This window comes from Streptomyces sporangiiformans (genome assembly GCF_005768555.2).
GTDB lineage: Bacteria > Actinomycetota > Actinomycetes > Streptomycetales > Streptomycetaceae > Streptomyces > Streptomyces sporangiiformans.
Map to the genome: position 1 here is coordinate 1 of NZ_VCHX02000155.1, position 47,768 is coordinate 47,768.

Annotated in this window: 43 protein-coding genes, 1 pseudogene and 1 riboswitch; of the genes and pseudogenes, 33 read left to right on the plus strand and 11 right to left on the minus strand. The window is 70.4% G+C overall.

Going from position 1 to position 47,768, the window contains the following annotated elements; all coding sequences use genetic code 11:
• Positions 1-193: 193 nt before the first annotated feature.
• Both FGD71_RS24625 and FGD71_RS24630 read right to left on the minus strand, forming a co-directional pair.
• Positions 194-607: an SCO4983 family protein gene (locus FGD71_RS24625; protein WP_119102688.1), complete on the minus strand. Its 414-nt coding sequence runs from the start codon at positions 605-607 to the stop codon at positions 194-196.
• Between the two features lie 146 nt (positions 608-753).
• Positions 754-1,965, minus strand: a complete 1,212-nt coding sequence (locus FGD71_RS24630; RefSeq protein WP_119102689.1) for a pyridoxal phosphate-dependent aminotransferase — start codon at positions 1,963-1,965, stop codon at positions 754-756.
• A gap of 191 nt (positions 1,966-2,156) precedes the next feature.
• Between FGD71_RS24630 and FGD71_RS24635 the strand changes: the two genes are divergently transcribed.
• Positions 2,157-2,828 (plus strand): hypothetical protein, encoded by a 672-nt coding sequence (locus FGD71_RS24635; protein ID WP_140935940.1) that lies wholly within the window; start codon positions 2,157-2,159, stop codon positions 2,826-2,828.
• Positions 2,829-2,984: 156 nt separating this feature from the next.
• Positions 2,985-3,917, plus strand: a complete 933-nt coding sequence (locus FGD71_RS24640; protein ID WP_119102692.1) for a trypsin-like serine peptidase — start codon at positions 2,985-2,987, stop codon at positions 3,915-3,917.
• 25 nt (positions 3,918-3,942) lie between these two features.
• Here the strand turns inward: FGD71_RS24640 and FGD71_RS24645 are convergent, their stop codons facing one another.
• Both FGD71_RS24645 and FGD71_RS24650 read right to left on the minus strand, forming a co-directional pair.
• On the minus strand, positions 3,943-5,562 hold the full coding sequence (locus tag FGD71_RS24645) for an N-acyl-D-amino-acid deacylase family protein (protein WP_119102693.1): 1,620 nt from the start codon (positions 5,560-5,562) through the stop codon (positions 3,943-3,945).
• Positions 5,563-5,570: 8 nt separating this feature from the next.
• Complete coding sequence (locus FGD71_RS24650; protein ID WP_119102694.1) at positions 5,571-6,866, minus strand: amino acid deaminase; 1,296 nt, start codon at positions 6,864-6,866, stop codon at positions 5,571-5,573.
• 159 nt (positions 6,867-7,025) lie between these two features.
• Between FGD71_RS24650 and FGD71_RS24655 the strand changes: the two genes are divergently transcribed.
• The 4 genes from FGD71_RS24655 (at position 7,026) to FGD71_RS24670 (ending at position 10,900) form a co-directional block, all read left to right on the plus strand.
• Positions 7,026-8,126, plus strand: coding sequence for a sugar kinase (locus FGD71_RS24655; protein WP_338120081.1), 1,101 nt, complete (start codon positions 7,026-7,028; stop codon positions 8,124-8,126).
• Entirely contained in the window at positions 8,123-8,887 is a 765-nt protein-coding gene (locus FGD71_RS24660; protein ID WP_119102696.1) for an IclR family transcriptional regulator, read from the plus strand. The genes FGD71_RS24655 and FGD71_RS24660 overlap by 4 nt, the downstream gene beginning before the upstream one ends.
• Entirely contained in the window at positions 8,884-9,294 is a 411-nt protein-coding gene (locus FGD71_RS24665) for a RidA family protein (RefSeq protein WP_119102697.1), read from the plus strand. The genes FGD71_RS24660 and FGD71_RS24665 overlap by 4 nt, the downstream gene beginning before the upstream one ends.
• A 118-nt stretch (positions 9,295-9,412) precedes the next feature.
• Positions 9,413-10,900: a GntP family permease gene (locus FGD71_RS24670; RefSeq protein WP_119102698.1), complete on the plus strand. Its 1,488-nt coding sequence runs from the start codon at positions 9,413-9,415 to the stop codon at positions 10,898-10,900.
• Positions 10,901-11,028: 128 nt separating this feature from the next.
• On the opposite strand, the pseudogene FGD71_RS24675 reads toward FGD71_RS24670, so the two are convergent.
• Positions 11,029-12,878 (minus strand): annotated as a pseudogene (locus tag FGD71_RS24675) (serine/threonine protein kinase); the annotation flags it as partial.
• Between the two features lie 122 nt (positions 12,879-13,000).
• Between FGD71_RS24675 and FGD71_RS24680 the strand changes: the two are divergent.
• Entirely contained in the window at positions 13,001-13,576 is a 576-nt protein-coding gene (locus tag FGD71_RS24680) for a hypothetical protein (protein ID WP_119102699.1), read from the plus strand.
• Between the two features lie 6 nt (positions 13,577-13,582).
• On the opposite strand, the gene FGD71_RS24685 is transcribed toward FGD71_RS24680, so the two are convergent.
• Positions 13,583-14,968 (minus strand): M14 family metallopeptidase, encoded by a 1,386-nt coding sequence (locus FGD71_RS24685; protein WP_119102700.1) that lies wholly within the window; start codon positions 14,966-14,968, stop codon positions 13,583-13,585.
• Positions 14,969-15,257: 289 nt separating this feature from the next.
• Here FGD71_RS24685 and FGD71_RS24690 point away from each other — a divergent pair, with 289 nt between their 5' ends.
• The 4 genes from FGD71_RS24690 (at position 15,258) to FGD71_RS24705 (ending at position 19,644) form a co-directional block, all read left to right on the plus strand.
• Positions 15,258-16,271: an MEDS domain-containing protein gene (locus FGD71_RS24690; RefSeq protein WP_240436740.1), complete on the plus strand. Its 1,014-nt coding sequence runs from the start codon at positions 15,258-15,260 to the stop codon at positions 16,269-16,271.
• Positions 16,272-16,415: 144 nt separating this feature from the next.
• A complete protein-coding gene (locus FGD71_RS24695) occupies positions 16,416-17,744 on the plus strand; it encodes an Nramp family divalent metal transporter (RefSeq protein ID WP_119102701.1) in 1,329 nt (442 codons plus the stop codon).
• A gap of 49 nt (positions 17,745-17,793) precedes the next feature.
• Positions 17,794-17,878, plus strand: a riboswitch (ZMP/ZTP riboswitch).
• Between the two features lie 30 nt (positions 17,879-17,908).
• The gene (locus FGD71_RS24700) at positions 17,909-19,066 is read left to right on the plus strand and encodes a phosphoribosylaminoimidazolecarboxamide formyltransferase (RefSeq protein ID WP_119102702.1); all 1,158 of its coding nucleotides are present in this window, start codon (positions 17,909-17,911) and stop codon (positions 19,064-19,066) included.
• A 122-nt stretch (positions 19,067-19,188) separates the two neighbouring features.
• Entirely contained in the window at positions 19,189-19,644 is a 456-nt protein-coding gene (locus FGD71_RS24705; RefSeq protein ID WP_240436741.1) for a hypothetical protein, read from the plus strand.
• 20 nt (positions 19,645-19,664) lie between these two features.
• On the opposite strand, the gene FGD71_RS24710 is transcribed toward FGD71_RS24705, so the two are convergent.
• Together FGD71_RS24710 and FGD71_RS24715 are read right to left on the minus strand one after the other, a co-directional pair.
• On the minus strand, positions 19,665-21,014 hold the full coding sequence (locus FGD71_RS24710; RefSeq protein ID WP_119102726.1) for a HEAT repeat domain-containing protein: 1,350 nt from the start codon (positions 21,012-21,014) through the stop codon (positions 19,665-19,667).
• A gap of 230 nt (positions 21,015-21,244) precedes the next feature.
• Positions 21,245-23,008: a chitinase gene (locus FGD71_RS24715; RefSeq protein ID WP_420878342.1), complete on the minus strand. Its 1,764-nt coding sequence runs from the start codon at positions 23,006-23,008 to the stop codon at positions 21,245-21,247.
• 299 nt (positions 23,009-23,307) lie between these two features.
• Between FGD71_RS24715 and FGD71_RS24720 the strand changes: the two genes are divergently transcribed.
• The 16 genes from FGD71_RS24720 (at position 23,308) to FGD71_RS24795 (ending at position 37,309) form a co-directional block, all read left to right on the plus strand.
• Entirely contained in the window at positions 23,308-24,213 is a 906-nt protein-coding gene (locus tag FGD71_RS24720; protein WP_240436742.1) for a hypothetical protein, read from the plus strand.
• A gap of 134 nt (positions 24,214-24,347) precedes the next feature.
• The gene (cpaB, locus tag FGD71_RS24725) at positions 24,348-25,061 is read left to right on the plus strand and encodes a Flp pilus assembly protein CpaB (RefSeq protein WP_119102705.1); all 714 of its coding nucleotides are present in this window, start codon (positions 24,348-24,350) and stop codon (positions 25,059-25,061) included.
• A gap of 62 nt (positions 25,062-25,123) precedes the next feature.
• Complete coding sequence (locus tag FGD71_RS24730; RefSeq protein ID WP_119102706.1) at positions 25,124-26,737, plus strand: CpaE/TadZ family protein; 1,614 nt, start codon at positions 25,124-25,126, stop codon at positions 26,735-26,737.
• A gap of 167 nt (positions 26,738-26,904) precedes the next feature.
• Complete coding sequence (locus FGD71_RS24735) at positions 26,905-27,225, plus strand: TadE/TadG family type IV pilus assembly protein (protein WP_119102707.1); 321 nt, start codon at positions 26,905-26,907, stop codon at positions 27,223-27,225.
• 41 nt (positions 27,226-27,266) lie between these two features.
• Positions 27,267-28,607: a TadA family conjugal transfer-associated ATPase gene (locus FGD71_RS24740; RefSeq protein WP_119102708.1), complete on the plus strand. Its 1,341-nt coding sequence runs from the start codon at positions 27,267-27,269 to the stop codon at positions 28,605-28,607.
• A 40-nt stretch (positions 28,608-28,647) separates the two neighbouring features.
• Positions 28,648-29,589: a type II secretion system F family protein gene (locus FGD71_RS24745; RefSeq protein WP_119102709.1), complete on the plus strand. Its 942-nt coding sequence runs from the start codon at positions 28,648-28,650 to the stop codon at positions 29,587-29,589.
• Between the two features lie 7 nt (positions 29,590-29,596).
• Positions 29,597-30,493: a DUF5936 domain-containing protein gene (locus tag FGD71_RS24750; protein WP_119102710.1), complete on the plus strand. Its 897-nt coding sequence runs from the start codon at positions 29,597-29,599 to the stop codon at positions 30,491-30,493.
• Between the two features lie 77 nt (positions 30,494-30,570).
• Positions 30,571-31,977 (plus strand): sensor histidine kinase, encoded by a 1,407-nt coding sequence (locus FGD71_RS24755; RefSeq protein ID WP_240436743.1) that lies wholly within the window; start codon positions 30,571-30,573, stop codon positions 31,975-31,977.
• The gene (locus tag FGD71_RS24760) at positions 31,970-32,770 is read left to right on the plus strand and encodes a response regulator (protein WP_119102711.1); all 801 of its coding nucleotides are present in this window, start codon (positions 31,970-31,972) and stop codon (positions 32,768-32,770) included. Before FGD71_RS24755 ends, FGD71_RS24760 begins: the two co-directional genes overlap by 8 nt.
• A gap of 144 nt (positions 32,771-32,914) precedes the next feature.
• Positions 32,915-33,118 (plus strand): hypothetical protein, encoded by a 204-nt coding sequence (locus FGD71_RS24765; RefSeq protein ID WP_240436747.1) that lies wholly within the window; start codon positions 32,915-32,917, stop codon positions 33,116-33,118.
• 41 nt (positions 33,119-33,159) lie between these two features.
• Positions 33,160-33,723: a pilus assembly protein TadG-related protein gene (locus FGD71_RS24770; protein WP_119102729.1), complete on the plus strand. Its 564-nt coding sequence runs from the start codon at positions 33,160-33,162 to the stop codon at positions 33,721-33,723.
• 15 nt (positions 33,724-33,738) lie between these two features.
• Positions 33,739-34,332 (plus strand): hypothetical protein, encoded by a 594-nt coding sequence (locus tag FGD71_RS24775; RefSeq protein WP_119102713.1) that lies wholly within the window; start codon positions 33,739-33,741, stop codon positions 34,330-34,332.
• Between the two features lie 2 nt (positions 34,333-34,334).
• Entirely contained in the window at positions 34,335-34,976 is a 642-nt protein-coding gene (locus FGD71_RS24780; protein WP_119102714.1) for an OmpA family protein, read from the plus strand.
• 60 nt (positions 34,977-35,036) lie between these two features.
• Positions 35,037-35,909 (plus strand): LLM class flavin-dependent oxidoreductase, encoded by an 873-nt coding sequence (locus FGD71_RS24785; protein WP_119102715.1) that lies wholly within the window; start codon positions 35,037-35,039, stop codon positions 35,907-35,909.
• A 60-nt stretch (positions 35,910-35,969) separates the two neighbouring features.
• A complete protein-coding gene (locus FGD71_RS24790; protein ID WP_240436744.1) occupies positions 35,970-36,479 on the plus strand; it encodes a GNAT family N-acetyltransferase in 510 nt (169 codons plus the stop codon).
• A gap of 53 nt (positions 36,480-36,532) precedes the next feature.
• Positions 36,533-37,309 (plus strand): class I SAM-dependent methyltransferase, encoded by a 777-nt coding sequence (locus FGD71_RS24795; RefSeq protein ID WP_119102731.1) that lies wholly within the window; start codon positions 36,533-36,535, stop codon positions 37,307-37,309.
• Positions 37,310-37,349: 40 nt separating this feature from the next.
• Here FGD71_RS24795 and FGD71_RS24800 read toward each other — a convergent pair whose 3' ends face one another.
• Positions 37,350-37,700 carry an ArsR/SmtB family transcription factor gene (locus tag FGD71_RS24800; RefSeq protein WP_119102716.1) on the minus strand — a complete coding sequence of 117 codons (351 nt, stop codon included), beginning with the start codon at positions 37,698-37,700 and terminating at the stop codon, positions 37,350-37,352.
• A 68-nt stretch (positions 37,701-37,768) separates the two neighbouring features.
• Here FGD71_RS24800 and FGD71_RS24805 point away from each other — a divergent pair, with 68 nt between their 5' ends.
• Positions 37,769-39,787 carry a heavy metal translocating P-type ATPase gene (locus tag FGD71_RS24805; RefSeq protein WP_420878343.1) on the plus strand — a complete coding sequence of 673 codons (2,019 nt, stop codon included), beginning with the start codon at positions 37,769-37,771 and terminating at the stop codon, positions 39,785-39,787.
• Between the two features lie 16 nt (positions 39,788-39,803).
• Here the strand turns inward: FGD71_RS24805 and FGD71_RS24810 are convergent, their stop codons facing one another.
• Complete coding sequence (locus tag FGD71_RS24810) at positions 39,804-40,955, minus strand: winged helix DNA-binding domain-containing protein (RefSeq protein ID WP_119102718.1); 1,152 nt, start codon at positions 40,953-40,955, stop codon at positions 39,804-39,806.
• Positions 40,956-41,021: 66 nt separating this feature from the next.
• On the opposite strand from FGD71_RS24810, the gene FGD71_RS24815 reads away from it, so the two are divergent.
• Complete coding sequence (locus FGD71_RS24815; protein WP_119102719.1) at positions 41,022-41,405, plus strand: winged helix-turn-helix transcriptional regulator; 384 nt, start codon at positions 41,022-41,024, stop codon at positions 41,403-41,405.
• A gap of 286 nt (positions 41,406-41,691) precedes the next feature.
• Here FGD71_RS24815 and FGD71_RS24820 read toward each other — a convergent pair whose 3' ends face one another.
• Positions 41,692-42,027, minus strand: a complete 336-nt coding sequence (locus FGD71_RS24820; RefSeq protein ID WP_119102720.1) for a DUF192 domain-containing protein — start codon at positions 42,025-42,027, stop codon at positions 41,692-41,694.
• 602 nt (positions 42,028-42,629) lie between these two features.
• On the opposite strand from FGD71_RS24820, the gene FGD71_RS24825 reads away from it, so the two are divergent.
• The 4 genes from FGD71_RS24825 to FGD71_RS24840 all read left to right on the plus strand — a co-directional run bounded on the left by FGD71_RS24825 (position 42,630) and on the right by FGD71_RS24840 (position 47,657).
• Positions 42,630-43,403 (plus strand): isoprenyl transferase, encoded by a 774-nt coding sequence (locus FGD71_RS24825; RefSeq protein ID WP_119102721.1) that lies wholly within the window; start codon positions 42,630-42,632, stop codon positions 43,401-43,403.
• A gap of 298 nt (positions 43,404-43,701) precedes the next feature.
• Entirely contained in the window at positions 43,702-45,027 is a 1,326-nt protein-coding gene (gene phoH2, locus FGD71_RS24830) for an RNA 5'-3' helicase PhoH2 (RefSeq protein ID WP_119102722.1), read from the plus strand.
• Positions 45,028-45,457: 430 nt separating this feature from the next.
• On the plus strand, positions 45,458-46,159 hold the full coding sequence (locus FGD71_RS24835) for an aggregation-promoting factor C-terminal-like domain-containing protein (RefSeq protein WP_119102723.1): 702 nt from the start codon (positions 45,458-45,460) through the stop codon (positions 46,157-46,159).
• 124 nt (positions 46,160-46,283) lie between these two features.
• Positions 46,284-47,657, plus strand: coding sequence for an AI-2E family transporter (locus FGD71_RS24840; RefSeq protein WP_119102724.1), 1,374 nt, complete (start codon positions 46,284-46,286; stop codon positions 47,655-47,657).
• Positions 47,658-47,768 lie beyond the last annotated feature (111 nt).

Consider the following 47,768-nt stretch of genomic DNA (forward strand, 5'->3'; position numbering starts at 1 on the left):
GGCCGGGGCCCCGCACAACGGTGTGCGGGGCCCCGGCCCTGTCATGTGAGGTCGCGGCGAGCGCGGTTATCGGCCTGCGGCTTCGAGGAGCGCACCAGTTTTCCCGTCGAAGCGAACGCAGTGCTGTGGCGCCCGGTCCGCGCGTCTCTGCGGGTGCACGCGGACCGGGGCCGATCGGGGGAGCCCGGAGGCCTCAGTGGGACGTGAGGGCGTGGGGCTCGGCGGCAGCAGCGTGGGCGTCCATGCGTTCAGCGGACAGGATCGCGGCCGCGGTGTCCGCTCGGGACGCCGCCACGACGAGGGCGCGTCCCGCGAGGGTGTGTGCGCGCTGGTGGAGAGCCGCGACGCGCGGCTCGTCGTCGGCGGCCCGCGACGAATGGGCCGGCGGACGTCCACCCCGAAGCCGGGCCACCTGCTCGGCCAGCCGCTCCGCGGCGACCTCGAGGTCGGCGGACGGCGCGAGGCCGCGCAGTTCGTCCGTCACCGTGAGCAGCGCCGCGAGATGACCGGCGAGCTGGATGTCCAGCTCTTCCTCCCGCGACCGGTGGGGAAAGTCGGCGGTGCCGGCCATCGTGTGGACCGACTTGGCGCGGATCGGTTCGTACATGGGGATGGCCTCCTGTGCTCTGACAGGAAGCCATCCTAGCTTGGATTTCGTCTAAAGTTGAGCTGGTTCGCAAAAGTGACCCCATTGGCCACGCATAGTGATGGACCGAGTGGGGGACGGAGGGGCCCGTCAGGGGCGCGGCGGCGTCACGGCTGGCTGTATCCGTCGAGGAAGTTCCCTATGCGTGTCACCGCGTCCGTCAGATCCCTTGCCGTGGGCAGCGTGACGACCCGGAAGTGATCGGGCTCCGGCCAGTTGAACCCCGACCCCTGCACCACCATGATCTTCTCGGCCCGCAGGAGGTCCAGCACCATCTGCCGGTCGTCCTTCACCTTGAAGACCTTCGGGTCGAGCCGCGGGAAGAGGTAGAGCGCCCCCTTCGGCTTCACACACGTCACACCCGGGATCTGGGTGAGCAACTGGTGCGCCACGTCCCGCTGCTCGCGCAGTCGGCCGCCGGGCAGCACGAGATCGTTGATCGTCTGGCGGCCGCTCAGCGCCGCCACCACACCGTGCTGGCCGGGCATGTTCGCGCACAGCCGCATGTTCGCCAGGATCGTCAGCCCCTCGATGTACGAGTCGGCGTGCGCCCGCGGCCCGGAGATCGCCATCCAGCCCACCCGGTAGCCGGCCACGCGGTACGCCTTGGACATCCCGTTGAAGGTGAGCGTGAGCAGGTCCGGGGCGATCTTGGCGGTCGCGGTGTGGGTGGCGTCGTCGTACAGGATCTTGTCGTAGATCTCGTCGGAGCAGACGAGCAGGTTGTGGCGGCGCGCGATGTCCGTCAGACCCCGCAGCATCGCCTCGTCGTACACCGCGCCCGTCGGGTTGTTCGGGTTGATGATGACGAGCGCCTTGGTGCGGTCGGTGACCTTCCGCTCGACGTCGGCGAGGTCGGGCATCCAGTCGGACTGCTCGTCGCAGCGGTAGTGGACGGCCGTGCCGCCGGAGAGGGAGACGGCCGCGGTCCACAGGGGGTAGTCGGGCGCCGGTACGAGGACCTCGTCGCCGTCGTCCAGCAGGCCCTGCATGGCCATCACGATCAGCTCGGAGACGCCGTTGCCGATGAAGACGTGCTCGACGTCCGTCTCGATGCCGAGTGTCTGGTTGTGCATGACGACGGCCCGGCGTGCCGCGAGCAGGCCCTTCGCGTCCCCGTACCCGTGCGCGGACGAGACGTTGCGGAGGACGTCCTCCAGGATCTCGGGCGGGCACTCGAACCCGAACGCCGCCGGGTTCCCGGTGTTCAGCTTGAGAATGCGATGCCCCGCTGCCTCAAGCCGCATCGCCTCCTCGAGCACCGGTCCCCGGATCTCGTAACAGACGTTGGCGAGCTTGGTCGACTGGATCACCTGCATGTCCGTGAGCTTACGGCCGCGTAACGCTTCATGGGGCGTGTTCTCCACCACGTGAGACGTGACGCTTTGGGTGGCTTTGACTCTCGGCTGCACCACAAGCCCCTTCTTTCTCTACAATGCCCCGCCATGTTCCGGACCCTCATTGCGGCAGCGGCGCCTCCCACGCTAATGCCACGAAGAACCCAAAGGGCGTGTACGACGTGAATGGCGCATACCGGGAGAACGGTGAAGGCCGCGACACGCCGCGCGTGTACCACCCGTACGGCGACACGGCTCCGGCGTACGACGAGTACGCGGACCCGGCGGCGGCGCACGGCTGGCAGAACGCGTACGACGACACGGTCCGCATCGAGTTCGGGGAGGACCCGGCGGCTGCGGGGTCCTCCCCGAAGCCGCCGGCTGCGGTCCTCCCCGACGCGGAGGGGCGTCACGAGCGGCTGATGCGCCGCCGTCGCGTCCGGCTGCGGCGGCGCGGAGCCGTGGCCGCCGGTGTGGCCTGCGTCGGGCTCTGCGTCGTCGTGATCACCGGCCTCTTCGGGTCCGAGAGCTCCGGCGACGGCGGCCGCGAGAACGCGCCGAACACCCTGCAGTCCTCCTCCGCCACGGACCGGCCCGGCTCGACCGCCTCGACGTCCGGCGACCCGTCCGGAGCGTCGCGCGAGGCAGCCTCCGGGGCGCCGAACCGGGCATCGGCGAGCCCGTCGCCGAGCACCTCCCCAACCGGTGGGTCCGGCGGGTCCGAGGACGGCTCCGGCAAACCCGCGAAGGGCACACCGTCGCCCACGGCCACCACCACGACCGAACCCGGCAGGGGGAACGGCAATCCCGGCCGGGGCCAGGGCGCCACCAAAGGCCCCAAGTAGCGAGCCGCGTCCGGAAGTACGGCGCAAAACTTGCTCAAATCAGCGGCTTGATTCAACTCCTTGCTCACCAGTCACTCTCACCCCAGAATGCGCATGACAAAAACGGGAAGCGGCCGGGAAACCCCCGGTCGCTCAACACGTAAAAGGGGACCCCACATGAAGCCCCGCGCAAAGAAGCCGCTCTTCGCCGTACTCGGAGCCCTGGTGATCACCGGAGCGGGCATGGCGCCCGCGGTGGCCGCCGGCACGGGTGAGGCCGCGGCGCCCGTCCTGCAGGCGGAGGTCAAGACATCCGCCGGACAGGCGGAGACCAGAGTGCCTGCCACCCAGAAGGAGGCCGAGGCGCCCGCCGTCCGGGCGGTCGACTTCGCAGGCACCGTCGCGCTCAGCAACTGTTCCGGATCCGTCGTGCGCATGCCGGGCTCGGAGGCGGACGACCCCGCCCTCGTGCTCTCCAACGGCCACTGCCTCGAGAGCGGCTTCCCGGAGCCCGGCGAGGTCATCGTCGACCAGCCCTCCAACCGCACCTTCGGCCTGCTCAACTCCGCCGGTACGCGCGTCGCCACGCTCCGGGCCAGCAAGATCGCGTACGCGACGATGACCGACACCGACATGTCGCTGTACCAGCTGACCAGCACGTACCAGCAGATCCAGAACTCCTACGGCATCAAGGCACTGGAGCTCAACGCCGCCCGCCCGACGGCCGGTACCGCCATCAAGGTCGTCTCCGGTTACTGGAAGCGGATCTACAGCTGCAGCGTCGACGGGTTCGCCTACCGCCTCAAGGAAGGCTCGTGGACCTGGAAGGACTCGGTCCGCTACACCTCCTCCTGCAACACCATCGGCGGCACGTCGGGTTCGCCCGTCATCGACAACGCCACCGGCAAGGTCGTCGCCGTCAACAACACCGGCAACGAGGACGGCGGTCGCTGCACCGACAACAACCCCTGCGAGGTCGACCAGAACGGCAACATCACCGTTCGACGGGGCATCAACTACGCCCAGCAGACCTACCAGGTCGTCCCCTGCGTCGGGCTCGACAACAAGATCGACCTGAGCCGCTCGGGGTGCACTCTTCCCAAGCCGTAGCGCGGCCCCGGTAGTGGGCGGGTGGTCAGGCCGTGCGCCGGACCGCCCGCCCCGCCAGTACGTCCGTACGCCGCCCGTCCTCGACGGCGAAACGGCCGTCGACGAGGACGTGCGGGATGCCGGCCGGGAGCGTGCGCGGAGTCTCGAAGGTCGAGCCCGCGGCGACCGTGGCCGGGTCGAAGAGGACCAGATCGGCACGGTGGCCCTCGCGGACCAGGCCGCGGTCGGGCAGGCGGAGCCGCGCGGCCGGGCGTGAGGTGAGATGCGCGACGCATTCCTCGAGGCTCAGGACGCCCAACTCCCTCACGTACCGGCCGAGATAGTGGGGGAACGTCCCGTACGCGCGCGGATGCGGCTTGTCGCCCTGGAGGATGCCGTCGGAGCCGCCGGTGTGCACGCGGTGACGCATGATCTCCTGGACGTTCTCCTCGTGGCCCACGTGCTGGAGGATCGTGGAGCCGAGGCTGTCGTCGAGGAGGAGACGGCGGGCGGTCGTCCACGGCGCCTCGCCGCGCTCGTCGGCCGACTGCTGGACCGTCCGCCCGACATAGGACGCGACGGCCGGGTCGCCCACGCCCGAGATCTCGATCGTGTCCCACTCGATGGGGACGCCGTGGCAGCCGTCCGCGCCCACGACCTCCATGTGGTGGCGGATCCGCTCGGCGGTGCCGTCGTCCTTCAGGCGGCCGAGGATCGCCTCCGGGCCGCCCTCGCTCGCCCAACTGGGCAGCATCGCCACGAGAGTCGTACACCCCGGGGTGTACGGGTACGTGTCGAGGCTGATGTCGGCTCCGGAGGCGAGCGCGTCGTCGAGGAGCGCCAGCAGGTCCGGGGCCTTCCCCTCGTTCACGCCGAAGTTCATGGTGGCGTGGGCGAGATGGAGAGGGCAGTTCGCGTTCCGCGTCAGCTCCACCATCTCCTCGTACGCCTCGAGCGCGCCCGCTCCGTACGAGCGGTGGTGCGGGCAGTAGTAGCCGCCGTGTTCCGCCACCACCCGGCACAGCTCGGTGAGTTCGGCGTCCTTGGCGTACATGCCGGGCGTGTACGTCAGCCCGGAGGACATGCCCACGGCCCCCTCTCGCATTCCGTCGGCCACCAACTGCCGCATGGTGTCCAGCTCTTGGGGCGTCGCCTCACGGTCGTCCCATCCGACGGCGAGCATCCGGACGGTGCCCTGGGGGATGAGGTAGGCGGCGTTGACGGCGATGCCCTCGCCGTCGAAGCCGTGGTCGAGGCGGTCCAGGTACTCGCCCACCGACCGCCAGGTGAAGTCGATGTCGTCGCCGTTGCCGTTCCAGCCGGTGATCGCGCGGCGCACCTCGGCGAGCGTGCGGTCGTCGACGGGCGCGTACGACAGCCCGTCCTGGCCGATGACTTCGAGGGTCACCCCCTGCGCGACCTTCGCGCTGTGGTCCGGGTCCCGGAGCAGGGCGAGGTCGCTGTGGGCGTGCATGTCGATGAAACCGGGGGAGAGGACGAGGCCCTCGGCGTCGAAGACGCGGCGGGCGGTGGGCCGCTGGCAGCCGGCCGCCGCGGCCTCCTTGACGATCGCGGCGATACGGCCGCCCTTGATGGCCACGTCGGCCCGGTAGGAGGGTTCACCACTGCCGTCGACGACGTCCGCGTCACGGATGACGAGATCCACGGTGCCTCCTAGAAGAACGTACGGACGTAGTCCACGACGGTGCCGTCCTGTTCCACCACCGGGATCAGCTGCCACTTGTCGAACGACGTGCAGGGGTGGGAGAGGCCGAGGCCCAGCCAGTCGCCGATCTGCAGATCCGCCTCGGGGGTCGTACCGATCCACGCGTGCTGGTCGGACAGGGACGTGACCGTGACGCCGTTCGCGGGATGCTCGCCGCCGGCACGGCGGACCACCTCGGCGACGGGCAGGTCCAGGTCGTACGCCGCGTCCCGCTTGCCCGCGTTGACGAAGGCCTGCTCGGGGGAGGGGCGGGAGACGACCTGGGCCCAGAGGCGGAAGGCGGGGTGGAGGGCGCCCTCTTCGGGGAGGCGGTTGAACGGGGTCACCCGGCGGTAGTGGCCCACGTCGTGCGAGACGTACGCACCGGACCGCAACAACTTCATTACGGGCAGGGACAGTTCGGGGATCTCTCCGAAGACGTCGGCCACCGCGTCGAACCAGGCGCTGCCGCCCGCGCTGACGACGATCTCGTCCAGCCCCTCGAAACGCCCCGCCTTGTCGAAGCCGGCGGCCAGCGCGGTCAGGCGGCGCAGCCACGCGTGTACCCGCTCCGGGTCGGCCCGCGGCACCTCGCCCTCGTACCCCGCCGCGCCCACCAGCCGCAGCGTGTCCACGGCGGCCACCGCGTCCGCGACCGCCGCGCACTCCGCCTCCGTCCGTACGCCGGTCCGGGCGCCCTCGCCCGCGGCCAGCTCGACGACGACGTCCACCGGGCGGGCCGATCCCTGCAGCGCCGCGTCCATCAGCTCGACGCCGCGCACCGAGTCCACGTAGCAGATGAGACGGAAGGACGGGTCGGCGGCGAGTTGGGAGGCGATCCACTTCAGCGCGGCCGGGTCCACCAACTCGTTGGCCAGGAAGACGCGCTGGATGCCGAAGGCCCGTGCCACCCGCACCTGGTGCGGCACCGCCAGCGTGATCCCCCACGCGCCGTGTTCGATCTGGCGGTGGAAGAGCTGGGGCGCCATCGACGTCTTCCCGTGCGGGGCGAAGACGAGGCCGTGGCGGGCGGCATACGTCTCCATGAGACGGAGGTTGTGCTCCAGGCGCTCGGCGGAGAGGGCGAGTACCGGGGTGGTGAAGCCGTCGGTGAAGAGATTGCGGCGCTGGGTGGCCAGTTCGCCGACCGTCAGGCCCTCGGCGTCCGGCGGGAGGCCCCTGAAGCGGTGGTCGACGCGTTCCTCGGCGAGCCGGGCGAGGGCTTCGAGGGCATCGAGGGCTTCGGCTGGTCTGTCGACGGCCATGGAGCCTCCCTGATGAGGTGTGTTGCGATATTTGCAACGCGCATTGCGTATGTCGCTCACGGCTGTCTAACATCCCAGCCAACGCCGGGTCAACGGAGCCGCCGAGACTCGCCGAGCGACAAGGAGCCCACAATCATCGTCACCCCCGTCGGAGATGTCGTGGACGTTGTCACGCTGGGCGAGTCCATGGTCACGTTTCTGCCCTCCCGTCCGGGGCGCCTCGCCGACGTACCGTCCTTCGACCGGGGCATCGGCGGCGCGGAGTCCAATGTGGCGTGCGGGCTGGCTGCCGCCGGGCATGCGGTGAAGTGGGTCAGCCGGATCGGCTCCGACGGCTTCGGGCAGCACCTGGTGGAGCGGATCGCCGCACTCGGCGTCGACACGAGCGCGGTCCAGGTCGACCCGGCCCGTCCCACCGGCATCTACTTCCGCACGGCGGGGGAGCGGGCGTTCACGCCGGGCGCGGGGGATCCTCACGGGCCGGACGTCATCGAGGGGGCGGACGGGGCCGCGGAGGCGGGCGGGGCTCCGCTCTCCGAGGTCGTCTACTACCGTGCCGGTTCCGCGGCCTCCGCGATGTCCTCCGCGAACATGCCCGGCGACGAGATCCGCTCCGGCCGCGTGCTCCACCTCTCCGGCATCACGGCGGCCCTCTCCGACGACTGCCTCGGGCTTCTGCGCGACCTCACGTCCCCCCGCGCCCGCCGCCCCCTCGTCTCCTTCGACGTCAACTACCGTGTCGATCTCTGGCGCGACCGCCCCGAGGCCGGCGCCACGCTCCTCGGCCTCGCCCGCCGCAGCGACCTCGTCTTCGTCGGCAGCGACGAGGCCGAGGCCGCCTGGGGCGTGACCGGCGGCCCCACCGCGATCCGGGCACTGCTTCCCGAGCCGCGCCTGCTGGTCGTCAAGGACGGAGGGCGGGGGGTCACGGTGTTCGAGGGCGAGGGCGAGGGCGAGGGTCAGGGCGAGTCCGTCACCCATGTCCCCGCCCTCCGCGTGGACGTGGTCGCGCACGTCGGGGCCGGTGACGCCTTCGCCGCCGGTTTCCTGTCCGCGACCCTGCGCGGGCTCCCCGTACGGGACCGCATCCGGCACGGGCATCTCATGGCGGCCGCCGCGCTCACCGTGCCCGGCGATCTCGCGGCGCCGCCCGCACGCGGGCACGCCGACCGGCTGGTCGCCCTGGACGACGACGCGTGGGGGACACTTCGACTCGGCCCCGGGTGGACGCGGGCCCCGGAGGAGGTACGCACCCCATGAGCCAGACCGTCGATCGCGCGCTGAGCATTCTGCCGCTGCTCGCCGAGGGCCCCGCCGACCTCGGCCAGGTCGCCGACCGCCTCGGCGTGCACAAGTCCACGGCGCTCCGGCTCCTGCGCACGCTCCACGAACACGGCCTCGTCTACCGCCAGTCCGACCAGCGCTACCGCCTCGGCGCCCGCCTCTTCGCGCTCGCCCAGGAGGCGGTCGAGAACCTGGACATCAGGGAGATCGCCCACCCCCACCTCGTACGTCTCAACGAGGAGTGCGGGCACACCGTCCACCTCGCCGTGTACGAGGAGGGCGAGGTCCTCTACATCGACAAGGTCGAGAGCCGCTACCCGGTGCGCATGTACTCCCGGATCGGAAAGCCCGTCGCCATCACGGTCGCCGCCGTCGCCAAGCTGCTCCTCGCCGATCTGCCCGATCCCGAGCGCCGCGCCCTCGCGGAGAAGCTCGACTACCCCATGTACACGGCCCGTTCGATCCCCAACGCCCCCGCCTTCCTCAAGGAGCTGGCGGCGGTACGCGAACAGGGCTGGGCCACCGACCTCGGCGGCCACGAGGAGTCCATCAACTGCGTGGGCGCCCCCATCCGCGGCACCGACGGGCGTGTCGTCGCCGCCATGTCGGTCTCCGCACCGAACGTCGTCGTCACCGCCGACGAACTCCTCACGCTGCTCCCGCTGGTGCGCCGTACGGCCGAGGCCATCAGCCAGGAGTACTCCGGCACCGCACCCCACAAGGAAGCGAGCTCATGACGGACAAGATCGCCCTCACCCCGAAGACCCACACCACCCCGCCCGCCAAGTTCTCGCACGGCGTCAAGAAGGGGAACATCCTGCAGGTCGCCGGACAGGTCGGTTTCCTGCCCGCCGTGGAGGGACAGCCGCCGACGCCCGCCGGGCCGACCCTGCGCGAGCAGACCCTCCAGACCCTCGCCAACGTCAAGTCGGTCCTCGAGGAGGGCGGCGCCGGCTGGGACGACGTGATGATGGTCCGCGTCTATCTCACGGACGTCGACCACTTCGCCGAGATGAACGGCATCTACAACCAGTACTTCGAGGAGCAGAACCTCACCGCTCCGCCCGCCGCCCGCACCACCGTCTACGTCGGCCTGCCCGCGGGCCTCCTCATCGAGATCGACGCGCTGGCCGTACTGGGCTGACGCCCCCTCAACTCCCGCACCCCGTACGTCATCACGGTGCGGCGCTCCCCATGGCGCCGCACCGCGATCCCCCCTGTCCGAAAGACCGATGCACTTAAGAAGAGGTCCCCCCCCACTCATGTCGTCCCCCCTCATAGCCACACCCCTCGCCGCGGAGACCCCAGCCCCACCCCACACCGGGGGCCTGCTCCTCCTCATCGACGGAACCGCAGGTCTGCTGACCATCGCGGCGCTCGGCATCGTGCTGCTGCTCGTCCTGATCATCAAGGTCAGACTTCAGCCGTTCGTCGCGCTGCTCGCCGTCTCCATAGCCGTCGGCCTCGCGGCCGGCCTCTCCGTCACCGAACTCTTCGGCACCGTCCAGAAGTCCGACGCGGTCTCGCTCATCGAAGACGGGATGGGCGGAACACTCGGCCACGTCGCGATCATCATCGGCCTGGGCACCATGCTCGGCGCCGTGCTCGAGGTCTCCGGCGGCGCCGAGGTGCTCGCCTCCCGGCTGCTGGGCCTCTTCGGCGAGAAGCGCGCCCCACTCGCCATGGGCCTGACCGGCCTGATCTTCGGTATCCCGGTCTTCTTCGACGTCGGCATCTTCGTGCTCGCGCCGATCGTGTACGCGGCGGCCAAGCGCGGCGGCAAGTCGATCGTGCTCTACTCCATGCCGCTGCTCGCCGGTCTCTCCATGACCCATGCCTTCCTGCCGCCGCACCCCGGTCCCGTCGCCGCCGCCGGACTGCTGAAGGTCGACCTCGGCTGGGTCATCCTGATGGGTGTCATCTGCGGTATCCCCGCCGTGCTCGCCGCCTGGGCCTGGTCCGCGTGGATCGGACGACGGCTCTTCGTCCCCGTACCGCAGGACATGGTCGAGGCCGCCGACGAGGCGAAGGCCGCGCTCGCCGAAGAGCAGCGCACGGACGGCGTGACGCCGCCGGAGAAGCCGGTTCCGCTCGGCATCGTTCTCGCGATCATCGGCACCCCGCTGCTTCTGATCCTGCTGGCGACGTTCTCGTCCATCGCCTTCGATCCCTCCACGGCCCGCAGCGTCATCGAGTTCTTCGGCCACCCCTTCGTCGCGCTCACCCTCGCGCTGCTGCTGGCGTACTACCTCCTCGGCATCCGCCGCGGCTGGTCCCGCAAGTCCCTGGAGACCGTGTCGACCGCCTCGCTCAAGCCGGTCGGCAACATCCTGCTGGTGGTCGGCGCGGGCGGTGTCTTCGGCGCCGTCCTCAAGGGCAGCGGCGTCGCGCAGGCCCTCTCGGACACCTTCAACGACGTGGGCCTGCCCGTGGTCGTCCTGTCCTATCTGATCTCGCTGGTGCTGCGCGTGGCCCAGGGTTCGGCGACGGTCGCGATCGTGACGACCGCGGGCATCGTGGCCCCGCTCCTCTCGGAGGGCGACCACTCACAGGCGTTCGTCGCCCTCGTCATCATGGCGATCTCGGCGGGCTCCATTTTCGCCTCGCACGTCAACGACGGCGGCTTCTGGATCGTGGCCAAGTACTTCGGCCTCTCCGAGCGGGACACCCTCAAGACCTGGACGGTCCTGGAATCGGTGCTGTCCGTGGCCGGGTTCGTGGTGGCGGCGGTGCTGAGCGTCTTCGTGTAGAGCGGCGACACCGCGCGCCAACGGTCCGGCCGCCCGACCCCCGCGGCCGGGCGGCCGGACCGTTTCCGGCGCGCTACCTCGACGACTCCGGGTAGCCGGGCGGGAGCCGCCACGCGCAGAGGTACGCNCCGGGCGGGAGCCGCCACGCGCAGAGGTACGCCTCCCCGCCCTGCACCCTCCACATCCAGTAGCGGTGCCCGTCATCGGACGAGCAGTCGCCGCTCGACCCCTTGCGTGGGCTGGTCATCTGCATCAGGAACTCGTAGGGGTACGGCAGCGTGTCCCCCTTGTCGCAGTCCCAGGCGGCCATCAGATCGCCTTCCACGTCGTCGCCCGAGCTCTTGGCGGGGAAACACCTGGCGGGGAGGAACTGTCGTTCCAGGCACAGGATCTTGGTGTCCGCGCCGCTGTCGTAAAGCCAATGGCTTCGGTCCGGCCCACGGGGGCAGTCGCTGCCGTCGTCCTTGTTCGTGGACGTCACCTTCACATGGGCCTCGTAGGCCTCGCAGTTGACCCGCTTCGGCATCTCGGCGCTCCACCTGCCCGTGAAGCTGTTCTTGTAGGCGTCGAGACAGTCCCCCGTACGCACGGCCGCGAATGCCCGGGCCGTCGGGTCGGGAGTCGGGGAGTTCTCCGTGGTGCGCGTGGCCGTCGCGGTCACGGTGGCGGGCGAACCGGCGGCAGCGTCCGAGTCGTTGTCCCGGTCGGGCACCACCCAGAGCACGATCAGGGCGGCCAGGATGCTCAGGACGACCGGCGGCACCAGCCACCAGACGCCCGAGAACCTCCTCCCCGGTCCGGCCGGTCCGCGCCCGAAGGGCAGGGGCGGCCGGCCGCTCACGCGCAGCCGTGGATCCGGCGGCGGAGCCGCCCGCAGGTCCCGCGTCGGAGCGTCGCCGGCCGGGGACGCCACGGCCGCCGGGGTCGCCGCGGCCGCCGGGCGCCGTTCCTCGAGGGCGCGCACCTCCGCCTCGTACGCCTCGATCAGGCGCAGCCACTGCGGCGGCAGCCAGGGCGCGCCGTCGGCCGCGGCCCGCCGTGCGGCGACGGCCGGGGTCAGCTCGTCGAGCAGTTCGGCGGGGCCGGGGCGCCGCCCGGGGTCGTCGCGCAGGCAGCGTGTGACCAGCGGAGCCAGTTCGGGCGGCAGCCCGGCCAGGTCGAGATCGCCGCGCGAGACCTGGGCGAGCAGCCGGAGGGTGTCGCCGGTGTTCCGGTACGGCGGGCGGCCGGTGGCTAAGTGGAAGAGGGTGGCGCCGAGGGAGTAGACATCGGACGCGGCCGTCGACTCCTCGCCGCGGGCCTGCTCGGGGGACGTGTAGGCGATCGTCCCCAGGGTGAGCGTGGTGCGGGTGATGTCGATGGCCTGCGAGATGCCGAAGTCGATCAGCCGAGGACCGTCCAGAGGCAGCAGGATGTTCCCCGGTTTGACGTCCCGGTGCACGACGCCCGCCTCGTGCAGGGCGAGCAGCGCCTCCGCCGCACCGGCCGCCACCCGGAGCACCGCGTCGGACGGCAGCGGCCCGCAGAGGCGCACCAGGTCGTGGAGCGAGGGGCCGGGGATGAACTCGGTGGCCAGCCAGGGCCGTTCGGCGTCCGGGTCGGCATCGACGACATTCGCTGTGGAGACGCCGCCGACCCGCCGCGCGACGCTCACCTCGCGGGCGAACCGCCTGCGGTCCGCGTCGCCCACCGGTCCTTCGGCGAGCAGGACCTTGACGGCGACGAGCCGCTCGCCGGGTGAGCGTGCGACATGGACGCGACTCATGCCGCCGGAACCGAGCCGCCCGAGGACGCGGTACGGCCCGATGCATTCGGGGTCGTCCGCTCCCGGAGGCAGCACATGTATGCCCCGGCCCTCACCCTTGCCCGCCCCGACGTTCACGTCCTGCCCCCTGACGCCACACGTCCCTGTGCCACACGCCCGGCTGGAGATCACGCCCCCACTCGCCCGACCGCGATGGCCTCCCCTGCGTTCCACGCCTCCGCGCGGCGCCCTGGTTCCCCCGCGCCCGCGACAAAGGGGACAGACCCAGCGGAGGATGACAGGGGTAAGGGGACCTGACTGTCCCCGGCACAGGATCGTCGACCATACTGCCCGCTGTGGAGCAGCGTATTGGTTCGAACAGCCAGCCCCTGGACGCCGGCGTAGACCCGGCGTACATCCCCGGACTCACGTCACCCGCGTCCGCGGAGCCGGAAGACGCCGCCGAGCCGGAAGGCACCGAGGAGGCGGAGGACGTCGTCGAGCCCGAGGAGGCGGCACCCCCGGCAGCGGCAGCAGAGGAGGAGTCCGAGAAGGAACCCGACAAGGGTCCCGAGAAGGAACCCGACGAGGAACTCGCCCCCGATGGCCCCGTCTTCGAGGCCTCCGACCGCCGCGCGAAGATAGTCGCCGACCACAAGGGCGTACGACTGCGCCTGGACGACCAGGCGTGCGAGTTCCGCTGGGACGAGGTCGGGGCGATCGAGACGGAGTCCCCGCGCTTCGGCAAGCGGTTCACCATCACGGTGCATACCCCTGACCGCCGCTGGTACCCGATCGAGATCGAGGCGACGGCCAGGGCGCGCTTCGAGGAGTGGGAGTCGCAGCTCGACGAGGTCCTGGACGCCTACTTCGAGGACGGCGAGGACGCCGCCGCCGACGCCGGGAAGGACGCCGACGACGACTCCGACTGAGGCGCGCTAGCTGCAGTACTGGGCTTCCTTGCCGATCGACCGATACATGCAGTCCGAGTTCTCCAGCAGCTGCAGCACCGCGTCCCGGTTGCGGGACGTCTCCCGCTCGATGACCTCGTCGGGCGGGTAGAAGCCGCCGCCGGAGCTGGACGACGGGTACATCTCGAAGGTGTAGCCGAAGATCTTCTGGCTGCCCCACAGATAGTCGTCGATCGAGCCGTCGGTGATGTACAGGTCGCTGGACTGCTCGGCGGTGTAGCCGTTGCTGGCGGCCATCTTCCTGCCGACGGTCGCGAAGGCGTTGCGGTCGTCGGCCGTCATGCCCGTCGTGGTGTCCGAGTAGGTGTAGCCGAAGGGCCACAGCACCAGCTCGCTGTACGTGTGGAAGTCGATGCCCGCCTTGATCTGCTGCTTGCCGCCGACGACCCGGCTGCGGACGAAGTCGGCGACGACCTTCACCTCGGGCGCGGACTCGGCCGCCGGGCCCCGGTAGGTCTCGGAGGACGTCGAGCCGGACGAACCGCCGCAGCAGCCCCAGCGGTAGTTCCAGTTGCGGTTGAGGTCCGTGCCGACGTTCGACGAACCGCTGTTGGGCTGGCGGTTCTTGCGCCACGAGCGGTAGGAGCCGGACGCGATGTCGTACTCGCCGCCGTCCGGGTTGAGGTCCGGGACGATCCAGATCTCGCGGTTGTTCACCATGTTCGTGATCCGCGAGTCGGAGCCGTATCCGGCACCCAGCTCACGCAGCAGGTAGAGCGCCATCTCGACGGTGAGGTGCTCGCGCGCGTGCTGGTGGTGGGTGAACAGGACCTCGGGCTCGGACTCGTCGGTCCCGACGTTGTCGCTGATCTTGATGGCGACGATGTCGCGGCCCTGGTGCGATTTCCCGATCACCCGCTTGCTCATGATGCTCGGGTACGCGGAGAGCCGCTGGTTGATCTCCGTGTTCATCTCGGCGTAGTTGTGATAGCGCGCGTCGGCGGAGGGGAAGTCCAGGATGCTCGCGTCACGGCTGCTCGAACGGTCCGGGGCCGAGCCCAGCGGCGAGACCTCGTAGCCGAGCCCGCGCAGCTTCCGGACCTGGGACGCGCGGCCCGAGACCACGACGGTCTCCTCGTCGGCCTCGTCCACCGACACTCCGGTCCGGGCGATGGCCGTACGGGTGGCGGCGGTGCTGTGGTGCAGATGGATCTCGTACTGGCGGATCTCGTCGGCGTCGGCGTCGGACGCGGGTGACGCGCCGGGGGCGCCGCTCGCGGTGGTCGTGGCGGTGATCGGGGCCGCGAGGGCCAGGGCGAGGAGGGCGGCGAGGGCGGCGGTGCGTCGCACGCGTCTGCTGCCGCTGTCGCCGCTGCTGCCGGTTGCGCCGCCGCCTTTGCTGCGAAGTCGCATGAATTCTCCTAGGTTCTCCAGGAATTCCGGGATCTTCCGGAAGTGTGGGGATGGGAGCGGGGGGTGGTTCAGTGCGACGTGCCGGGGTCCGCCGTCGCAGTGACGGCGGACCCTGTGTGCGGGTGTGGCGCTCATCGTGGTGGCTTGGCATGAGCGGGTCAAGGGTGACGGGCGGCGAGGCGGGCAGTGTACGCGGAGGCGCGCGCCTCTACGCGGACCCGCCTCAAGGTGCACCCGCGCGTGTGACGGGCGGGTGCGTGGGCGACCCGTCAGCGGGGAGAGTGGCCGTTTGCGCAAGACGAGCAAGTCGAGCACGACGAGCACGACGAGCAAGACCGGCAAGACGAGCGAGGACCGGCTGATCGAGGCACGCGTGAGCACCCAACAGGCCCACAACCAAAGGCCGTTCGACCATCGTATGGCCGTGTTCGGGTCGGACGGCGATTTCCTCGCGGCGGCGCTGCCCTTCATCGCCGAGGGGCTCGCGGCGCCCGGCGAGCCCCCGCCCGTGGCCATCGCCGACCCGGTCCGGCTCGGCCTCCTGCGCGAGGCGCTCGGCCCGGACGCCAAGGCCGTCGGCTTCATCCCGCACGCCGAGTGGTACACGGGCTCGGCGGCCAACGCCATCGCCCAGGGCGCCGGTTTCCTCGCCACGGGGGCAGGGCCCGGCGGCCGTATCCACCTCCTCATGGAGCCTCAGTGGGCGGGCCGGGCCGGCAGTTCGGCGCGCGAGACCACGGAGTGGATCCGCTACGAGGCGCTCGCGAACCTGCTGTTCGCGCCGTTCGCGGTGACGGTTCTGTGCGCGTACGACACCCGCACGGCGGGCCACGCCATCGTCGACGTCGCGCGCCGCGCCCATCCCGACACACCGGTGTACGAGGAACCGGCCCGGCTCGTCCGCGAGTTGGACACCGTCGCACTACCGCCGCCCCCGCCCGAGGCCGAGCGCCTCATCGCCCCGGAGGTGAGCACCCTGAGCGAGCGGGCACGGGCGAGGGCTCGCGGACTCGGACCCGCCGACTCCGAGCTGTTCGCGGCGGCGGTCGCCTCGGCGCTGCTCACCGAGGCGACTGCATCACCGCTCACCGAGGCCCTGTTGTGGGGCGAGGGCCGCTCGTGCGTGTGCGAGCTGCGCACCCCCGCCCGCATCGGCGACCCGCTCGCCGGTTTCGTCCCGCCCGCTCCCGAGGTCGGGCCCTCCGGCCAGGGCCTGTGGTTCACCCGCCAGGTCTGCGCGTACGTGGACATCCGGGACCGGGAGGCGGGCGGTTCGCTGATCCGGATGCAGTACGCGCGTTAGCACAAGAAGAAGCCCCCGAAGAAGCCCCCGAAGCAGCCCACGAAGCAGCCCACGAAAAAGCCCACGCGGCGGTACGCGTACGACCAACTTCCTTCACGGCATGCCCTCTTGTGCCTTCGCCCTCTTTACGCTTTCTTGATCGGCATGGCTGACACCACGGGAAAGCAAACGACAGGCGAGGCCATCACCAGCCCTCGTAAATCCAGTTGGAAGTACATCGGACCGGGCATCGTGGTCGCCGCCACCGGCGTCGGCGCGGGTGACCTCGTCGCGACACTCATCGCCGGCTCGAACTTCGGCTACACCCTCCTGTGGGCCGCCATCATCGGCTGTCTCGTCAAGATCTCCCTGGCCGAGGCGTGCGGCCGCTGGCACCTGTCCACCGGCCGCACCCTCTTCGACGGCTGGGCGAGCCTGGGCCGCTGGACGACGTACTTCTTCGTCGTCTACGTCGTGATCTGGGGCTTCGTCTACGGCGCGGCGGCGATGTCGTCGTCCGGCCTGCCGCTCCAAGCCCTCTTTCCGGACGTCATGGACCTCAAGTGGTGGTCCGTCCTGACCGGCCTGGTGGGCCTGGTCTTCGTCTGGTTCAACAAGTACGCCGTCTTCGAGAAGGTCATGACGGTGCTGGTGGGCGTGATGTTCGTGGTCACGGTCTACCTGGCGATCCGTGTCACTCCGAACATCGGCGAAGCCTTCGCGGGCCTGCTCCCGGTCCTGCCCGACGAGAAGGACTCGGTCCTCAACACCCTCGGTCTGATCGGCGGCGTGGGCGGCACCATCACCCTTGCCGCGTACGGCTATTGGGTCAACGCGAAGGGCTGGACGAACACCGGCTGGATGAAGGTGATGCGCCTCGACAACCGCGTCGCGTACGCCACCACCGGCATCTTCGTCATCGCCATGCTCTTCGTCGGCGCCGAACTCCTCCACTCCGCGAACGTGGCCATCGCGAGTGGCGACAAGGGCCTCATCCAGCTCGGGGACATCCTGGCGGACGAATACGGCACGGCGACGTCGAAATTCTTCCTCATCGGCTTCTTCGCCACGTCCTTCACCTCGCTGATCGGCGTCTGGCACGGCGTGAGCCTGATGTTCGCGGACTTCGTGGAGCGCTACCGTGCGCGCCGCAAGGCGACGGGCGAGCCGGTCGCCTCCGCCGAGGAAGTGGCGTCCGGCGCCCGCGAGAAGTCCTGGCCCTTCCGCGCCTACCTTCTCTGGCTGACCTTCCCGCCGATCGTCCTCCTCTTCCAGGGGCAGCCCTTCCGTCTGATCATCCTGTACGGCGTCCTGGGCGCGGCTTTCATGCCCTTCCTCGCCCTCACCCTCGTCTGGCTCCTCAACTCCTCGCGCACACCCGCGGAATGGCGCAACGGCATCCTCAGCAATGTCATGCTGGTGATCGCGGGCCTGCTCTTCGTCGTCCTGTGCGTGAAGCAGATCTGGGACCAGCCGTGGTCGGAGTTCTTCTGATGACCCGTGGTCCCGGAGGACGGGCTGGTCGGTCTTCCCGGATAGAGTGAGGCCCGGCCGCGACTGGCGTGGGTGGATGACCACCGGGGAGCGGTCGTGATCCGACGCGAGCGTCGACCGCCTGGGCGCCTTTCGTCAGCGATGTCCGCTGAGGAGGCCGTGCCATGGAACTGCGCTACGGAATCAACCCGCACCAGGCGGCGGCGCCCGCCGCACCGGTGAGCCCCGGCGGATGGCCGGTGCGCCTGGTGCACGGAGCACCGTCCTACATCAATCTGCTGGACGCGCTCAACGGATGGCAGCTGGTGCGCGAGGCGAGCCGGTCGCTGGGCGGACCGGCCGCCGCCTCCTTCAAGCACGTCTCGCCCGCCGGTGCGGCCGTCGCCGGTCCCGTCGACGAGGTCACCGCCGAGCTGTACGGCGTGGCCGGCGCCGAAGTCGGCAGTCTCACCGGCGCCTACCTGCGCGCCCGGGACGCCGACCCCAAATCCTCCTACGGCGACTTCGCGGCCGTCTCGCATCCGGTCGACGCCGAGCTCGCCGAGCTGCTGACCGGCGTGGTCTGCGACGGCATCATCGCCCCCGGCTACGCCCCCGGCACCGTCGAGCGGCTCAGCAGGAAGAAGAACGGCCGCTTCCTGGTCCTGGAGGCCGACGAAGCGTTCACGCCTCCGCCGCGCGAAGCACGGGAGGTCTTCGGCGTGCGCCTGACCCAGGAGCGCGACCAGGCGCCGCTGACTCCCGCGCTGCTCGCCGACACCGTGGGCGGGGCACTGCCCACGGCGGCGGTGGCGGACGTGCTGCTGGGGCTGGCCGTCCTGCGCCACACCCAGTCCAACTCGGTGTGTTACGTGCGCGACGGGATGACGCTGGGCATCGGCGCAGGCCAGCAGTCCCGGGTCGACTGCACCCGCCTGGCCGGCGCCAAGGCCGACACCTGGTGGCTGCGGCGCCATCCCGCCGTGCGCGCGCTCGCTTTCCGGCCCGGAGTCCGGCGCCAGGACCGGATCAACTGGCAGATCCGTTTCATCGAGGGCGGCCTCACCCGGCAGGAGAGCACACGCCTGGCGCAGGTACTCGCGGAGCCGGCCGACGAGCTGACACCTGCTCAGCGTGCCGAGTGGCGACAGCGCCTCACCGGTGTCGCCTTCGCCTCCGACGGCGCGCTGCCGTTCCGCGACAACGTCGACCACGCCCACCGCCATGGCGTCCGGTACATCGCCGAGCCCGGCGGCTCGATCAGGTCCACCGAGGTCGAGGACGCCTGCCGCGAGCACGGCATCACCCTGGCACGCACCGGCCTGCGCCTGTTCCACCACTGACCGTGCCCGGGCGGGGGGCATGGAATGGTGGACGTTCGACGCGACGCCATGGAGCGTCGAGCACGTAATCTGCGATCGGCACATCACACTGATCGGCGCACATCAGCACGCGAGGGATGGACATGCAGCAGCCCGGACCCGGCTCCCAGCCGCCACAAGGCTTCGGCCCGCCTCCCCCGTCGTACGCCCCGCAGAACCCGTACGCCCAGCAGACCCCGCAACACGCTCCCCAGAACCCGTACGCCCAACAGGCCGCCCCGTACCCGCCCGCCCCCACCCCGCCACAACCCCCTGCCCAGGGCCCGGACTTCGTCGCCGCCGACCGGCACAACGCCGTCGTCGTGGATGCCGAGGGGGTCTCGTTCGAGAACCACGGAATGAACGCCGAGTTCCCCTGGCCCGTGATCCGCAGCGTCCACTACAAGCCCGGCGCCACGGGCAGGGGCCTCATGGTCGCCGTCGTCCACGTCGACGGCAGCGTGTACGAGTGCGGGGTCGACGCGAAGCGCCGCGAGCGGCTGCAGGAGTGGTTCGGGCAGCTCGCCTCCGTGCTCGGGTATTACCGCCCCGCGGGCTAGGAGCGGCGTCGCGCCGGTCGTCACCCGGCCGTCGGGGTCTCCTTGCGCCACCGCCGGCTCCAGAGCGCGCCGGCCCGGTGGTCGTGCTCGAAACCAGCACCGAGATGGCCGACCCGCTCGATCGCCCCGTCGGCGCGCGGATCGTCGCGCAGGGTCAGGCCGTAGGCGGCCTCCAGGCGTACGAGTTGGTCGTCGTCGTCCAGCAACGCCGCCAAGGCGTCGGCGACCGCGGGTGCGCGGTCCCGGGAGCCGGCCAGTGCTCCCGCGGCCGCGCCCCGCACGTCCGCATCCTGGTCCTCGGTCAGGAGGAGCAGAGCCTTGGTGATCTCCGGGAGAAGCTCGTCGTCCCGCATGGCCGACGTGCACGCCCTGATCCGCACCCCGGCGTCCGGGTCACGGGTGAGGGTGAGCAACGCGGCCCTGGCGGCGGGGGAGAGGGGAACGTCTTCCGCGGAGAGGGCATAGGGCACTTCGCGGCGTACGCGGGGGTCGGGATGGCCGGCGTAACGGAGCCCGATGTCCTCCTGGCCGGGATGCTCGTACGCGGTGAAGGCGTCGAGCACCTTCGCGAGCATCTCGCTGTCCGTTTCCTCGGCCGCCCAGGCGGCCAGGAGGTCGCTCGCCTTCTCGTCGTAGTCGGGGCCGTTGCCCAGCAGCCCCCGTATCCGCAGGTAATCCACCACGAACCGGCGGTGCGCCAAGGCAGGGTGGTGGCGATGGGCCACCACGGCCGACCAGGTCTCGAAGCTGCGACGCTCGCTGAGGATCCAGCAGCTCGCCCACCAGTCCACATGATCGTCGTCATGCTGCCCGACAGCGCGGGCGATCAGTTCGTCGACGGGTGTCAGGACGCGGAAGGCCCACTCCAGAGAGGTCAGGATGGCGCCGTGTCCGGCCCGCACGACGAGCCCGCCGAGCGAGACCTGATCGACCCAGTGGTACTCGTCGTCCTGGACCCGGACCGTCGCGGCGGGACCCGGCTCCCCCGTTCTGCGCCGCAACTCCTCGGCCCCGCCCGCCTCGCACCAGCCCCGAGCCAGGGCGAGCAGCCGTTCTCGCGCGGCTTCCGGAAGCCGCAGCCGGGGCTCTTTGCCCAGCGCGGCCGAGAAGACCGCCGGGGACCCGCCGTCAACGGCACGCCACAGCGGCGTGGTCCCGTCCGGCAGCACCCGGTCAGGATCCGCGCCGCCCTCCACCAGCACTTCGGCGACCGTCGCGTCGTACGCCGCCACCGCCACGCACAGCGCCGGCAGCCCGTCCGCGTTGACCGCATCCGGATCGGCCCCTCCTTCCAACAGGGCCCGCACCCCCTCGGCGTCCCCCACCCGAACCGCCGACACGACCTGCCCGTCGAGTCCACTCCCACCCATGGTCCCGCCCCCGATCCACATGACATCGCGGGCCGTTGAGCACCCGTCGCCGCTCGTCACATCACACCAGGTCACATTTCCGCACACGGTGAACTCCTATGGCCCACATGAGCGCTGCCGTGACACCGGGCGGAGTTTTGTGCGGAGCTCCCGGGTCCGTGAGGAGCGATGGGCCCGGCCCCGGCGTCCTGTGAGCGGCCGGGGCCAGGCGCATTGGCCGGCGCCGGCCGTCAGGGCAGGGCGTGGACGTGTGGACCGACCGCGTTCGACCAGGCGTTGCCCGCCGTCGCGTCCCAGTTCGTCGACCACGTCATCGCGCCGCGCAGGTCGGGATACGTTCTCGGCGGCTTGAAGGAGCCGCAGTTCGTGCCTTTGGTGAGGCAGTCCAGGGCGTTGTTCACCACGGAGGGGGAGACGTAGCCGCTGCCCGCGCCGCGGGGGGAGGCCGGGAGGCCGAGGCCCACCTGGGACGGGGCGAGGCCGCCCTGCAGTTGGATGCAGGCCAGGGCCGTGAGGAAGTCCACCGAGCCCTGGCTGTAGACCTTGCCGTCGCAGCCGAGCATCGAACCGCTGTTGTAGTACTGCATGTTGACGACCGTGAGGATGTCCTTGATGTTCAGGGCCGTCTGGAAGTAGGAGTTGGACGTCGACTGCATGTCGATCGTCTGCGGCGCCATCGTGATGATCAGCGACGCACCCGCCTTCGAGGACAGGGAGCGGAGCGCCTGCGTCATGTACGTCGCGTTGAGGCCGTTCTCCAGGTCGATGTCGACGCCGTCGAACCCGTACGTCTGCATCAGTGAATACACCGAGTTCGCGAAGTTCGTCGCCGAGGTCGCGTCGTTGACGGACACCGTGCCGCGTTCGCCGCCGACCGAGACGATCACCTTCTTACCGGCCGCCTGCTTGGCCTTGATGTCCGCCTTGAACTGGTCGACGGTGTAGCCGCCGAGCCCGGCCGAGTCGAGGTTGAAGGTCACCGCGCCCGGTGTCGACGTGGCATCAGCGAAGGCCACCGCGATGATGTCGTACGGGGACGGGACGTCGGAGATCCTCTGGACCGTCGCGCCGTTGTTGAAGTTCTGCCAGTAGCCGGTCACGGCGTGCTTGGGCAGGGCTGTGCCCCCGCCCCCGCCGGGCGGTGCCGTCGTCGTCCCGTTCACGGCCGCCGACTTCGCCGACTCACCCGCCGCGTTGGTCGCGGTGACCTGGAAGGAGTACGAGGTCGAAGCCGCCAAACCGGAGATCGTCGCCGAAGTGCCGGTCACCGCGAGGGCCTTCGTACCGCCCCGGTAGATCTGGTAGCCCGTCGCGCCCGCCACCGCGTTCCAGGTGAGCGAGACCGACGAGGAGGTCGTGGACGCGACCTTCAGGCCGGCGGGTGCGGAGGGGATGGTGGGGGACGGGTCGCCGCCCCCGCCGCCGTCGGGGCCGAACACGGACACGTCGTCCGCGTAGTACGCCGTCTGTGCGTACCAGCCGTGCGTGTAGATCGTCACCGAGGTCGTCGACGCCCCGGTCGTGAAGCGCGTCGTCAGCTGCTTCCAGGAGGAGGAGTCGGGAGTCCACGTCGAGACGTCCGTCGTGCCCGTGCCGCTCGCGCCCAGATACGCGTACCCGCCGCGCACCCACGCGCTCAGCGTGTACGTCGAGTCGGGCAGTACCGCGACGGTCTGGGCGCACCTGGCGTTGTCCTGGCCGCTCGGCGTGGCCTTCAGGGCGGAGGCGCCGCCGTGCACCGGCGCGGACACGGTGGCGCCGCTGCCCGCCGAGCACGTCCAGTCGGTGAGGCCCGACTCGTAGCCGGCGTTCTTGGCGTTGTTGATGTCAGCCGCCGAGGCCTGGCCGGCCAGGCCGGTGAGGGTGAGGGCGGACGCGGTGAGCACGGCGGCGAGGGCTCCGGCCCATGTCCGGCGCGTTCGTCTGCGTCGTTCGGGTCGCTCGGGTCCTCGGGGTTCCTCGGGGCGTTCGGGCATGCCTGGTACGCGGTTCACTTCGGCCTCCGGTGGGGGGTGGGGAAGGGAACGGTGGCCACCGCTGGACGTACAAGCTGGTCCAGACCAATAGGGTTGTCAAGACCTCTCGTTCGACCTCAACCCCCTTGGGGCGCAACCGAGTTGAGGCATATGCGTCTCACTCTGTGTGGATCAAGGCTCCACCTTCGGTGAGTTGATCTCGGAGATTCGGTGTTGAGCGGGGCAAGCCGCGGATAAGGTGCTGCAAGAGGACGTCACAGGGGCGATCTGAGGCGGTGGTCGACCACCCCGCCGCAGTGAACGGGGTGGTGTGCAGCGTGCCGACCGCGATAGCCGTCACCAGTTCCGATCTGGTGCTCCCACCGCAGGACCGGCAGACACCGCCCGCCGCCGTCCAGCCCCTCGAAAACCTCGAGAACTCCCTCACCGGGATGCACGCGCTCATCGAGCAGCACGGGTACGTGATCGCGTTATACCCGGCCTCCGCCCCCACCGACGTCACCCGACGCCTGCACGCCGTCCGCTCCGTCCTGGAGAGCGACCGCATCGCGCTGCTCGGCGTCGACCTGCCGCCGCTCGGACTCGCCCTGCTCGCCCAGCAGTTGCGCCAGCTCTCCGTCTGCGACTTCAGTCCCGGAGTGCTCGCCTCCTCCGGGCGGCTGCTCGCCCACTACATCTACGCGGGTGCGGTGCTCGGCTCGGTCGCCAAGCTCGACCGGGTACCGGTCTCCCTGAAATCCCACGCCAAGTCATGGGTGCCGGGCGCCCAGTTCGCCGTACTGGCCAATCCGCGACCCCAGCTGGTGCGCCTGGGACAGGGCGGGCAGGGCAGGCAGGGCCGGCAGGAAGAAGAGCTGGCCGGGCCCGAGTTCGGCACGCGGATGCTCGTCGCGTCCGGGCAGCTGCCCGGCGACTGGCTCACCGCGACCCTCGCCCCCGCCTGGCGCGTGCAGGGCGTCGCCACCGTGCCGCTGCCCGCCGAGTCCGCGCGCTGGTGGGGCACGGGCAAGGTCGCCGAGTTCGCGGCGGGTCTGCACGACGTGTCCGTGCTCTACCAACTGGTCTCGTCCGTACGGCGCGAGGAGTGCCGCTGGTGCGGTCTGGAACTCATCGGCGACCGCTGCGGTTTCTGTGCGGCGTCTTTGCCTCCGCCACCGGAGCTTCCGACCGCCACCGTACGGGCAGTTTCTTCTGTACGTGCCTTGCCCCCAGGCACCGCGTAAGTCACGTACGTACAGCTGAACAACGGTAACGACTCGCACACCCCGCACGACCGAGCACCAGGTACGACCGCTGAGCACCAGGTACGACCGCTCGACCCCCGCTGTCCCCGCCCCCGATCGAGGTTGTCCGCGCCATGAACTCACGCCAGCGCCGCGGCGTCATCCTGCTGGTCCTTTCGGTCCTGTGCGCCCTGGGCGCCTTCGCCGGAGTCCTCTCGGTGATCCGCGACGTGAACTCGAAGGTCGGCCCAGAGGTCGCGGCGTACCGCCTGAAGAGCGACGTCGCGCCCTATCGGGAGCTGTCGGCCGACCAGTTCGAGAAGGTCTCGATGCCCGAACGGTGGCTGTCGTCGACCGCGGTCACCAACCTCTCCCAGATCCGCGGAAAGATAGCCGTCACCCGGCTGGAGAAGGGCTCGCTGCTCCAGACCGACATGATCGTGGACCGGCCCGCGCTGAAGGCGGGCCAGCAGGAGATCGCGATCATGATCGACGCGGCGACCGGTGTGGCGGGGAAGATCAACCCGGGTTCGCGGGTCAACATCTACGCCACGTTCCAGGCCGAGAACGACAACGGCAAGGACCAGTCGAAGGTCATCGTCGAGAACGCCGAGGTGATCGACGTCGGCAAGCTGACCGCGCTGGACCCCTCCCAGAACAGCGACGACCGCCGCCGCACCGCGAACGAGGCGGTCCCGATCACCTTCGCCCTCGACACCGCCGACGCCCAACGGGTCGCGTACGCCGAGTCGTTCGCGAGCCATGTGCGCCTCGCCCTGGTCGCGGGGGGATCCGACACCGCCGTCGCACCCGGCGACCGCACGTACACCCTCGACGAGGACAAGTAGGAGGCCGTGATGCGCTCAGCCCCCACGAAGGCCCTCACCAAGGCGTTCACGAAGGTGTGCCGATGACCATCCGCGTCCTGCCGGCCGTCGGCGACATCGACTCGGCCCGTGCCCTCACCACACTGCTGAGCCAGCTGCCCGATTCCGAACCCGCCGCGCCCGTCCCGGACACCACGGCCCTCCTGGACACCCTGGCGCGGCTCGCGGCGGAGTCCCTCGACGAGCTGCCCGAGGTCGTCCTGGTCCACGAGCGGATCGGTCCGGTGCCCGCGCTCGACGCCGTCCGCGACGTGGTGATGCGTTTCCCTGCGGTCGGGGTCGTCCTCATCACCGCCGACACCAGCACGAGCGTGCTGACCGCGGCGATGGACTCCGGCGCCCGCGGCATCATCGGCCTGCCCCTCGGCTACGACGCCCTCGCCGAACGCGTCCAGGCGGCCGCCGCCTGGTCGCTGGGCATGCGGCGCCATCTCGGCAGCGGTACGCCGGAGTTGTACGCGGGGCCCGGCGGCACCGTCGTCACGGTGACCGGAGCGAAGGGCGGGGTGGGCGCGACGGTCACCGCCGTCCAACTCGCCCTGGCGGCACGGGCGTCGGGGCGTACGGTGGCGCTGCTGGACCTGGACCTCCAGTCCGGGGACGTGGCGTCGTACCTGGACGTGCAGTTCCGCCGCTCCGTGGCCGACCTCGCCGGCATCAGCGACATCAACCCCCGCGTCCTCCAGGACGCGGTCTACACCCACGACACCGGGCTCGGGCTGCTGCTGGCCCCCGCCGAGGGCGAACGCGGTGAGGAGGTCACCGACCGGGCCGCCCGCCACGTCCTGAACGCCCTGCGCTCCCGCTACGAGGTCGTGGTCGTCGACTGCGGTTCCCAGATGAACTCGGCCACCGCGGCCGCCGTCGAACTCGCCGACCAGGCCCTCCTCCTCGTCACCCCGGACGTCGTCGCCGTCCGCGCCGCCAAACGCATGGTCCGCATGTGGGACCGCCTGCAGATCCGCAAGGCCGAGGAGACCCTGACCGTCGTCAACCGCTTCTCGCGCGGTACGGAGATACAGCCGTCCCTGGTCGAACGGGTCACCGGCACCAAGGTCGCCCGCTCCGCGGTCCCCGCCTCCTTCAAGGAACTCCAGTCGGTGGTCGACGCGGGCCGCCTCCAGGACCTCGACACCCGCTCGACGGTCAAGCAGGCGCTGTGGGCGCTGGCGGGCGAGCTGGGACTGGTCGCCGCCCAGGAGAGCGGCGGCAGGCGCCGCAAGTCGTCCTCGGACCGGGGAGCCCTCGCGCTGCGCCGCAAGGGCGGCGGCGACCGGGGCGCGGTCACCCTCGAATTCGCCGGCATGTTCCCGCTGCTCCTGGTCGTGATGACGATCCTGTGGCAGTGCGTCCTGTACGGCTACACGTACTCCCTGGCGGGCAACGCGGCGGACGAGGCGGCGCGGGCGGCTACGGCGGCGGCCGCCTCCGGCACGGGAGCGGGTGCCGCCTGCGCGTCGGCAGGCAAGGAGCACCTTCCCGCCTCCTGGCAGGACGCGGCGATCACCTGCCAGCAGGCGGGCGACGTCTGGAAGGCCAACGTCACCGCCCAAGTCCCGCTCTTCTTCCCGGGCTTCGACGCGGGCTGGCAGGTCGTCGGCGAAGCAGGCGCGGCAACGGAAGGGGACGCGGAGTGAGCCCCCGGGTACGTCCATGGCGTTCCCCGGGGCCGCGCCCCATAAGGGGCGCGGGGAACTGCGCGACCAGCCACAAACAACCGGCACGTTCCTCACCGCGCCGAACCCAAGCACGTAAGACCCGCCAAGCCCGCGGAGCGACCCGCTGGGGCGACCAGGGCGTCTCCATGCTGGAGTTCGCCGGGTTTCTGCCCATTCTCCTCCTCATCGGGATGGCCGCCATCCAGCTCGGGCTCGTCGGTTACGCGATCAATCAGGCCGGTTCCGGGGCGAGGGCGGCGGCCAGGGTGGCGTCGCAGGACGGCGCGGGGGAGGCGGCGGGGCAGGCCGCCATGAGCGACTGGCTCGACGCGAACGTATCCGCACCCAAGGGCGGCGACACCACCACCGCCACCGTGACCGTGGACGTGCCCGTCCTGATCCCGTTCGTGGAGTTCGACTGGCAGGTCGTCCGCCGCGCGACCATGCCCAATGACGATGACGACTGAACCCGTTCTGAATCACCGACCCCCGGAAGGGAGTTGAAGACATGAGCCTCAGGGCCCGTATCGCCGCCCCCGAAGAGGGGGGAGCCGGGCGCGAGGACGGACACCTCGTCGCCGTCTACCGTGCCAAGCTGCTCGAAGAGATCGACCTGGCCGAGATGTCCAGCCTCGCGGCCGCCGAACGGCGCGTGCGGCTGGAGCGTGTGCTCGGGCACATCATCAGCCGGGAGGGGCCCGTCCTCTCCTCCTCCGAGCGCTCGCAGCTCATCCGGCGCGTCGTCGACGAGGCTCTCGGGCTCGGTGTGCTCGAGCCCCTGCTCGCCGACGCGTCCATCACCGAGATCATGGTCAACGGGCCGGACTCCATCTTCGTCGAGCGGGCCGGACGCGTGGAGCAGCTCCCGCTCCGCTTCGCCTCCAACGAGCAGCTCATGCAGACCATCGAGCGCATCGTCTCGACCGTCAACCGGCGCGTCGACGAGTCGAACCCCATGGTCGACGCCCGCCTCCCCACCGGTGAACGCGTCAACGTCATCATCCCCCCGCTCGCCCTCACCGGCCCGACCCTCACGATCCGCCGCTTCCCCCGCGCCTACACCCTGCCGGAGCTGATCGGCCTGGGCTCCCTCGACGAGCAGATGCTCATGCTGCTCGCCGCGTTCGTCCGGGCCCGCTTCAACGTCATCGTCAGCGGCGGTACCGGCACCGGCAAGACGACCCTGCTCAACGCCCTCTCCGGACTCATTCCGTCCCAAGAGCGCATCATCACGATCGAGGACTCCGCCGAGCTCCAGCTCCAGCAGGAACACGTGATCCGCCTCGAATCCCGCCCCCCGAACGTGGAGGGCAAGGGCCAGATCACCATCCGCGACCTCGTCCGCAACTCCCTGCGCATGCGCCCCGACCGCATCATCGTCGGTGAGGTCCGAGGGGGCGAGACCCTCGACATGCTCCAGGCCATGTCCACCGGCCACGACGGCTCCCTCGCGACCGTGCACGCGAACGCCGCCGAGGACGCGCTCATGCGCCTGCAGACCCTCGGCTCGATGTCCGAGGTCCAGATCCCGTTCGAGGCGCTGAAGGACCAGATCAACTCCGCGGTCGACGTGGTCGTCCAGCTCGCCCGCCACGGCGACGGCTCCCGCAAGGTCGCGGAGATCGCCCTGCTCGTCTCGCACGGCCGCGAACAGTTCCGCATCGTGCCCGTGTCCCGCTTCGTCCCCCGCCCCGTCGGCCCCGACCGCGTCGTCCACGGCCACTTCGAACACCTCCCGCTGCCCCGACCGGTCGCCGAGAAGCTGTACGTCGCGGGCGAACCGCTGCCGCCCTCCTTCAGCGTGGCCGAGGCCATCGACGTACTCCACACAAGGCAGGCCATCGGATGACGTCCCCCACCCCCTCGCCCACTCCCAGGAGGTGCGCGCCATGAACAACCCCGCCCTGCTCGCCCTCGGCGCCACCGTCCTGTGCGGCACGCTCGCCGTCGCGGGCGTGCACACGTACGCGTCCGGACGCGCCCAGCGCCAGGCCCTGGTCGACCGCCTCGCCGGCGGCGGCCCGCTGCGTACGGCCGCGGGCCGCGCCCGCCGTTTCGCGGCCGTCGACCGCCGCCTGCGCCACACCCGCCTGGGCCGCACGATCCAGCTGCGCCTGTCGGCCACGGGACTCGATGTGACGGCGGGCGAGTTCTTCACGTACGTCGCCGCCGTGGTCGTGGCGCTGTGGCTGATCGCCTCCGCCGCCCTGGCCCCCTTCTTCGGCCCCATCGCCGCCGCGATCGGCGTCTGGGGCGCCGCGATCTTCCTCAACTGGCAGCGTCAGAAGCGCATCGAGGCCTTCATCAACCAACTCCCCGACGTCGCCCGCCTCCTGGCCAACGCCTCCGCTGCGGGCCTCGCCCTGCGTACGGCCCTGGCGATGGCCGCGGAGGAGCTGGAGGCCCCGGCGGGCGAGGAACTCGCCCGGGTCGCCGACCAGCTGAGCCTCGGCCGCTCCATCGACGACACCCTGGGCGAACTCGCCGAACGCCTCCCGTCCCGCGAACTCGTCGTCCTGGTCACGACGCTCGTCCTGTCCAACAAGGCCGGCGGCTCCGTCGTCAACTCCCTGCGGAACCTCACCCAGACCCTGGAGGACCGCAAGGAGACCCGCCGCGAGGTCCGCACCATGCTCTCCGAGGTCAACGCGACCGCCTTCACGGTCCCCCTCCTCGGCCTCGGCTCCCTCCTGCTGATCAACTCCTCGAACGAGGGCGCCCTGGCCCGCGTGACCGGCTCCCCGGTCGGCCAGATCCTGGTGCTCATCGCCATCGGCCTGTACACGGTCGGCTTCTTCGTCATCCGCCGCCTCGGCAAGATCGAAGTATGAGGAGGGGATGACATTGCTGCCCTTGCTCCTCGCCGCACTGACAGGCCTCGCCGTCGTGTGCTTCCTCCTCGGCATCCGCATGCTCCGCGCGGAGGCCAAACTCCCGGGCGACCTGGCCCTCGCCCTGGAGGTCGGGTCCACCCGCGTGTCGAAGGCCGACTCCGCCGTCGACCGCCTCGGCATGCGTTTGGCGCCCCTCGTCCTGCGCCTGATGGGCCCACGCCGCGTCGACGCCAAGCGCCGCCGCATCGACATGGCGGGCAACCCCGGCGGTCTGACCCTGAACCGTTACGCGGCCCGCCGCGCCGTGTACGGCATCTTCGGCGTCGTACTGTTCTTCGTCTTCTTCTCCAACGGCCAGCTCCTCTTCGCGCTGCTGGCCCTGGGCTTCGGACTGCTGGCCGCCGACGCCCTCATCTGGCAGGCCATCCGCGAACGCAAGGAGGTCATCGACCGCACCCTCCCGGACTTCCTGGACGTCCTGGCGGTCGTGGTCTCGGCCGGACTCGGCTTCCGGCAGGCCCTGGACCGCGTGGCCGAGAGGTACGAGGGCCCCTGGGCGGACGAACTGCGCATCACGCTCCGCCAGATGGACATGGGCGTCGGCCGCCGCCAGGCCTTCGACGAACTCCGCAAGCGCAACTCGTCCGAGCAGGTGGCCCAGTTCGTGTCGGCCCTGCAGCAGGGCGAGGAGCTGGGCTCTCCGATCGCGGAGACGCTGATCCAGCTGGCCACGGACATGCGCCGCACCGACGCCCAGAACTCCCGCCGCCGGGCGGCGAAGACGATCCCCAAGGCCACGATGGTCACGCTCGTCTTCATGCTCCCGGCCACGATGATCCTCATCGCCACGGGAATGTTCCTGGGGTCGGGGACGAACTACGGCTCGATTCTGGGGCGTTGATGATGATGGGATGGAGGAGGAGGTTACGGGGCGCCGCTGGGGCTGCCGCGGGTGTGGGCGGGGGCGTGCGTGGGGGCGTGCGCGCGAGACGTCGGGGTGCCCCGGCCGCCGGATACCTCGCCGACGACGCCCCCGTCCCCGGCAGCGTCCGCCTCCAGCTCAACGCCCTGCAGGCCCTGTGCCGCCAGGCGTTCGCGGTCCGGCTGACGCTCGTCGCGATCGGCGCCCCCTTCGCCATGGCCAACGCGACGGACGGCCCGCCCCGCTACGGCGTACTCGCGGCGGCCGTCCTGGGCGTCATGGGCTCGTACGCCATGCTCAGGGACTGGGACCGCTTCGCCCCCCGCCTCCTCGCCCACCCCACCCTCCTGGCGGTGGACCTGGTCTTCGGCGCGATACTCCTGCTCACCGCGTCCCCGGTGTCCCCGCTCGCGTACGCGGCCGTCTGCACCCCGCTCCTCTCCGGGCTGCTGTACGGCTGGCGCGGCTCCGGAGTCTTCACGGGACTCCAACTCGTCGTCCTGCTCACCGTGTTCAGGGCCTGGGAACACCGCCCCGGCGCCGGCGCGAGCACCCTCCTCGTCGCCGGCTTCTGCGTCGCGGCCGGCATCATCGGTGTGACCCTGCGCAATCTGATGTTCCACTTCGGCACCGCCAGCCAGGCGCTCGCGGAGGCAAACTCCCGGCTGGCCGTGGCGGAGGCGGTCGAGTCCGAACGGGCCCGTCTCGCCCGCGAGATGCACGATTCGGTGGCGAAGACGCTGCACGGCTTGGCGCTGACCGCGGAGGCCCTGGCGGCCTCCGCCGACCACCCGAATCCCGATCCCCGCGCCCTGAAGGACCAGGCCACGGCGGTGGCGAGCGCGGCCCGCCGCGCGGCGGCGGAATCCCGCGACCTCCTGACGGACCTGCGCCGCCACGAGGCGCTGACGACTCCGCCGACCGACCTGGTGGAGGAACTGACGGCCCGTTTGGAGGACTTCGCGTCACGTACGGGCATCGCGGCGACGCTACGACAGGAGGCGCCCGAGAGTGGCGCCCTGCCCGTAGCCCCCGTACCCCCCTTACTCCCCGCACTCCCGGACGATGTGGCCCACCAGCTCCTCGCGATCGTCTCGGAGGCCCTGGAGAACACGCACCGCCACGCGCGGGCGACCAGAGTGCACGTCGAACTCGGCCTCGACACGGCCCACTCCCCCTCCCACCCCTCCCAGCTCCGCCTGACGGTGCGGGACGACGGGACCGGCCTGGACGCCACCCTGGACGACGTCCAACACCTCGCGAAAAGCGGCCACTTCGGACTGCTCGGGATGGCGGAGCGCGCGGCGTCGATCGGCGCGCGACTCCGGGCGGGCCGAGGCGCGCACGGAGGCACGGAGATCAGCGTGTACCTTCCGCTGCGAAGCGTGACACTTCCGCAAAATGCCACAGATACCGCAATGAACACGCGGAACACCCCCCAAGAGGAGGCCGCACATGCCTGACCAGGCACAGCCCGGCCCGCCCCTGCGAGTGCTCGTGGCCGACGACAACCCGGTCGTACGGGCGGGCCTCGCGGCCCTTCTCGGCGCGCACCCGGACATCCGTGTCGTCGCGCAGGCGGCGAACGGCGCGGAGGCGGTCACGCACGCGACGCGCCTCCGCCCGGACGTCGTCGTCCTGGACGTACGCATGCCGGGCACGGACGGCCTGACCGCCCTGCCCTCCCTGGCCCGGTTGGCCCCCGTGATGATGCTGACGTACAGCCGTGAGCCCGAGGTGGTGGCCGAGGCGTTGCGGCGCGGGGCGATCGGCTACCTGGTGCACGGCGAGTTCACGGTCGACGAACTGGTCACGGCGGTACGGGACTTGAGTGACGGAAGGCCGGCCTTCACGCCCTCCGCGGCGGCCGTCTCCTCATCCGCTACGTCATCTGTACCGCCCTCGGCTACGCCACCCATCTCTGATGCGCTCAACGTTTCGTACGAACCGAACGAAATTTCTTCGCAGCTGCAATCGACTGTGGCAGAGTCGTCAAAGGCTCGACCCGCCTACGCGACGGGGCTCCACCGCCGCGACCGCAACCGACGGGACTTCGGACTGAGTTCACGGGAGGTGGAGGTCATGGATCTCATCGCGGCCGGCATGAACAACCGGCAGATCGCCGCCACGTGCTTCATCAGCGAGAAGACCGTCAAGAACCACGTCAATCGTATCTTCGCAAAGATGCACAGTTCTTCGCGCAGTGAAGCGATCGCTCACTGGCTGGGCACGGCTTACAGGGGGTGGAACCGGTGACTCCAATCTCGGGAAGTTGGGCCCCTGGACCCACCCGGAGTAGGCGGTTTCTCACGTACGGTGCGCGGGAGGGTAGCGGTGGTCTTGGGTGGGAAGAAAGGGGTCGTGGTGGCGAAGGACAGGACGCTGAGGGTGGTAGTAGGCGTGGAGGAAGCGTTGGCGACCTGGGCGCGGACCGTCTCCGACCGGATGCGAGGGCGCGAGCGGGATGCGGGAGCCGGGTTCGTCGAGTATGCGGGCTTGATGATTCTCATTGCGGGGATCTTCACGCTGATCGACGGGCTTGGCCTGGACGGTCAGATCTCAGGAGCCATCGGCGATGCTGTCGCGGACGTAATCGGCGGCTGAGACTTACAAACTGGCGCAGCGACAAGGGGCAGACCCTTCCCATCTACATTTGGCTGACGGGCATTCTGCTCTTCGCCGCCTTCGCCCTCTTTGTGTTCGCCCAGGCGGCGTCCGCGCGGAATGGGGCTCAATCCGCAGCGGACGCTGCGGCGTTGGCTGCGGCACAGGACGCCCGGGACGAGTTGATGGTGGGCCTGGAAGAAGCCATCGGCACCGACGACAACTGGTTCGACTGGCTCGACGGGGACCAGTTCGAGGGCGCCGGTGCCACAGCGGCTGCACAGGGACTGGCTGCCGAGAACGATGCGACCGTCCAAGGCGGGGCCGTGCCCACCGAGGTGAACGGCTTCCCCGGGTATCAAGTTGAGATCGAGACGAATTACACAGTCGGGGACTCGATCATCCCGGGCACGGAGTCGCAGACCGCGCGGGCCCATGCCACGGCCGTCATTCAACCCCGCTGTGACTTCGATGCGCCCGATGATCCCAAAGACGTCGTCGAACTCGACTGCGACGGCCAACTCGTTGACATCGACCCCGAAGATTTCGATTTGGACGACCTTCCCGACGCGTCCGTGCTGTTCTCTGTGCATCTGGCCGAGTGAAAGGAAGCCGTACCAATGAACTTTCGGCACACCATGAAGGGCCGCAGGGCACTGACCGCGGTGGCGATCACGACCGGGCTGGTCCTCACGGTGGCCGGCTGTGGCGGGGGCGGTGACGACGACAAGTCCGACACAGGTGCATCATCGTCGGCTCCCGCCAAGAGCAACGACGATGGTGGGGACAAGGAATCGCAGGCACCAGAAGAGAACAAGGTGCTCGCCGAGTCCAAGCAGGGCGACATCTCGCTCGTCATCACGTCAGCAGCGCGCGACACCGGGGGCTACGTAACCGTGTCCGGAACGGTGAACAATGGCGGTTCGAAGCTGTTTGTGGCGGCGGACTGGCGCGGCGATGAGAAGGAGTTGCAAGGGAACGCCTCATCCGTTGCTGGCGCGAGCCTGGTGGATCAGGCAGGGAAGAAGAAGTACCTCGTCCTTCGTGACACAGAGGGCCGCTGCCTCTGCACGCGATTCGTCGGCGGCGTGAAGTCGGGAGAAACGGCGGATTGGTATGCGCAGTTCCCGGCCCCGCCCGAAGGCACCACCAAGGTGTCCTTCCAGGTCGGCTCCATGCCCCCCGCCTCCGTCGAACTCTCCGAGGGCGAGTAACCATGCCCCCCACCCTCCGAACCACCGCGACCACCCTCACCGTCCTCACCACCCTCGTCTTCCTGACCCCCCTCACCCCCGCCTACGCGGACGACGAAGACCCGAGCGCACCCCCGGGCAGCGTCACCACCTCCCCACCGCCGGAGGTCGACGCGAACAGTCCGGGGCTGAAGCTCGCCGACGGCGCCACGCTCGCGCCCGCCAAGGTGCTGGACATCAAGTCGGTCGTCGAGGACCTCGGCGGTGAGGAGCGCAGGGTGGACACGAACGAGGACGTGACGTTCGCGCTCCAGGCGGAGGTCCTCTTCCCGAAGGACAGCTCGAAACTGAACCCGGAGGCACGCGCCCGCATCCAGTCGATCGCGGACGAGATCAAGGCGCAGAACGCCACGAACGTCCGCGTCTTCGGCTTCACGGACAACCTCGGCTCGTACGCCCATGGCCTCACGCTCTCCAAGAAGCGCGCCGAGGCCGTCCACGAACAGCTCGCCGCCGCCGGCCTCGGCTCGGACGTCACCTTCCAGGTACGTGGCTACAGCGAGGACTACCCCATCGCCGACAACACCTCGGAACAGGGCCGCCGCAAGAACCGCCGCGTGGAGGTGACGTTCCCGAAGGGCGAGTCCACGAGCGAGAGCCGGTAGGTGCCAGTGAGGGCCAGTAAATGTGTTGTGTGCCGGACCGGCGGTAGGTAGGAAGTCCGGATGACTGCTCTCGGTGTTGTGTACCGGCCTCAACTGCCCCCTGAACGCGTACGGTCCATGGCCCGCGTCGCGGAAGACTCGGGGCTGGAGGAACTGTGGCTGTGGGAGGACTGTTTCCTGGAAGGGGGAATCTCGGTCGCGTCCGCCGCGCTCGCCTGGACCGAGCGGCTGCGGGTCGGTGTCGGGCTGCTGCCCGTGCCCCTGCGGAACGTCGCCGTCACCGCCATGGAGACCGCCACCCTTGACCGTCTGTTCCCCGGGCGCTTCACGCTGACCGTCGGGCACGGAGTGCAGGACTGGATGGGGCAGGTCGGCGCGCGGGCCGAGTCGCCGGTCACGCTGTTGCGTGAGTATCTCGACGCGCTACGGGCGCTGCTGCGCGGCGAGCGCGTCACCACCGAGGGCCGCTACGTGAAGCTGGCCGACGTCGCTCTCGACTGGCCGCCGCCCACCGCCCCCGAGGTCCTCGCCGGCGTCAGCGGCCCCCGCTCCCTCCGCCTCTCCGGCGAGGCCGCCGACGGCACGCTCCTCACCGCCGGTACCCCTCCGGAGGGCGTACGGAAGGCACGGCAACTCATCGACGAGGGGCAGAAGTCGGCCGCCCGTACCGGCGCCCACAAGGTGGTCGTCTACCTCCTCACCGCCACCGGCCCGGACGCCGCTGCCCGCCTCCGCGCCGAGCTGGAGACGGAAGGCCTGGCGTCGGTCCCGGACCTCGGAGTCGCCGGAAGCGCGGACACGGTCGCGAAGGCCGTTCAACGCCTCGTGGACGCCGGCGCCGACACCGTGATCCTTCAGCCCACGGCCGACGAACCGGACCCCGAGGGCTTCGTCCGCTTCGTGGCCGAGGAGGTACGCCCCCTCGTGCCGTAGCGTCCGCCGTGGATCGTCGCTCACGCCGAGTGTCAGTGCCCGCTGCCAGACTCCCTCGGCATGAGCGACGACATGCGACCGGGCATGCCACCGGACATGCGGCCGGACGTGCGACTGAGGGACGTACAGGAAACCGACCTGGCCGTGTTCTTCGAGCAGGAGCACGACACCGAGGCGGTCCGGAGATCGAGGTTCACACCCCGTCCCCGTGACGCCTTCATGACGCACTGGGCCACCCGGATCCTCGCCGACGACACCGTCTTCGTGCAGACGGTCACCGTGGACGACGCCCCGGCCGGCCACATCGTGGCCTGGTGGGACGAGCACGGCGAAGAGCGGCACCGCTTCATCGGCTACTGGCTCGGCCGCCCCTACTGGGGCCGTGGCATCGGCACCGAGGCCCTGGCCCTCTTCCTGCGGCACGAGCGGAACCGCCCCCTCCTCGCCGACCCCTTCATCGAGAACACGGCCTCGATCCGCCTCCTGGAACGGCACGGTTTCCGTCCGGTCGGCACGGTCCGCCACGGCGCGGACGAACACACCCTGCTCGTCCTCACGGCGCCCGGATGACGGCCGCGGGAAATCAGTCGCGTGACGCAGAGACCGGCTGCCACCATCTCCCCATGAGCGAGCCGCGCACCCCCTTCGAAGACCTCGTCGCCGAAGCCGAGGCAGCCCCCACCGAAGGGTGGGACTTCTCGTGGTTCGAGGGCCGTGCCACCGAGGCGCGGCCTTCATGGGGATACGCGCGGGCGATGGGGGAGCGGCTGGCGAAGGCCGAAGCCGCGCTCGACATCCAGACCGGCGGCGGTGAAGTCCTCAACTCGGCCGACAGGTTGCCGCCTCTCACCGTCGCCACCGAAGGCTGGCCCCCGAACGTCGCCAAGGCCACCGCCCTGCTCCGCCCGCGCGGCGCGGTCGTCGTCGCGTCGCCGGAGGGCGCCCCGCTGCCGTTCGCCGACGAGGCGTTCGACCTGGTGGTGAGCCGGCATCCGGTGCGGGCGGACTGGACCGAGATCACTCGGGTTCTCAGCCCCGGCGGCACGTACTTCGCCCAGCATGTGGGCCCCCGCAGCGCGTACGAGGTCGTCGAGTACTTCCTCGGCCCGCAGTCGGAGGCCGACGACGGTGGAGCCCGTCACCCCGACCGCGAGCGCGCCGAGGCCGAGGCCGCCGGGCTGGAGATCGTCGACCTGCGGGCGGAACGGCTGCGGATGGAGTTCCACGACATCGGCGCGGTCGTGCACTTCCTGCGGAAGGTGGTGTGGATGGTCCCCGGCTTCACCGTCGACCAGTACCGGGACCGGCTCCGCGCCCTGCACGAGCGGATCGAGACGGAGGGCCCGTTCGTGGCCCACAGCAGCCGCCACCTCATCGAGGCCCGCAAGCCCCAGCCCTGACGGTCGACGGTCGACGGTCACGAGGACGCGTACCCGACCATCACGTGTCGTCCCGCAACCCCAACCGCAGATGCTCCACATGGTGCAGCGCCTGCTCCAGCAGCTCCGCCACATGGTGGTCGTACAGCGCGTACACGATCGACCGCCCGCGCCGCTCACCCGTGACGAGCCCGAGGTTGCGCAGCAGCCGGAGCTGATGGGAGCAGGCCGACTGCTCCAGGCCCGCCGCCTCCGCCAGTTCGCCGACCGCGCACGGCCCTTCGCGGAGGCGGGCGAGGATGCGCAGCCGTGAGGGCGTGGCAAGGGCCTGGAGCGTGGCGGCGACGTCCGCGGCGCCGACGGCGTCCAGACGTTCGCGGGTGCTGCTCTGCTCATCGACTCCATGGCCCATGAGGTCATCGTATCGACGCCGTCTGATCAGCGGTCGGCTCGGCGATCCGAACACATGAAGACGTCTTCATGTGTTCCTGTATGGTGAGGGCCATGTCCGCCCTCATCCCCACCCGAGCCGGCGCGGTCCGCACCCGCCTGCTCGCCCTCCCCGAAGCCCGCTGGGCCATCGCCGCGACAGCCGCCTTCCTGCTCGCACTGCCGCTCCAACTGCTTGGCTCAAGCGCCTGGTTGTGGGGGCCGTTGTACGCGGCCGCGTACGTCGCGGGAGGCTGGGAACCGGCCCTCGAAGGGCTCAGGGCGCTGCGCGAGAAGACCCTCGACGTCGACCTGCTGATGATCGTCGCGGCGCTCGGTGCCGCGGCGATCGGCCAGGTCATGGACGGCGCGCTGCTCATCGTCATCTTCGCCACCTCGGGCGCCGTGGAGGCCCTGGCCACCGCCCGCACCGAGGACAGCGTCCGCGGCCTCCTCGACCTCGCGCCCCCAACGGCCACGCGCCTTCGCCCCGAGAGCAGTACGGAGGAGACGGTCGCCGCCGCCGAACTCGCCATCGGCGACATCGTGGTGGTCCGCCCCGGCGAACGCGTCGGCGCCGACGGCCGCGTCCTCGACGGCGCGAGCGAGATCGACCAGGCGACCATCACCGGCGAACCCCTCCCCGTACCGAAGGCGGCGGGCGACGAGGTCTTCGCCGGCACCCTGAACGGCACCGGCGCCCTCCGTGTCCGGGTCGAGCGTGACCCCTCCGACTCGGTCATCGCCCGTGTCGTCGCGCTCGTCGAGGAGGCGTCCCGCACCAAGGCGCCGACCCAACTGTTCGTCGAGCGGATCGAACACCGCTACGCGCTCGGCATGGTGGCCGCGACCGTCCTCGTCTTCGCCGTGCCGCTCGCCTTCGGCGCACAGCTCACCGACGCCCTCCTGCGCGCCATGACCTTCATGATCGTCGCCTCGCCGTGCGCGGTGGTCCTGGCCACGATGCCTCCCCTCCTCTCCGCCATCGCCAACGCGGGCCGCCACGGCGTGCTCATCAAGTCCGCCGCCGTGATGGAACGCCTCGGGCAGGCGGACACGATCGCGTACGACAAGACCGGCACCCTGACGGAAGGCACGCCCCACCTGATCAAGGTGATCCCGGAACCCGCCTTCTCCGAGAACGAGTTGCTCGCCCTCGCCGCCTCCGCCGAGCACCGCAGCGAGCACCCGATCGCCCGCGCGATCGTGGCGGCCGCCCGGGACCTGGCGTGTGAGGAGGCCTACGACTTCCGGGCCGAACCGGGCCGCGGCGTGACCGCCACCGTGGGCGGGCGCGAGGTGACGGTCGGCTCACCCGAGCACTTCGGCGAGCAGGTGCCCGGCGCGTCCCACGTACCCGGCGCGCCCGACACCCCCGACGGAGCCGCCGTGCCAGACGGAGCAGCCGCGCCCGACAGCGGCGGCACTGTGCCCGACAGCGACAGCAGCGTGCCCGACAGCGACGGCACCGCGGTCGTCGTACGGGTCGACGGCGTGCGCGCCGGCTGGCTGCTCCTCGCCGACCGGCTGCGCTCGGGCGCCCCCACCGCCGTAGCCGAAATGAACCGCCTCACCACGGCCCCGCCGGCACTTCTCACCGGCGACAACCGCCGTGCCGCCCACGTCGTGGCCGAGCAGACCGGCATCCCGTCCGACGGCGTACGGGCCGGCCTGCTCCCGCACGAAAAGTCAGCGGCCGTGGGGCGGTTGAACGGCAACGTCCTCTTCATCGGCGACGGGGTGAACGACGCCCCCGCGCTGGCCGCCGCGCACACCGGCATCGCGATGGGCCGCAGGGGCTCGGACCTCGCGCTGGAGACGGCGGACGCGGTGCTCGTCCACGACGACCTCACGGCCGTGCCCAAGGCCGTCGCCCTCTCGCGCCGCGCCCGCCGCCTGGTCGTCCAGAACCTGTGCATCGCGGGGGTGTTCATCACCGGACTGGTGATCTGGGACCTGGCCGGCCATCTCCCGCTGCCCCTCGGCGTCGCGGGCCACGAGGGGTCCACGATCCTGGTGGGCCTCAACGGCCTGCGCCTGCTGCGGGAGCGCGCCTGGCTGAACTCCTGACCCGCCCGCCGAACGCCTACGCGTGCGGCCCGACCGTCACCTTCCCCACCACCAACTGAGGTGTGGCTTCCAGGATTTCACCCACCCGCTCCACCTGCTCCGCCAACTCCCGCTGCTGCGCGCCGGTTAGCCGCCCCAGCGGCTCCACCGTCACCGTCGTCCGCTTCCCCTGCCGCCGCTGGTGCCAGACCCCGGCGACCACGCCGTCGACGAGCAGCACGGGGTAGTTGCCCGCCTGGCCGCGCGCCGTGGCCCGCTCGTAGGCGGCCCCGGGGAACATTCGTTCGCGAGGCTGCGCGGCGATGGCGTACGCGTCGAAGTACGGGAGCAGCCGCACCCCGCGTACGGCCTCCGAGGGGAAGCCGGTGTCGCCCGCCGCCACCCACGCGGGCGTCCCCTCGAAGTCGACCTCCTCGATCCCGCCGGCGGAGGCCAGGGCGGCGAAGAGGTCGGCGGCCCAGCCCCCGGGCGCGGCGGCCCACCGAGCGAAGTGCGGCGGCGTCGCGGGGCCGTACGCGCGCAGATAGTGGCGTACGAGCGTGGCGAGGGCCTCGTCCGCGGGCAGTGGCTCGAAGCGCGGCGGACGGGTGTACGTGGCCTTGCGGCCGCGGTCGGGGGCGAAGCACAGGGCGCCGGTCTGGCCCGCCCGGTGCATCACCTGGCGCCAGCGCGGCCACTTGCCCTGGAACGCCTCCATGACGAGGTCGCCGGCCCAGGAGCCGGTGCGGGCCACGATCGCCTCCGTCAGCTCGTCCAGAGTCAGCTGCTCGCCGTCCAGGGCGTCGCCGATCGCGGCGACCACCTCGTCCTCCTGCTCGGGCGTCATCCGCACGTCCGGCGGGAACGGGCTCGGACCGGTCGGGATCGCGTTCAACGCGGCGCTCCAGAAGGGGAGTTCGGCGGCCGCGAGAAGGTGGATCGTGCCGCGCGGGCCGTACGTCTTCACCACATCGCGGTCCTCCCACAGCGCCGCGCGTACGTCCTGCCGGGTCGCGCCGTCGAGCCGCAGGCCGACCGAGAGCTCGGCCGCCGACAGGACTTGCGCGTGCGCAGCGAGCATCGCGCCGACGACCTCGGCGACGGGTGTGCCGGACGGCGCGGGCGTACCCAGCAGTTGTCGCTCGTAGCGCCGCGCGCTCGCCTCGTCCCATGTGATCCTCGATGTCATGGCGGCGACGGTAGACCCGAAAGAGGTCAGATCCTGTCCGCTGCCCTACTTTTGGGAGGGAAGACGATGGCGAAGGGCAAGGGTCCCTACGTCTGCGGTCTCGACGCCGCCGTGGATGTCGTGGGCGGCAAGTGGAAGCCGATGATCCTTTGGGCGCTGCACGACGGCGGGACGCTGCGCTTCGGGGAGCTGCGCCGTCATGTCGCGGGGGTCAGCGAGAAGGTGCTGATCCAGCAGCTGCGCGAGCTGGAGGCGGACGGGATCGTGCACCGCGAGGTGTACCCGGAGGTGCCGCCCCGGGTCGAGTACTCGCTCACCGAGTTGGGCAAGGCGCTCAACACCGCGCTGCTGCCGCTGGGCGAATGGGGGGATCGTCACATGCGGGAAATCGTTGCCCGGAAACACCCCGCCGAGCGCGAGGAGCAGATGGCCGTCGCGCAGTCCGGGTGAGTTCCGGGAGGCTCGGTCGAGGGCCCGGCTGAAATGTGGGCCCCGGCCCGCCCGTTGCGAGGCCGTTCGGGTGCACTCGGTCGGCCGAACGGTGCCCGGAAACCATCACATGGTTTTCACATTGTTACCCCATGCGGCTCGTCCGCCCCCTCCGCCTCACGTAAAGTTCAGACCAAGGTAATTCGCGTGAGCAAAAAAGCGCGGTCGGTACCGCGCAGTGGAGGGGGCTGCGCGGTGCCTTGCTCCGGGGGCTGTTCGCGACCCGCCGCCTGGTGCCGGGGGCGCGTCAGAGGTCCCGTACGGTGACCCGCACCCCGCGCCGCAGGCCCCACCGTTCCATCGCCCCGGCCTCCGCCTCCAGTACGTGCCGGGCCCGCAGCCGAGGCAGCCCGACCCGCCCCGGAAGCATCGTCCGCACCGCCATGACCCGGAACTTGCGGTCCAGGTAGGCCACGTCGACCGCGAACCGCATGCCCACGGTGTGCACCGCGCTCGCCGGCGTCAGCAGCAGCGCACCCTCGATTCCCTCGCGCCCGAGCAGTCCGCGCCGCCGTGCCCGGCCCGACTCGGCGAGCTCCAGCGGGACCGGTTCCGCTGTCCGGGGTGCGGTGAACGTGGCCATGTCTGCGAAGTTAGCGAGAGCGTCAAGCGGACATTCGCAGCCCGCTTCACCCATGTGGAGGAGCCGAGGGGAGATGTCGCCAAGGGCCTCACAAGCGGTCAGAAACCCCTGAATCCCTTTGTATCCCTCCCGTTTCCCCTGGAATCCCATGCGAATCGGCCATGATCACGCCTGAATGAACGGTTCCGCAGCCACCCGGGCGTCGCCGGGCGATTGCGGAGAGTAGTTGTGGCACGCCGATGCGCGCGGTAGCCCTTACGAAGGGTTATGGTGGAAACCCCCCCTCGGGCCGGTCCGTCTCCCCCCCACGGACCGGCCCGTTTTCTTTTGCGCTCCGCGCGCCCATCGCGCGCCACCACGCGCCGCCCCCCGCCACCGCACGCAGCCCCCCCGCACCCGCCGCACGCATCCACCGGGCGCCCACCACACGCATCCACCGTGCCCCGGACGAGCCACCGCCCGCGAGCCGAACCGGCGACTGAGTCGCGCGAGCCCACCGCACATGAGGGGACAGGCCTTGCCCCAAGGGGAGGAGAGGCACCCGCAGCGGTAGGGTGTCGCCCTCGGGGGACCGCCATCTGTACGGAGGGGCTGACGTATTCGTGAACCTGCGCGACAACCTGCGCCGCTTGCTGGTCAGGTTCTATGCACGCAGGGTGGAAGGCCACCTTGACCACGACCAGGTGCCCAAGCACATCGGGGTCATCATGGACGGCAACCGGCGCTGGGCGAAGGCGGCGGGAAGTACCGCCGCCCAGGGGCACCGCGCCGGGGCCGACAAGATCGAGGAGTTTCTCGGCTGGTGCTCCGAGACCGACGTCGAGGTCGTCACCCTCTGGTTGCTGTCGACGGACAACTTCGACCGCCCCCAGGAAGAGCTGGTCCCCCTGCTCGGCATCATCGAAGGCGTCGTCCGCACCCTCGCCGCCGACGGCCGCTGGCGCGTCCACCACGTCGGCACGCCGGACCTCCTGCCCTCCCAGATGCAGACAGCGCTGAAGGAGGCCGAGGAGTCCACCGCGCACGTCGACGGGATACTCGTCAACGTCGCCATCGGCTACGGCGGCCGCCAGGAGATCGCCCACGCCGTCCGCTCGATGCTCCTCGACCACGCCGACAAGGGCACCTCCATGGAGGAACTCGCCGAGAACGTCGACATCGACATGATCGGAAAGCACCTCTACACCAGTGACCAGCCCGACCCCGACCTGGTGATCCGCACCAGCGGCGAACAGCGGCTCTCCGGATTCATGCTCTGGCAGACGGCCCATTCGGAGTACTACTTCTGTGAGGTCTTCTGGCCGGCCTTCCGGAAGGTCGACTTCCTGCGTGCACTGCGCGACTACGCGGCACGACACCGGCGTTACGGCGGCTGACAAGGCCGTCCATCAGGGACGTACTTCATCGTGTGTTAACGAACACGTCGTCGTGTGACCGGGCATGGCGGCGCGTGTTCGAGGGCATAAGCCTTCCAGGTCGACACCCGAACCACGGGTGTCGTATCTCAGCGGACGGCACGGGGCCGTCCGCCCGGGAGGCCCTTTGCACCAGCGCGACCGTGCGGTCAGTACGGACGAAGCGGAGGGCCGGTCCTCGGCCCGTGCATCGGTGCCAACGACCGGCCCAGATCTCCTCCGTCGCTCCCCGACCTCATCCGAGGGGGTACGTCCTTCCGTGGTGACCAGCACAAAGCGCCACAAGCCAGACCGGCGCACTTACGTTCTCGACACCAGCGTCCTGCTGGCCGACCCGCACGCCATGAACCGCTTCGAGGAGCACGAGGTAGTGCTCCCCGTCGTCGTGGTCACGGAACTGGAGGCCAAGCGGCACCATCCCGAACTCGGCTACTTCGCCCGGCAGGCCCTGCGCCTGCTCGACGACTACCGGGTGAGGTACGGCCGCCTCGATGCCCCCATCCCCATCGGGGATCTCGGCGGGACGATCCGTGTCGAGCTCAATCACTCGGACCCCAGCGTCCTGCCTTCCGGCTATCGCCTGGGGGACAACGACTCCCGCATCCTCGCGGTCGCCCGCAACCTCCAGGCCGAGGGGTTCGACGTCACGGTCGTGTCGAAGGACCTGCCGCTGCGGATCAAGGCGTCCTCCGTCGGTCTCCTCGCCGAGGAGTACCGCGCGGAGCTGGCCATCACGGACTCCTCCGGCTGGACCGGAATGTCCGAGCTGACGCTCTCCGCCGAACAGGTGGACCTTCTCTTCGAAGAGGAGAAGCTCTACGCCCCGGAGGCGTCCGAGCTCCCGGTGCACACGGGCCTGACGATCCAGTCCGAGCGCGGCAAGGCCCTGGGGCGCGTGACGCCCGAGGGCAACGTCCGTCTCGTACGGGGCGACCGGGAGGCCTTCGGCATCAAGGGGCGCAGCGCGGAACAGCGCATCGCCCTGGACCTGCTGCTCGATCCGGATGTCGGGATCGTGTCGATGGGCGGCCGGGCCGGCACCGGAAAGTCGGCGCTGGCGTTGTGCGCGGGTCTGGAGGCGGTGCTCGAACGCCGCCAGCACCAGAAGGTGATGGTCTTCCGCCCGCTGTACGCGGTGGGCGGGCAGGAGCTCGGCTATCTGCCCGGCTCCGAGGCCGAGAAGATGAGCCCGTGGGCGCAGGCGGTCTTCGACACGCTGTCCGCGGTCACCAGCCGCGAGGTCATCGAGGAGGTCACCGCGCGCGGCATGCTGGAGGTCCTGCCGCTCACGCACATCCGCGGCCGCTCCCTCCACGACGCGTTTGTGATCGTGGACGAGGCGCAATCCCTGGAGCGGAACGTTCTGTTGACCGTTCTGTCCCGTATCGGCGCGAATTCACGGGTCGTTCTGACCCATGACGTGGCCCAGCGGGACAATCTCAGGGTCGGCCGATATGACGGTGTGGTCGCCGTCGTGGAGAAGCTGAAGGGTCATCCGCTCTTTGCGCATGTCACCCTGACGCGATCCGAGAGGTCCCAGATTGCCGCCCTTGTGACGGAAATGCTGGAGGACGGGCATATCTGACCCCGTTCGACCGCTTCTGGCCAAGTCATAGCGGTTACGCGGTAGTTGGCGCCGTCCGGCAAAGGCGAAGAGCCTAGCCGGGCGGCGTCTTGGCGTGTGCTCGTTTCCGAGAAACTCCTGAGGCAAACAAGGTGTGAGCTTTCACACTCAACACAGAATTGCCTCCCGGTGCCCGGTTACGGCAGAGTCTCACTCCTGTCAGGCCCCGCATACGACACACCGGTACCCCCAGCGGTACGGCACAACAGCAGAACCAGAACCAACTCCATAAAGTCGTCGTATGCCGCCCGAGCACCATGCGGCGCTCCCGTCATGGGGGTTGCCCACCGGGTCAGTGCCTCCCGTGACCCCGCAGTTGGGAGGCCAGTGTCTAGGGGCACGATTGCGTCCGCCAGGGTCACCGAAGCGGGCGATGCTGGAAGGAAACCGTGTGAGCCGGATTTCGGTCCGGGGATTCGCAGTGGCCTCGGCCACCGCGGTCACCACTGTCGGCTGTGTCGTCGGTGTTGCCTCGGGTACCACCGCGCAGACCCCGTCGGATGACGCCGAGGCGCTTTCGGATGACTCGACGCTCCTCGCGGACATCCCCGCGGGCCAGCAGGCCCAGGTGCAGACCGCATCCCTGACACAGCAGGCCGACGCTCAGGCCATTGCCGCGGACACGACTGCCAAGAAGGACGCCGAGGAGGCCGCTCGCAAGAAGGCCGCCGACGACGCGGTCGCGAAGCAGAAGGCTGCCGAGAAGGCCGAGCAGGAGGCGAAGGAGCGCAAGGAGGCCGAGGAGGCCGCCAGCCGTTCCGCGACGCGCGACCCGTCCAGCTTCGCGCCCCAGAAGTCGTACACCGTTGCGGAAGTCCAGGACATGGCGCGGCAGATCGTGCCCGCGGACCAGTTCCAGTGCTTCAGCAACATCGTGGACCATGAGTCGAGCTGGAACTACCAGGCCGACAACCCCACCTCCGACGCGTACGGCTTGGTGCAGGCGCTGCCCGGCTCCAAGATGTCCTCCGCCGGCGCCGACTGGCAGACCAACCCGGCCACCCAGATCAAGTGGGGCCTGAGCTACATGGACGGCCGCTACGGCAGCCCCTGCGAGGCCTGGTCCTTCTGGCAGGCGAACAACTGGTACTGAGCCGACCGCCGCTCAACCTTGCGGAGCCCCTCACCGTCCTTCGGTGAGGGGCTTCGGCCATGTACGGTCGGATCCGACGACTCCGGGGGGAGTGGTGAGGAGCAACGGGGGAAAAGGACGGATCATGTCGCAAGTGCCAGGGTGGCTGGGCCGGCTCGGTGCCGGACTGACTCAGATAGGGGAGCGCTGGGAAGAGCGCCGCGCCGCGGCTGAGAAGGACGAACAGGCGGACGCCGAGGCGCCCGCGCCGGACCAGGTGCCGCCGCCTCCCGCATACGCTCCCGCCGTCGCCGCCCGCCCCGATCCCGCCGCGGCCGTGCCCTGGGGGGTACGTGTCGCCGCCGAGGCCGGCTGGCGGCTGCTCGTACTGGCGGGCACGCTCTGGGTGTTGATGCGGGTCATCAGCGCCGTACAGCTCGTCGTCCTCGCCTTCGTCGCCGCGCTGCTCATCACCGCGCTCCTCCAGCCCGCGGTGTCGCGACTGCGGCGGTACGGGATGCCGCGCGGGCTTGCCACCGCCCTCACCGCCATTCTCGGCTTCGTCATCATCGGTCTCATGGGGTGGTTCGTCACCTGGCAGGTCCTGGAGAACATCGACAACCTCTCCGACCAGATCCAGGACGGCATCGACGAGCTGCGCCGCTGGCTGCTGAACAGTCCGTTCCATGTGACCGAGGATCAGATCAACGACATCGCGCAGAACCTGCGCGAGGCGATCGGCGCGAACACCGACGAGATCACCTCCGCGGGCCTGGAGGGTGTGACGGTCGTCGTCGAGGCGCTGACCGGCATCCTCCTGACGATGTTCTCGACGCTGTTCCTGCTCTACGACGGCAAGCGCATCTGGCAGTGGACGCTGAACCTTGTCCCGGCCGCCGCCCGTCCCGGTGTCGCGGGCGCGGGGCCGCGGGCGTGGCAGACGCTGACCGCCTACGTTCGCGGGACGGTGGTCGTGGCGTTGATCGACGCCATCTTCATCGGCCTCGGCATCTTCTTCCTCGACGTCCCGATGGCCGTTCCGCTCGCCGTCTTCATCTTCCTGTTCTCCTTCATCCCGCTGGTGGGTGCGGTGGTCTCGGGGGCGTTGGCGGTGGTGGTCGCGCTCGTCACGCAGGGCGTCTTCACCGGGGTCATGACCCTGGCCGTCGTGCTCGCGGTCCAGCAGATCGAGGGCCATATCCTCCAGCCCTTCATCCTGGGCCGCGCCGTTCGGGTCCACCCGCTCGCGGTGGTGCTCTCCGTCGCGGCGGGTGGCATGGTCGCGGGGATCGGTGGGGCGGTGGTGGCCGTTCCGCTGGTCGCCGTGACGAACACGGTGGTCGGGTATCTGCGGGCGTACTCCGGCGAGGTGGCGCACCACCGGGCGCAGCCGCCTGCCGGCACGCCGGCGCCGGCAACACCGACGGCCCCGGATGCGACTCCGACTCCGGCGATGGCTCCGGCTCCGGCTGCGACGGACTCCGCGCCTCCGCCATCGGACGCGCCTTCGTCGGAGTAGAGCGCCCGGGGGATGGCGCCGGATGTGTTTCGCCCCCGCCGCCCCTACCCGTTCCCATCCCTGGGGCTCCGCCCCAGACCCCGCCAGGGGGCTCTGCCCCCTGGACCCCCG

Bases quoted from the DNA above. Each gene is read 5' to 3' on its own strand.
- FGD71_RS24625 (WP_119102688.1), bottom strand. From the start codon at position 607: ATGTACGAACCGATCCGCGCCAAGTCGGTCCACACGATGGCCGGCACC.
- FGD71_RS24630 (WP_119102689.1), bottom strand. From the start codon at position 1,965: ATGCAGGTGATCCAGTCGACCAAGCTCGCCAACGTCTGTTACGAGATC.
- FGD71_RS24640 (WP_119102692.1), top strand. From the start codon at position 2,985: ATGAAGCCCCGCGCAAAGAAGCCGCTCTTCGCCGTACTCGGAGCCCTG.
- FGD71_RS24650 (WP_119102694.1), bottom strand. From the start codon at position 6,866: ATGGCCGTCGACAGACCAGCCGAAGCCCTCGATGCCCTCGAAGCCCTC.
- FGD71_RS24660 (WP_119102696.1), top strand. From the start codon at position 8,123: ATGAGCCAGACCGTCGATCGCGCGCTGAGCATTCTGCCGCTGCTCGCC.
- FGD71_RS24665 (WP_119102697.1), top strand. From the start codon at position 8,884: ATGACGGACAAGATCGCCCTCACCCCGAAGACCCACACCACCCCGCCC.
- FGD71_RS24670 (WP_119102698.1), top strand. From the start codon at position 9,413: ATGTCGTCCCCCCTCATAGCCACACCCCTCGCCGCGGAGACCCCAGCC.
- FGD71_RS24685 (WP_119102700.1), bottom strand. From the start codon at position 14,968: ATGCGACTTCGCAGCAAAGGCGGCGGCGCAACCGGCAGCAGCGGCGAC.
- FGD71_RS24695 (WP_119102701.1), top strand. From the start codon at position 16,416: ATGGCTGACACCACGGGAAAGCAAACGACAGGCGAGGCCATCACCAGC.
- FGD71_RS24700 (WP_119102702.1), top strand. From the start codon at position 17,909: ATGGAACTGCGCTACGGAATCAACCCGCACCAGGCGGCGGCGCCCGCC.
- FGD71_RS24705 (WP_240436741.1), top strand. From the start codon at position 19,189: ATGCAGCAGCCCGGACCCGGCTCCCAGCCGCCACAAGGCTTCGGCCCG.
- FGD71_RS24710 (WP_119102726.1), bottom strand. From the start codon at position 21,014: ATGGGTGGGAGTGGACTCGACGGGCAGGTCGTGTCGGCGGTTCGGGTG.
- cpaB (WP_119102705.1), top strand. From the start codon at position 24,348: ATGAACTCACGCCAGCGCCGCGGCGTCATCCTGCTGGTCCTTTCGGTC.
- FGD71_RS24730 (WP_119102706.1), top strand. From the start codon at position 25,124: ATGACCATCCGCGTCCTGCCGGCCGTCGGCGACATCGACTCGGCCCGT.
- FGD71_RS24735 (WP_119102707.1), top strand. From the start codon at position 26,905: ATGCTGGAGTTCGCCGGGTTTCTGCCCATTCTCCTCCTCATCGGGATG.
- FGD71_RS24740 (WP_119102708.1), top strand. From the start codon at position 27,267: ATGAGCCTCAGGGCCCGTATCGCCGCCCCCGAAGAGGGGGGAGCCGGG.
- FGD71_RS24745 (WP_119102709.1), top strand. From the start codon at position 28,648: ATGAACAACCCCGCCCTGCTCGCCCTCGGCGCCACCGTCCTGTGCGGC.
- FGD71_RS24750 (WP_119102710.1), top strand. From the start codon at position 29,597: ATGACATTGCTGCCCTTGCTCCTCGCCGCACTGACAGGCCTCGCCGTC.
- FGD71_RS24760 (WP_119102711.1), top strand. From the start codon at position 31,970: ATGCCTGACCAGGCACAGCCCGGCCCGCCCCTGCGAGTGCTCGTGGCC.
- FGD71_RS24775 (WP_119102713.1), top strand. From the start codon at position 33,739: ATGAACTTTCGGCACACCATGAAGGGCCGCAGGGCACTGACCGCGGTG.
- FGD71_RS24780 (WP_119102714.1), top strand. From the start codon at position 34,335: ATGCCCCCCACCCTCCGAACCACCGCGACCACCCTCACCGTCCTCACC.
- FGD71_RS24785 (WP_119102715.1), top strand. From the start codon at position 35,037: ATGACTGCTCTCGGTGTTGTGTACCGGCCTCAACTGCCCCCTGAACGC.
- FGD71_RS24790 (WP_240436744.1), top strand. From the start codon at position 35,970: ATGAGCGACGACATGCGACCGGGCATGCCACCGGACATGCGGCCGGAC.
- FGD71_RS24795 (WP_119102731.1), top strand. From the start codon at position 36,533: ATGAGCGAGCCGCGCACCCCCTTCGAAGACCTCGTCGCCGAAGCCGAG.
- FGD71_RS24800 (WP_119102716.1), bottom strand. From the start codon at position 37,700: ATGGGCCATGGAGTCGATGAGCAGAGCAGCACCCGCGAACGTCTGGAC.
- FGD71_RS24805 (WP_420878343.1), top strand. From the start codon at position 37,769: ATGTGTTCCTGTATGGTGAGGGCCATGTCCGCCCTCATCCCCACCCGA.
- FGD71_RS24810 (WP_119102718.1), bottom strand. From the start codon at position 40,955: ATGACATCGAGGATCACATGGGACGAGGCGAGCGCGCGGCGCTACGAG.
- FGD71_RS24815 (WP_119102719.1), top strand. From the start codon at position 41,022: ATGGCGAAGGGCAAGGGTCCCTACGTCTGCGGTCTCGACGCCGCCGTG.
- FGD71_RS24820 (WP_119102720.1), bottom strand. From the start codon at position 42,027: ATGGCCACGTTCACCGCACCCCGGACAGCGGAACCGGTCCCGCTGGAG.
- FGD71_RS24840 (WP_119102724.1), top strand. From the start codon at position 46,284: ATGTCGCAAGTGCCAGGGTGGCTGGGCCGGCTCGGTGCCGGACTGACT.